At 58.9% G+C, this 46,327-nt stretch carries 52 protein-coding genes and 1 pseudogene (1 of these 53 running past the window's edge); 21 read left to right on the top strand and 32 right to left on the bottom strand.

Annotated elements, in window-relative coordinates:
- The 4 genes from ASC74_RS11345 to ASC74_RS11360 form a co-directional block, all read left to right on the top strand.
- A protein-coding gene (locus ASC74_RS11345; protein WP_008145929.1) for a transporter crosses the window boundary here: on the top strand, nt 1–311 show its final stretch. Its footprint begins 712 nt before the window's first position; the window shows 311 of its 1,023 coding nt (coding positions 713–1,023); its start codon lies off the left edge, out of view; it ends in the stop codon at nt 309–311.
- A 201-nt stretch (nt 312–512) separates the two neighbouring features.
- Nucleotides 513–2,126, top strand: coding sequence for an inorganic phosphate transporter (locus ASC74_RS11350; protein WP_056741452.1), 1,614 nt, complete (start codon nt 513–515; stop codon nt 2,124–2,126).
- 183 nt (nt 2,127–2,309) lie between these two features.
- On the top strand, nt 2,310–3,176 hold the full coding sequence (locus ASC74_RS11355; protein ID WP_056741453.1) for a hypothetical protein: 867 nt from the start codon (nt 2,310–2,312) through the stop codon (nt 3,174–3,176).
- The gene (locus ASC74_RS11360) at nt 3,173–3,895 is read left to right on the top strand and encodes a TylF/MycF/NovP-related O-methyltransferase (protein WP_046049529.1); all 723 of its coding nucleotides are present in this window, start codon (nt 3,173–3,175) and stop codon (nt 3,893–3,895) included. The genes ASC74_RS11355 and ASC74_RS11360 overlap by 4 nt, the downstream gene beginning before the upstream one ends.
- A 150-nt stretch (nt 3,896–4,045) precedes the next feature.
- Here ASC74_RS11360 and ASC74_RS11365 read toward each other — a convergent pair whose 3' ends face one another.
- On the bottom strand, nt 4,046–4,483 hold the full coding sequence (locus tag ASC74_RS11365) for a multidrug/biocide efflux PACE transporter (protein ID WP_056741454.1): 438 nt from the start codon (nt 4,481–4,483) through the stop codon (nt 4,046–4,048).
- 90 nt (nt 4,484–4,573) lie between these two features.
- Between ASC74_RS11365 and ASC74_RS11370 the strand changes: the two genes are divergently transcribed.
- Nucleotides 4,574–5,428 (top strand): LysR family transcriptional regulator, encoded by an 855-nt coding sequence (locus ASC74_RS11370; RefSeq protein WP_056741455.1) that lies wholly within the window; start codon nt 4,574–4,576, stop codon nt 5,426–5,428.
- Between the two features lie 112 nt (nt 5,429–5,540).
- Here the strand turns inward: ASC74_RS11370 and ASC74_RS11375 are convergent, their stop codons facing one another.
- The 3 genes from ASC74_RS11375 to ASC74_RS11385 form a co-directional block, all read right to left on the bottom strand.
- The gene (locus ASC74_RS11375) at nt 5,541–6,776 is read right to left on the bottom strand and encodes an RNA polymerase sigma factor (protein ID WP_056741456.1); all 1,236 of its coding nucleotides are present in this window, start codon (nt 6,774–6,776) and stop codon (nt 5,541–5,543) included.
- Nucleotides 6,776–7,126, bottom strand: coding sequence for a YciI family protein (locus ASC74_RS11380; protein ID WP_008151161.1), 351 nt, complete (start codon nt 7,124–7,126; stop codon nt 6,776–6,778). Before ASC74_RS11380 ends, ASC74_RS11375 begins: the two co-directional genes overlap by 1 nt.
- Before the next feature lie 80 nt (nt 7,127–7,206).
- On the bottom strand, nt 7,207–7,632 hold the full coding sequence (locus ASC74_RS11385) for a YybH family protein (protein WP_056741457.1): 426 nt from the start codon (nt 7,630–7,632) through the stop codon (nt 7,207–7,209).
- 140 nt (nt 7,633–7,772) lie between these two features.
- Here ASC74_RS11385 and ASC74_RS11390 point away from each other — a divergent pair, with 140 nt between their 5' ends.
- Both ASC74_RS11390 and ASC74_RS11395 read left to right on the top strand, forming a co-directional pair.
- Nucleotides 7,773–8,258 carry a GNAT family N-acetyltransferase gene (locus tag ASC74_RS11390; RefSeq protein ID WP_056741458.1) on the top strand — a complete coding sequence of 162 codons (486 nt, stop codon included), beginning with the start codon at nt 7,773–7,775 and terminating at the stop codon, nt 8,256–8,258.
- A gap of 7 nt (nt 8,259–8,265) precedes the next feature.
- On the top strand, nt 8,266–8,871 hold the full coding sequence (locus tag ASC74_RS11395; RefSeq protein WP_056741459.1) for a pyridoxamine 5'-phosphate oxidase family protein: 606 nt from the start codon (nt 8,266–8,268) through the stop codon (nt 8,869–8,871).
- Nucleotides 8,872–8,925: 54 nt separating this feature from the next.
- Here the strand turns inward: ASC74_RS11395 and ASC74_RS11400 are convergent, their stop codons facing one another.
- From ASC74_RS11400 to ASC74_RS11420, 5 genes are all read right to left on the bottom strand, one after another.
- Entirely contained in the window at nt 8,926–9,267 is a 342-nt protein-coding gene (locus tag ASC74_RS11400) for a hypothetical protein (RefSeq protein ID WP_056741460.1), read from the bottom strand.
- The gene (locus tag ASC74_RS11405) at nt 9,260–9,526 is read right to left on the bottom strand and encodes a prevent-host-death protein (RefSeq protein ID WP_046049521.1); all 267 of its coding nucleotides are present in this window, start codon (nt 9,524–9,526) and stop codon (nt 9,260–9,262) included. The genes ASC74_RS11400 and ASC74_RS11405 overlap by 8 nt, the downstream gene beginning before the upstream one ends.
- A 78-nt stretch (nt 9,527–9,604) precedes the next feature.
- Entirely contained in the window at nt 9,605–10,114 is a 510-nt protein-coding gene (locus tag ASC74_RS11410; protein ID WP_056741461.1) for a GNAT family N-acetyltransferase, read from the bottom strand.
- 313 nt (nt 10,115–10,427) lie between these two features.
- A complete protein-coding gene (locus ASC74_RS11415) occupies nt 10,428–10,913 on the bottom strand; it encodes a GyrI-like domain-containing protein (RefSeq protein ID WP_046049519.1) in 486 nt (161 codons plus the stop codon).
- A gap of 67 nt (nt 10,914–10,980) precedes the next feature.
- Nucleotides 10,981–11,643: a LysE family translocator gene (locus tag ASC74_RS11420; RefSeq protein WP_056741462.1), complete on the bottom strand. Its 663-nt coding sequence runs from the start codon at nt 11,641–11,643 to the stop codon at nt 10,981–10,983.
- A gap of 139 nt (nt 11,644–11,782) precedes the next feature.
- Here ASC74_RS11420 and alaC point away from each other — a divergent pair, with 139 nt between their 5' ends.
- Entirely contained in the window at nt 11,783–12,994 is a 1,212-nt protein-coding gene (gene alaC / locus ASC74_RS11425; protein ID WP_056741463.1) for an alanine transaminase, read from the top strand.
- 125 nt (nt 12,995–13,119) lie between these two features.
- Here alaC and ASC74_RS11430 read toward each other — a convergent pair whose 3' ends face one another.
- Entirely contained in the window at nt 13,120–14,472 is a 1,353-nt protein-coding gene (locus ASC74_RS11430; RefSeq protein WP_056741464.1) for a GntP family permease, read from the bottom strand.
- 82 nt (nt 14,473–14,554) lie between these two features.
- Nucleotides 14,555–15,088 (bottom strand): gluconokinase, encoded by a 534-nt coding sequence (locus tag ASC74_RS11435; RefSeq protein WP_046049516.1) that lies wholly within the window; start codon nt 15,086–15,088, stop codon nt 14,555–14,557.
- A gap of 213 nt (nt 15,089–15,301) precedes the next feature.
- Here ASC74_RS11435 and ASC74_RS11440 point away from each other — a divergent pair, with 213 nt between their 5' ends.
- On the top strand, nt 15,302–16,333 hold the full coding sequence (locus ASC74_RS11440) for a LacI family DNA-binding transcriptional regulator (protein ID WP_056741465.1): 1,032 nt from the start codon (nt 15,302–15,304) through the stop codon (nt 16,331–16,333).
- Nucleotides 16,334–16,355: 22 nt separating this feature from the next.
- Here the strand turns inward: ASC74_RS11440 and ASC74_RS11445 are convergent, their stop codons facing one another.
- The gene (locus ASC74_RS11445; RefSeq protein ID WP_056741466.1) at nt 16,356–17,228 is read right to left on the bottom strand and encodes a LysR family transcriptional regulator; all 873 of its coding nucleotides are present in this window, start codon (nt 17,226–17,228) and stop codon (nt 16,356–16,358) included.
- A gap of 120 nt (nt 17,229–17,348) precedes the next feature.
- On the opposite strand from ASC74_RS11445, the gene ASC74_RS11450 reads away from it, so the two are divergent.
- From ASC74_RS11450 to ASC74_RS11465, 4 genes are all read left to right on the top strand, one after another.
- Nucleotides 17,349–17,780: a PACE efflux transporter gene (locus tag ASC74_RS11450; RefSeq protein WP_056741467.1), complete on the top strand. Its 432-nt coding sequence runs from the start codon at nt 17,349–17,351 to the stop codon at nt 17,778–17,780.
- 56 nt (nt 17,781–17,836) lie between these two features.
- Nucleotides 17,837–18,469 (top strand): glutathione S-transferase family protein, encoded by a 633-nt coding sequence (locus ASC74_RS11455; protein ID WP_056741468.1) that lies wholly within the window; start codon nt 17,837–17,839, stop codon nt 18,467–18,469.
- Between the two features lie 40 nt (nt 18,470–18,509).
- Nucleotides 18,510–19,250: an NAD-dependent epimerase/dehydratase family protein gene (locus ASC74_RS11460; RefSeq protein WP_056741469.1), complete on the top strand. Its 741-nt coding sequence runs from the start codon at nt 18,510–18,512 to the stop codon at nt 19,248–19,250.
- Nucleotides 19,251–19,429: 179 nt separating this feature from the next.
- Entirely contained in the window at nt 19,430–19,987 is a 558-nt protein-coding gene (locus ASC74_RS11465; protein WP_056741493.1) for a hypothetical protein, read from the top strand.
- A 216-nt stretch (nt 19,988–20,203) separates the two neighbouring features.
- Here ASC74_RS11465 and ASC74_RS32645 read toward each other — a convergent pair whose 3' ends face one another.
- The 3 genes and pseudogenes from ASC74_RS32645 to ASC74_RS11475 all read right to left on the bottom strand — a co-directional run bounded on the left by ASC74_RS32645 (nt 20,204) and on the right by ASC74_RS11475 (nt 22,813).
- Nucleotides 20,204–20,662 (bottom strand): methyl-accepting chemotaxis protein, encoded by a 459-nt coding sequence (locus tag ASC74_RS32645; RefSeq protein ID WP_442965775.1) that lies wholly within the window; start codon nt 20,660–20,662, stop codon nt 20,204–20,206.
- A gap of 84 nt (nt 20,663–20,746) precedes the next feature.
- Nucleotides 20,747–21,523 (bottom strand): annotated as a pseudogene (locus tag ASC74_RS32650) (PAS domain-containing protein); the annotation flags it as partial.
- Between the two features lie 417 nt (nt 21,524–21,940).
- The gene (locus ASC74_RS11475) at nt 21,941–22,813 is read right to left on the bottom strand and encodes a LysR family transcriptional regulator (RefSeq protein ID WP_056741471.1); all 873 of its coding nucleotides are present in this window, start codon (nt 22,811–22,813) and stop codon (nt 21,941–21,943) included.
- A gap of 99 nt (nt 22,814–22,912) precedes the next feature.
- Here ASC74_RS11475 and gstA point away from each other — a divergent pair, with 99 nt between their 5' ends.
- Nucleotides 22,913–23,515: a glutathione transferase GstA gene (gene gstA / locus ASC74_RS11480; protein WP_056741472.1), complete on the top strand. Its 603-nt coding sequence runs from the start codon at nt 22,913–22,915 to the stop codon at nt 23,513–23,515.
- A 112-nt stretch (nt 23,516–23,627) separates the two neighbouring features.
- Here the strand turns inward: gstA and ASC74_RS11485 are convergent, their stop codons facing one another.
- From ASC74_RS11485 to ASC74_RS11500, 4 genes are all read right to left on the bottom strand, one after another.
- The gene (locus ASC74_RS11485; RefSeq protein ID WP_056741473.1) at nt 23,628–24,641 is read right to left on the bottom strand and encodes an ABC transporter substrate-binding protein; all 1,014 of its coding nucleotides are present in this window, start codon (nt 24,639–24,641) and stop codon (nt 23,628–23,630) included.
- Nucleotides 24,638–25,180 carry a sigma-70 family RNA polymerase sigma factor gene (locus tag ASC74_RS11490; RefSeq protein WP_056741474.1) on the bottom strand — a complete coding sequence of 181 codons (543 nt, stop codon included), beginning with the start codon at nt 25,178–25,180 and terminating at the stop codon, nt 24,638–24,640. The genes ASC74_RS11485 and ASC74_RS11490 overlap by 4 nt, the downstream gene beginning before the upstream one ends.
- Nucleotides 25,181–25,405: 225 nt before the next feature.
- Nucleotides 25,406–26,197 (bottom strand): phosphate/phosphite/phosphonate ABC transporter substrate-binding protein, encoded by a 792-nt coding sequence (locus ASC74_RS11495; protein ID WP_056741475.1) that lies wholly within the window; start codon nt 26,195–26,197, stop codon nt 25,406–25,408.
- Between the two features lie 8 nt (nt 26,198–26,205).
- Nucleotides 26,206–27,147 (bottom strand): fatty acid desaturase, encoded by a 942-nt coding sequence (locus tag ASC74_RS11500; RefSeq protein WP_056741476.1) that lies wholly within the window; start codon nt 27,145–27,147, stop codon nt 26,206–26,208.
- A 335-nt stretch (nt 27,148–27,482) separates the two neighbouring features.
- On the opposite strand from ASC74_RS11500, the gene ASC74_RS11505 reads away from it, so the two are divergent.
- Nucleotides 27,483–27,899 (top strand): GNAT family N-acetyltransferase, encoded by a 417-nt coding sequence (locus ASC74_RS11505; protein WP_056741477.1) that lies wholly within the window; start codon nt 27,483–27,485, stop codon nt 27,897–27,899.
- 12 nt (nt 27,900–27,911) lie between these two features.
- Here the strand turns inward: ASC74_RS11505 and def are convergent, their stop codons facing one another.
- The 3 genes from def to ASC74_RS11520 all read right to left on the bottom strand — a co-directional run bounded on the left by def (nt 27,912) and on the right by ASC74_RS11520 (nt 29,773).
- Nucleotides 27,912–28,451, bottom strand: coding sequence for a peptide deformylase (def, locus tag ASC74_RS11510; RefSeq protein WP_056741478.1), 540 nt, complete (start codon nt 28,449–28,451; stop codon nt 27,912–27,914).
- On the bottom strand, nt 28,448–29,410 hold the full coding sequence (locus tag ASC74_RS11515) for a YihY/virulence factor BrkB family protein (RefSeq protein ID WP_056741479.1): 963 nt from the start codon (nt 29,408–29,410) through the stop codon (nt 28,448–28,450). The genes def and ASC74_RS11515 overlap by 4 nt, the downstream gene beginning before the upstream one ends.
- Before the next feature lie 171 nt (nt 29,411–29,581).
- Nucleotides 29,582–29,773: a CsbD family protein gene (locus tag ASC74_RS11520; protein ID WP_056741480.1), complete on the bottom strand. Its 192-nt coding sequence runs from the start codon at nt 29,771–29,773 to the stop codon at nt 29,582–29,584.
- Nucleotides 29,774–29,972: 199 nt separating this feature from the next.
- On the opposite strand from ASC74_RS11520, the gene ASC74_RS11525 reads away from it, so the two are divergent.
- Nucleotides 29,973–30,350 (top strand): hypothetical protein, encoded by a 378-nt coding sequence (locus tag ASC74_RS11525; protein ID WP_033056806.1) that lies wholly within the window; start codon nt 29,973–29,975, stop codon nt 30,348–30,350.
- Nucleotides 30,351–30,473: 123 nt separating this feature from the next.
- On the opposite strand, the gene fadD1 is transcribed toward ASC74_RS11525, so the two are convergent.
- Both fadD1 and fadD2 read right to left on the bottom strand, forming a co-directional pair.
- Nucleotides 30,474–32,174, bottom strand: coding sequence for a long-chain-fatty-acid--CoA ligase FadD1 (fadD1, locus tag ASC74_RS11530; protein ID WP_056741481.1), 1,701 nt, complete (start codon nt 32,172–32,174; stop codon nt 30,474–30,476).
- Between the two features lie 352 nt (nt 32,175–32,526).
- Nucleotides 32,527–34,215: a long-chain-fatty-acid--CoA ligase FadD2 gene (gene fadD2, locus ASC74_RS11535; protein WP_056741482.1), complete on the bottom strand. Its 1,689-nt coding sequence runs from the start codon at nt 34,213–34,215 to the stop codon at nt 32,527–32,529.
- A 242-nt stretch (nt 34,216–34,457) separates the two neighbouring features.
- Between fadD2 and ASC74_RS11540 the strand changes: the two genes are divergently transcribed.
- Entirely contained in the window at nt 34,458–35,402 is a 945-nt protein-coding gene (locus ASC74_RS11540; protein ID WP_056741483.1) for an alpha/beta hydrolase, read from the top strand.
- Nucleotides 35,403–35,442: 40 nt separating this feature from the next.
- Entirely contained in the window at nt 35,443–35,913 is a 471-nt protein-coding gene (locus ASC74_RS11545; protein WP_046049496.1) for a MaoC family dehydratase, read from the top strand.
- Between the two features lie 103 nt (nt 35,914–36,016).
- On the opposite strand, the gene ASC74_RS11550 is transcribed toward ASC74_RS11545, so the two are convergent.
- The 4 genes from ASC74_RS11550 to ASC74_RS11565 form a co-directional block, all read right to left on the bottom strand.
- Nucleotides 36,017–36,877, bottom strand: coding sequence for an efflux RND transporter periplasmic adaptor subunit (locus ASC74_RS11550; RefSeq protein ID WP_056741484.1), 861 nt, complete (start codon nt 36,875–36,877; stop codon nt 36,017–36,019).
- A gap of 10 nt (nt 36,878–36,887) precedes the next feature.
- Complete coding sequence (locus ASC74_RS11555) at nt 36,888–37,094, bottom strand: DUF1656 domain-containing protein (protein WP_056741485.1); 207 nt, start codon at nt 37,092–37,094, stop codon at nt 36,888–36,890.
- Nucleotides 37,081–39,069: an FUSC family protein gene (locus ASC74_RS11560; RefSeq protein ID WP_056741486.1), complete on the bottom strand. Its 1,989-nt coding sequence runs from the start codon at nt 39,067–39,069 to the stop codon at nt 37,081–37,083. Before ASC74_RS11560 ends, ASC74_RS11555 begins: the two co-directional genes overlap by 14 nt.
- Nucleotides 39,070–39,226: 157 nt before the next feature.
- Nucleotides 39,227–39,694, bottom strand: coding sequence for a ferritin-like domain-containing protein (locus tag ASC74_RS11565; protein ID WP_056741487.1), 468 nt, complete (start codon nt 39,692–39,694; stop codon nt 39,227–39,229).
- A gap of 203 nt (nt 39,695–39,897) precedes the next feature.
- Between ASC74_RS11565 and ASC74_RS11570 the strand changes: the two genes are divergently transcribed.
- The gene (locus ASC74_RS11570) at nt 39,898–40,134 is read left to right on the top strand and encodes a DUF3820 family protein (protein WP_007949456.1); all 237 of its coding nucleotides are present in this window, start codon (nt 39,898–39,900) and stop codon (nt 40,132–40,134) included.
- Between the two features lie 36 nt (nt 40,135–40,170).
- Nucleotides 40,171–41,352 (top strand): aminotransferase class V-fold PLP-dependent enzyme, encoded by a 1,182-nt coding sequence (locus tag ASC74_RS11575; protein WP_056741488.1) that lies wholly within the window; start codon nt 40,171–40,173, stop codon nt 41,350–41,352.
- 2 nt (nt 41,353–41,354) lie between these two features.
- Here the strand turns inward: ASC74_RS11575 and ASC74_RS11580 are convergent, their stop codons facing one another.
- The 4 genes from ASC74_RS11580 to zwf all read right to left on the bottom strand — a co-directional run bounded on the left by ASC74_RS11580 (nt 41,355) and on the right by zwf (nt 45,100).
- Nucleotides 41,355–42,080 (bottom strand): intradiol ring-cleavage dioxygenase, encoded by a 726-nt coding sequence (locus ASC74_RS11580; protein ID WP_056741489.1) that lies wholly within the window; start codon nt 42,078–42,080, stop codon nt 41,355–41,357.
- Between the two features lie 167 nt (nt 42,081–42,247).
- Complete coding sequence (locus tag ASC74_RS11585) at nt 42,248–42,913, bottom strand: bifunctional 4-hydroxy-2-oxoglutarate aldolase/2-dehydro-3-deoxy-phosphogluconate aldolase (protein WP_008151112.1); 666 nt, start codon at nt 42,911–42,913, stop codon at nt 42,248–42,250.
- A 17-nt stretch (nt 42,914–42,930) separates the two neighbouring features.
- Entirely contained in the window at nt 42,931–43,644 is a 714-nt protein-coding gene (pgl, locus tag ASC74_RS11590; RefSeq protein ID WP_056741490.1) for a 6-phosphogluconolactonase, read from the bottom strand.
- A complete protein-coding gene (zwf, locus tag ASC74_RS11595) occupies nt 43,631–45,100 on the bottom strand; it encodes a glucose-6-phosphate dehydrogenase (protein WP_056741491.1) in 1,470 nt (489 codons plus the stop codon). The genes pgl and zwf overlap by 14 nt, the downstream gene beginning before the upstream one ends.
- Before the next feature lie 239 nt (nt 45,101–45,339).
- Between zwf and ASC74_RS11600 the strand changes: the two genes are divergently transcribed.
- Nucleotides 45,340–46,200: a MurR/RpiR family transcriptional regulator gene (locus ASC74_RS11600; protein ID WP_177318169.1), complete on the top strand. Its 861-nt coding sequence runs from the start codon at nt 45,340–45,342 to the stop codon at nt 46,198–46,200.
- Nucleotides 46,201–46,327: the final 127 nt, after the last annotated feature.

A 46,327-nucleotide genomic window follows, 5' to 3' on the forward strand; every position in this document is an offset into this window, starting at 1 on the left:
AGCTGCGCAAGTCCACCGAGGAGTTCGCGCTGATCATCAACGACCTCACGGCGCTGGGCGAACGGATCAAGCTGTTGCAGGAAGAAATCGCCGCCAACCTCAACGAACAGAGCAACCGCACGCTGTTCACCCTGACCGTGGTCACGGTGCTGGCCTTGCCGATCAACATCATCGCCGGTTTCTTCGGGATGAACGTCGGTGGGGTGCCGCTTTCCGGCGACCCGGAAGGGTTCTGGATTCTGGTGGCACTGGTCGCGACGTTTACCGTGATCGCCGGGCGTTGGGCGTTTCGCAAGCGCCAGGATTATTAAGATCAAAAGATCGCAGCCTCGTTTCACTCGACAGCTCCTACATTTGGAATGCGCAACCCTGTAGGAGCTGTCGAGTGAAACGAGGCTGCGATCTTTTGTTTCTGCCTTTAAAAAACCCCAAACCCTGATCCAGCGCAGCCTCTCTGTAACATTCAGCAACGATCATGGGCGACACTCCTTCTCCCCTCAGGATTGTCCGTCATGGCTACTCCTTCCTTCACCGCCGCCCAGGCGCCCGCCAGTAGCGCTAAACCTCAACTCGATAAAAAGCCCGGCCTGCTGACCATCGTGATTTTCTTCGCTGTGCTGGGCAGCGGGCTGTTGTTCACCGCCTACAGCCTGATGCACGACATGAACGAACTCGGCACCGTGGTGACCACCTGGACGCCGTTTCTGCTGTTGGGCGTGGCGCTGCTGATTGCCCTCGGCTTTGAGTTCGTCAACGGTTTCCACGACACCGCCAACGCCGTGGCCACGGTGATTTACACCAACTCCTTGCCGCCGAATTTCGCGGTGGCCTGGTCCGGGTTCTTCAACTTCCTCGGGGTGCTGCTGTCCAGCGGTGCGGTGGCGTTCGGCATCATCGCCCTGCTGCCGGTGGAGCTGATTCTGCAAGTCGGTTCCTCCGCCGGTTTCGCCATGATCTTCGCCCTGTTGATCGCCGCGATATTGTGGAACCTCGGCACCTGGTGGCTGGGCTTGCCTGCCTCGTCGTCGCACACCCTGATCGGCTCGATCATCGGGGTTGGCGTGGCCAATGCCCTGATGCACGGCCGCGACGGCACCAGCGGCGTGGACTGGGCGCAGGCAACCAAAGTCGGCTATGCGCTGTTGCTGTCGCCGCTGATCGGCTTCGCGTTCGCCGCGCTGTTGCTGCTGGCCTTGCGTGCTTTCGTGAAGAATCGTGCACTGTACAAAGCACCGAAGGGCGACACTCCGCCACCGTGGTGGATTCGCGGCATGTTGATCCTGACCTGCACCGGCGTGTCCTTCGCCCACGGTTCCAACGATGGCCAGAAAGGCATGGGCCTGATCATGCTGATTCTGGTCGGCACGCTGCCGATGGCTTACGCGCTGAACCGCACCATGCCGGCGGACCAGGCGCTGCAGTTTGCCGCCGTGGCCGAAGTCACCCAACAAGCGTTGGTCAAAAGTGCGCCGCTGCCAGCGCCGGCCGACCCGCGTCCGGTGCTGTCCGATTACGTGCGCAGCAAGGAAGTCACGCCGCAACTGATCCCCGCCCTCGCCGCGTTGACCGGCAATATCGGGAGCGAAGTGAAGGGCTACGGCTCGCTCTCGAAAGTCCCGGCTGAGGCCATGGGCAACGTGCGTAACGACATGTACCTGACCAGCGAAACCATTCGCCTGATGGACAAGAACAAGGTCGGCAACTTCGACGCCGACACCAGCGGCAAGCTGCAACTGTTCAAGCAGCAGATCGACAACGCCACGCGGTTCATTCCGCTGTGGGTGAAAATCGCGGTGGCCATCGCCCTGGGCCTGGGCACCATGGTCGGCTGGAAACGCATCGTGGTGACGGTCGGCGAGAAGATCGGCAAGACCCACCTGACGTATGCGCAAGGCGCCTCGGCGGAAACCGTCGCGATGCTGACCATCGGCGCGGCGGACATGTTCGGCCTGCCGGTGTCGACCACGCACGTACTGTCATCGGGCGTGGCCGGGACCATGGTCGCCAACGGCGGCGGCTTGCAGATGAAGACCATCCGCAACCTGCTGATGGCCTGGGTGTTGACCTTGCCGGCGGCGATTCTGTTGTCGGGCAGCCTGTACTGGTTGTTCACCCAACTGTTCTGATCTGATCAACGTTTCAACAGTCCCGGTTCGTTTCTGAGCCGGGATTTTTTTTGCACGGAAAACGCATTTCGTCGCAAATTATTGGGGTTGCGGCTTTATTGATCTGCCACCCGCCGGATTGCACTTCAGTTTGCTAACGTGTGGCCGACTCATTAGAGACTCGATGCATTCAGGAGTGGAATCGTGAATCTGTACATCAATCAGCTTCAACAGAAAGCTGACTTCAAAGAAGCCATCTACGCCGGCGACATCTTCCTGAACACTCAGTTGCGTGCCGCCAAAGAGCTGTGTGCGTTTGCTCAGGAAAGCATCACCGCCGCCTTCGACGGCGAGACCAACCACCAGGCGCTGCACACGCTGATGCCGGTGGAAGAATTCGTGGTGCTGGTGACGCGCCTCAAGGGCCAGTTCACCAACAGCCAGCGCGCCAAGGACCTGATCTTGTCGTTTATCGACGAGATCGGTGTCGACCCGCACGAGTACATTTTCGACGTGCCGCGCATTCGTGTGGTGCCGAACTACGACTACCTGCACGCCGGTGTCAGCTATGCCTACAAACCGCATCGCGACACCTGGTACGGCAGCGTCGATTGCCAGATCAACACCTGGATGCCGGTGCACACCATCAGCCCCGACCAGACCATGATGATCAACGCCGGCTACTTCGACGTGCCGGTGAAGAACACCTCCAGCGAATGGAGCCTCAACGACTGGATCAACAACCAGCGGCACAAGGCCAAGGACAACCTCAAAGAGGAAGTCCGCGTGCACCCGGTACCGCTGGAGGCGATCAACACCGCATCCGAAATGCGCATCGCCGGCAACACCGGTGAGATGCTGATCTTCTCCGGCTCGCACCTGCACGGCACGGTCGCCAACCACACCGATCAAACCCGCTTCAGCGTGGACTTCCGCCTGATGCACCTCGACGACCTCAAGCACAAGCGCGGCGCGATCAACGTCGATAGCGCCTGCCCTGATGTCGGCGCCGGTTTCAAAGACTATTTCCACGCCCACGACTTTTCGAATTTCCAAGGAATCCAGCAATGACCAAGCGTCGCATCACGCCTGCCGAGGCCCAGTACAACGAAACCCGTGCCAACGTTCTGAAACGGGTCGATGCCGAGTACGTGGCCGACGCGCCGTTCGTCTTCGCCAACCGCATCGGCGTGACTGCTGCACTCTCGCGCATGGAGCTGTTCAAGAAGGTGGCCGAAGTGCCGGGCGCGATCATCGAGTGCGGCGTGTACAAGGGCAACTCGCTGATGCTTTACATGCACCTGTCGATGATTCTCGAACCGTACGCGATCAACCGTTCGATCGTTGGCTTCGACACGTTCGAAGGCTTCCAGAGCATCGACAAAAACGAAGACCCGGCCGACGTCAACGAGACAATGTTCTCCGACACCGACCAGTCCCTGATCCAGGACATGATCGACGCCAACGACCTGCTCCGCCCGGTCAACCGCATCCCGCGTTGCGAGTTGGTGAAAGGCGACATCGTCAAGACCGTGCCTGAGTGGGTCAAGACCCGGCCGGACCTGGTCGTGGCCATGCTGATCCTCGACACCGACCTGTACGAATCGACCAAAGTCGCGCTGGAAACCTTCCTGCCGTACATGCCAAAAGGCGCAATCGTGGTACTCGACGAAGTCGCTTACCGCAACTTCCCCGGCGAAACCAAAGCCCTGCGCGAAGTACTCGACCTGAACAAGATCGAGCTCAAGCGTTTGCCGTTTGATAGCTGCGTAGGTTATTTCCACGTCTAACGCATAACCCTGTGGGAGCGAGCCTGAACTGGTCAAGTAATTCTGGACACCAGTTAAGGTTCACGCAGCCTCGTTTCACTCGACAGCTCCTACATTGGAATGCGATCCCTGTAGGAGCTGTCGAGTGAAACGAGGCTGCGATCTTTGTTTTTAAGCTTCGTAAGCCTGGCGCAGGATCAACCGCTCCCGCACCACGTCATACGTCCAGTGGTAGACGTAGGTGTACGGCAGGAAAAACAGCAGCACGCCGATATCCAGCACGAACGCTTGCCACAGGCTGACCTTCAGCCACCAGGCAATCAACGGCACACCCACCGCGACCAGACCGCCTTCGAACAACAGCGCATGGACAACACGTACCCACGCGTTGTGCACGAGGTTGTAGTGTTTGAGCGCACGGTCGAACAATCCGTTGAAGACCACGTTCCAGGCCAGGGCAAGTGCCGCGATAGCCATGGTCACGACGCCCATGTCGAGCATCGGTTTGTCCATGATCCACGCCAGCAGCGGCGTACAGATCAGGATGGCCAGCAATTCGAAACCAATGGCCTGGAAAATACGTTCAGTGATGGATTTGTTGGCGCTCATGGCCAGACTCCTCTGAGTGACTGTGGTTGCCATGATCCTTCTTCGCACCGATACTTCATAACCAATAACCATCGATCAAGGCGATAGTTCATGGCCTCTCAAGAAGTGCTGCAGGCCTTTGTCCAGGCAGCGACTCAAGGCTCGTTTTCCGCCGCGGCGCGCAAACTGGGGCGCAGTCAGTCGACCATCAGCGCCGCCGTGGCCAGCCTTGAAATCGACTTGAACCTGACGCTGTTCGACCGCAGCAGCCGCAAGCCGAGCCTGACGCCGGCCGGGCACGTGATGCTGCAACGGGCCGAGGAAATCCTGGCCGCCACCAGCCGACTGGAAATGACCGCCAGCCAACTGTCCCAAGGGGTCGAGCCAAAGCTGACGGTGGCGATTTCTGATACCTATCAGTCCGACCGATTCGAAGCGGCGCTCAGTGCCTTCGAGCAGCGCTATCCGGATCTGGAACTTGAATGCCTGATCGCCGAGTGCGATGACTTGGTGGCCTTGGTGCAACGGGGTCGGGCGCAGGTGGCCTTCGCCGAAAAACAAGACAGTTACCCGCCGGACCTGGTCAGCTCGACCGTGGAAGAACGGACGGAGATTGCCCTGTTCGTGTCCCGTGAGCATCCGTTGGCGGCGCTGAGCCACATCGATCAGGACGTGTTGCAACAACACCGGGAGCTGCGTCTGGCGACGATCGTCAATCCGTATGAAAGCCGGGCAAAGGGGCGCGTCTGGTCGGCGCCGAGTTATCTGATGCTGCTGGAAATGGCCCAGGGCGGATTCGGCTGGGCGCCGTTGCCCCGGTGGCTGGTGGAGCGGTTTGGCCCCGGGACGTTGCAGGAACTGGACGTGCGCGGCTGGCCGAAACCGGTATTCGTCGATGCGCTGTGGTCGCGGCTGCATCCGCCGGGGCCTGCGGGGAGTTGGTTGCTTGGCAAGATGCTGGAATAGCGTTGCTGCCATTCGCGAGCAAGCCCGCTCCCACAGTTGACCGAGTTCCTTCAACAGAAATGCGGTCGAATGTGGGAGCGGGCTTGCTCGCGAAGAGGCCCGCAAGATCACATCACTCCAACGCCCGCAACCGGGCCTCGATAAACCGTCGCTCCGGCACTTGCTGCGTCAACTCCAACGCCCGCTCATAAGCCGCCCTTGCCTCATCTACCCTTCCCAACTGCCGACAAAACTCCGCCCGCGCCGCGTGCGCCAAGTGGTAATCCAGCAAATCACCCCGAGCCAGAATCCCTTCAACCAACGTCACCCCCGCCAACGGTCCATCCCGCTTGGAGATCGCCGCCGCACGGTTCAACTCGATCACTGGCGAAGGCGCCGCCCGCAACAGCACGTCATACAGACCCACAATCTCCAGCCAGTCCGTTTCCGCCGCCGTGGGCGCTTCGGCATGCGATGCCGCAATCGCCGCTTGCAGGCAATAAGGCCCGAAGCGCCGAGTCGTCAGCGCCCGCTCTACCAACGCGCAACCTTCTTCGATCATCTCGGCGTCCCACAACGAACGGTCCTGCTCATCCAGCACGATCAACTCCCCGCTCGCCGACGTCCGGGCCGGGCGTCGGGACTCGTGCAGCAGCATCAGCGCCAGCAGCCCCATCACCTCGGGTTCGGGCAGCAGTTCCATCAACAGACGACCGAGCCGAATCGCCTCGCGGGTCAAATCTTCACGGGTCAGCTCCGCGCCCATGGACGCGGAATAGCCCTCGTTGAACACCAGGTAAATCACCCGCAGCACGCTGTCCAGGCGTTCGGGCAACTCCGCCAGGGTTGGCACTTGATAAGGAATTTTCGCGTCACGGATTTTCGCCTTGGCACGCACGATGCGCTGGGCTATGGTCGCTGGCGCCGACAGAAAGGCTCGGGCGATTTCTTCCGTGGTCAGGTCGCAGACTTCGCGCAGCGTCAACGGCACCTGGGCGTTCGCCGCGAGTGCCGGGTGACAACAGGTGAAGATCAGGCGCAAGCGATCGTCTTCCACGTCTTCGTCACTCCAGTCGGCCTGCTCCAGCGCCTCCAGTTGAGCGATCAACATCGGTTGCGACGCGATGAAGCGTGCGCGCCGCCGCAACACATCGATGGCCTTGAAGCGCCCCGTGGACACGAGCCAGGTACGCGGATTGTCCGGCACACCGTCACGCTGCCAGCGCTCGACCGCGACGAAAAACGCCTCGTGCAAGGCTTCTTCGGCGAGATCGAAATCGCCAAGCAAACGGATCAGGGTCGCCAAAATCCGCCGTGACTCTTCGCGGTAAACCTGCTCGACCCGCGCCCGTACCGACTCGGCCGACATCAGGCGCCGGGATTCAACTGGCGAACGGGACGCACCTCGACACAGCCGACCCGGGCCGCCGGAATATTGCCGGCGACCTGGATGGCTTCATTGAGATCCTTGGCATCGATCAGGTAAAAGCCGGCCAATTGCTCCTTGGTTTCGGCGAACGGGCCGTCGGTGATCGACATTTTCCCGTTGCGCATGCGCACCGTGGTCGCGGTCTGCACCGACTCCAGCGCCTCGGCGGCGACCATTCGGCCGCTGCCCTGGATCGCCTCGGCGTAAGCCATGCATTCAGCGTCATTCGGACTTTCGGGCAGCGAGTGCAACTCGTGCTCGTTGCTGTAGACCAGGCATAAATACTTCATGGGGCTCTCCTGAATCGAACGGATCAACTATGGCTGCTGATTGACGCTTTCGCGACATTCCCGACGAATCGGCCTGACGTTCAAGGTTCCAGGTTGAACAGCGCCGTGCCGCTCATCATGTCGAACGGGGCCGACCAGTGTTCGTGGACGATGCGCCAGTGCCCATCGTCGCGCCGATAACAGGCGGTCACGCGCATCCAGCAGGCCTGGGTTTCGCCCTTCTCGTTGGTGCCGCCGCAATGGGCCAGCCAATGGGCGAAGGCGATGTGCTCGTCCGCGACGATGTTCATATGGTCGAAGTCGAACTTGTGCGCACCCTGGCACATTTCCATGCATTCCTGCCAATGCGCGCGGTAGGCGGCTTTGCCCCGAAATTGCAGGGCCTTGACCGCGTCGTAGGAGACGATGTCCTCGGCATACAGGGGCATGAGTTTCTCGACATCCTTGGCGATGACCGCCTGACGATAGGTGTCGATCAGGGTCTGGATTTCGTGGGTAGCGTTCATGGTGGTTCTCCGTGGTTTTTGTTGTGAAGACACCCTTAGTCGTCTGGCGAAAAGCCAAATCGACAGCCCAAATAAAAATAATCCATGGACGCAAACTCGTTAGAATCCGAAACACATTTTGTTGGAAAAAGGACACTCCAGTGACATCCCGACTCGTGCCTTACGACAGCCTGAACGCGCTCCAGCGCCAGCAGGTCGAGGCCATTGAAGTACACAAAGAACAAATCAAGTTCTCCGGCGACATTCACGGTGCGTTGCACACCTTGCTGTCCAAACCCGGCCCCGGCGTCAAAGGATTTGCGCTACTGGTCGAGGAGGTTCCCGTGGCCTTTCTGCTGCTCAAGCGCCCGCCCGTGCTGCCGGCCTGGGCCGATGAACACAGCGCCACCCTTCACGCACTGCAAGTCGATCATAGGGCTCAGGGCAAAGGCTATGGCAAGGCCTGTCTGCAAGCCCTGCCCGACGTGGCGCGTCAGGCATTTCCGGAAATAAAGGGGCTGGAATTGTCGGTGGATGCGGATAACGCATCGGCCATCGCGCTCTACGCAAAGTTCGGCTGGGTCGACAGCGGCGAAGCCTACAGGGGCCGGATCGGTTATGAACGGCGCATGGGTCTGATTTTCTGAGGTGGTTATGCTCAACAGCATCGAAGAACTGGAAGCTCTCTACGGCCAACCCCACGACCGCGCCGTGCGCAAGCAGATCCCCTTTCTGAACGAGGATTATCAGACGATGGTCCGCGCCTCGCCGCTGGTGATTGTCAGCTCGGTGGGGCCAGACGGGATGGACGGTTCACCGCGGGGCGACACGCCGGGTTTCGTGCGAATCATTGATGAACGCACCCTGGCAATCCCCGATCGGCCGGGCAACAACCGCATCGACACGCTGCGTAACGTCGTACTCGACTCGCGGGTATCGCTGCTGTTTATCATTCCCGGGATTGGCGAAACGTTGCGGGTTAACGGCACGGCACAGATCAGCGCCGAACCTGGGTTGCTGGAGAGCTTTGCGGTCAATGGCAAACCGGCGCGCACGGTGATGCTGGTGACGGTGGAAGCGGCGTACTTCCACTGCTCCAAGGCCATCGTTCGTTCGGATTTATGGAACCCTGAGAAGCACCTCGAACGCTCTGCCCTGCCGACGGCGGGTGCATTTCACAAGCGTTTGAACGATGGGCAGTTCGATGCCGAGACGTATGACCGGGAAGCACCGGCCAGAGTGCGCAACAGCCTCTACTGATCAAACACGAAAAAGGGTTGCCTTGAGGCAACCCTTTTGGGATTTGACTAGCGGTTAGAGGAGAAGACAGTAATCGAGCAACTGTTTCTCGATACTTTGACGCTGGCCGATAACCAAAGCGACCACTACAAGGTTTTCACTCGGGAACACCTCATACAAAACCCGCTGCCCCATGGGCAAGTACTCACGAAAATGAGTGACCCCAAGCGACGCTGCTTCCTGACATACACCGTAAACATGGGCCTGATTGCTCAGAGCCGTAACGATCTGCATCACCAGCTGATCAACCATCTCTGCCGCTTTTTTTCGACCGCATTGCTGCGTGAGATAATGCTCCAGCGAAACAACCCCATGCTCCGCAGCAGTCGCAAACTCTACCCTGAAGGCCTCAGGCATCGTTATCGTCTTGCTGCAATTGGCGCCGCTGCGCCAGTCTGGCCAGCAAAGTGTCGCCAGAAATCAGCTTACCCTGTTCTTTGTCGCGAGAAGAAAACGAAAGAAGTTTGATCAGCGCGATGGCCTCATCTCGTCGCTTACGCTCCTCGTAGGACTCGATCACATAAGCCGGAACACCATTCTGAGTGACGAGCATCGGCTCAGAAAGATCCAGCGCTGCCGCATTCTTTTTAACAAAACTGATAGTTTCAACTCGCATCATTCATTCCTCTGCTCACCATCCGAACAGGATGGTCGCTGCAACAAGGTCTGAATTTAGGCCATTAAAAAACTTATCTCAAGAACTCATTTGCTCTTGTCCCAACTCCAACACCATCTCATGCCATGCCATCCCGCCATGGTCGGACGCTGAAGGCTTGATGTAGGCAAAGCCAAACCCCGCATACAGCGGAATGTGCCGCTCCTTGCACATCAGATGGATGTGGGTCTTGCCCAGCGCGCGCATCCGCTCGATGAATTCGCCCATCAACTGTTTCGCCAGGCCCTGCCCCTGATAATCCGGGTGCACCACCACCGACATGATGACCACGTGCGGGCCGGCCGGGTCGTGGCCGATCAGTTCCTTGAACGCCTCGTCCGACATTTCTACCTGAAACGCCGCACCGGAATTGATGAAACCGGCTACAACGCCGTCGACTTCGGCCACGATGAAACCTTCGGGCCAGGTGGCAATGCGCGTGGCGATTTTTTCGCGGGTGGCGGCTTCGTCGCCTTCGTAGGCAACGGTTTCGATGGCGTAGCAGCGGTCCAGATCAGCAGGTGTGACGTGACGGATGACGGTGTTCATGGCAGCTCGGGATCAGCGATGGAAGGCTGGGGATCATAAATTAATAAGGTGTTCATATCGATCACTGTAGGCGCCGTAAAGCCTGCGTATAGGCGCTGTCATTGCTTGTCGGTGCGGATTATTGATGTGTCCTGTCTCTGGCCATCAATAAGGGGAATACACCATGAGCAGCGTTCAGATCGGACTTCTTATGTTGTTGGGCATCAACTCGTTTGGCTTCATCACGTTGACGATTGACCTGTTGCGGGCGCGACGGATGAAGCAAGGCAAGTAACGGGCAGGAGGCGGATGCCAAGTCCGCCTCCCGATGGAGTCAAGGCTTGAGTGGCAGCCAGATTTCCAGCACGCCTGTGTTGAGCTTCGGGTTGAAGTCTTCGCTATAGCGTTCGAATTCCGGGGCGTCCGCCGCCTGATAACCGGACTGCGGCAGCCAGGTTTTCCAGATGTATTGGAACGTCTGGGGCAACTGATCGAGAGAGCCCTTGTGCTCGAACACGGCGTAATGTTGAGGCTGGACCTCGACCCAACGGTATTTATCCGGCAGGTCGTCGAGCTTGCTGATTTCAACGCCGGCGATGTATTCGAAGCCGCCCTTGCCATCCGGATTGCAACAGATGCCGTAGGTCACTTCGTTTTTTTGACCGGGAATTTTGCCAATCTCGGGAATGAATTTCTCCCAGAGATCGGGAATTTTCTTGGAGGTTTCCTGGGTAAATCGTCCGCCAAGCCCTGCAATGAGCAGGAAGTGCCCGTGCTCGAAGCGTGGCTTGGCGGTTTCGACGCCTGTTTGCTCATCCATGACTCAACTCCTGGAACAAAAAAGTGGGTTCGGCTGGGAGTATAGAACCCAAACCGAATTCGCCCAGTTACAGTGCATGCAACGGCTCGACAGCACCTGCGCCGACGAACTCGTTATACCCAGATAGGATCACGTAGACCGCGAAATAGCAGAAGATCGCCGCCGATGCCATATAGGAGTAACGCAGTAGTTTGTCTCCCAGCAACTTGCCGCCGTGACTCGCGGCGAAGCACAAAGCGACGCACCAGAGCACCCCGGCGCACAGAAATCCGCCGAGAAACAACGCCGAACTGAGTGTGCCACCGCCACCGGAACGAGCGATCAATGTGCCACCCACCGCTGCGAACCAGAGAATGGCGCTGGGTGACGACATGGCCAGGAAGATCCCTCGAAAAAACTCCTTCCGGTGAGAGTTCTGCCCCACCTCTGCGGTCTGCGCCAGTACCGCCTCATGGTGAATCGCCGAATAGATCATCTTCGCCGCGAAATACACCAACAGCGCTGAACCACCGATCCACAGTACCCAGCGCACGGTTTCGTATTGCAGCAAAACGGTCATCCCGGCCAAGGCCAGCACGGCGTAGATCAGGTCGCCGACACACGTCCCCAAACCCAGCGCAAAGCCTTGAAAATAGCCACGTTGCATCGCCAACGTGATCATCGCGATGTTGGCCACGCCGATGTCCAGGCACAGCGAAAGGCTCAGCAAGAAGCCACTGGTAAATTCCATCAACCGATTTCCTTCGGACAAATTTGTTTACATAGTCGCTGGACAGTTTGCCACATCAACCCTTACATTCCGCCACAGGTCACCGCAGTGACCAGCGTCGCTCGGACGGTTCCGGGCGCTCACGTTATCCGAGGCAACAATGGCTAACCCAGGTTCGCCGCGCCGCTTTGCGCGCATAGATCGACTCCCCCCTTACGTATTCAACATCACTGCCGAGCTGAAGATGGCCGCCCGTCGTCGTGGCGAAGACATCATCGACTTCAGCATGGGCAACCCTGACGGCCCTACTCCGCCGCACATCGTCGAAAAACTGGTGACCGTCGCCCAGCGCGAAGACACCCACGGTTATTCGACGTCCAAGGGCATTCCGCGTCTGCGCCGGGCAATTTCCAATTGGTACAAGGATCGCTACGAGGTCGACATCGACCCGGAAAGCGAAGCCATCGTCACCATCGGTTCCAAGGAAGGCCTGGCGCATTTGATGCTGGCCACCCTCGACCAGGGCGATACCGTTCTGGTGCCGAACCCGAGCTACCCGATTCACATCTACGGCGCGGTGATTGCCGGCGCTCAGGTGCGTTCGGTGCCGTTGATTCCGGGCGTGGACTTCTTCGCCGAACTGGAAAGCGCCATTCGCGGCTCGATCCCGAAACCGAAAATGATGATCCTCGGCTTCCCGTCCAACCCCACCGCCCAGTGCGTGGAACTGGACTTCTTCGAACGGGTGATCGCCCTCGCCAAGCAGTACGACGTTTTGGTGGTGCACGACCTGGCTTACGCCGACATCGTCTACGACGGCTGGAAAGCCCCGTCGATCATGCAAGTGCCGGGCGCCAAGGACATTGCGGTGGAGTTTTTCACCCTGTCCAAGAGCTACAACATGGCGGGCTGGCGCATCGGTTTCATGGTCGGCAACGCCGAACTGGTCAACGCCCTGGCGCGGATCAAGAGTTATCACGACTACGGTACGTTTACTCCGCTGCAGGTCGCGGCGATTGCGGCGCTGGAAGGTGATCAGCAGTGCGTCAAAGACATTGCCGAGCAGTATCGTCAGCGTCGCAACGTACTGGTCAAAGGCCTGCATGAACTGGGCTGGATGGTCGAGAACCCGAAAGCGTCGATGTATGTCTGGGCGAAGATCCCCGAGGCGTATGCGCACTTGGGCTCGCTGGAGTTCGCCAAGAAGCTGCTGGCCGAGGCCAAGGTTTGTGTCTCGCCGGGCGTAGGGTTTGGTGAGTATGGGGACGATCACGTGCGCTTCGCGCTGATCGAAAACCAGGACCGGATTCGTCAGGCCATACGCGGGATTCGCGGGATGTTCCGGGCGGATGGGTTGGCTACCAAATCCTGACGCCTGACACATAACACTGTGGGAGCGGGCTTGCTCGCGAAAGCGGACTTACATTCAACATTTACTTTGAATGTTATGTCCCCTTCGCGAGCAAGCCCGCTCCCACATTTGGTTTTGCGGTGTGCTTAGACGAACAACGACAACAGCAGGATGAAGCCCAGGCCCACCACGGACAGGATGGTTTCCATCGCGGTCCAGGTCTTGAAGGTTTCCGCCACGGTCATGTTGAAGTACTGCTTCACCAGCCAGAAACCGGCGTCGTTAACGTGCGACAGGATCAGCGAACCGGCACCGGTGGCCAGCACCAGCAGCTCACGGTTCACACCCGGAATCATCCCCACCACCGGCACCACAATGCCTGCGCCAGTAATGGTCGCCACGGTCGCCGAACCGGTCGCGATACGGATCACCGCCGCCACCAGCCAGGCCAGCAGGATCGGCGAGATCTGTGCGTTCACCGCCATGTGGCCGATCACGTCACCCACGCCGCTGGTCACCAGCATCTGCTTGAAGCCACCACCGGCACCGATGATCAGAATGATCGCGGCGGTCGGCGCAAGACTCGCGTCGAGCAACTTGAGGATCTTGTTCGAGCCCATGCCCTGACGGTGCCCGAAGGTGTACAGCGACAGCAGCAACGCCAGCAGCAGCGCCGAGATCGGGTGACCGATCAGGTCCATGAACGAGCGGAAGAAATTGCCTTCCGGCAGCACCACGTCGGCAAAGGTCTTGAGCAACATCAGGAACACCGGCAACAGCACGGTGATCAGGGTGATGCTGAAGCTCGGCAGCTCAGCCGCCTCTGGTTCGCGAGCCAGTTGATCGACCAGCTCCTGGTTAGGATGACCCGGAATGTACTTGGCAATGAACGTGCCGTAGATCGGGCCGGCGATGATGGCCGTCGGCAGCGCAACGATCAGGCCGTACAGAATGGTTTTACCAATGTCGGCACCGAATACGCCGATGGCCAGCAACGGACCCGGGTGCGGCGGAACCAGACCGTGCACGGCGGACAGACCGGCCAGCAGCGGGATACCGATCTTGATGATCGACACGCCGGTACGCCGGGCCACGATGAACACCAGCGGGATCAGCAGCACGAAGCCGATTTCGAAGAACAGCGGAATGCCGACCAGGAAGGCCGCGAACATCATCGCCCACTGCACCTTGTCCTTGCCGAACGCGCGAATCAGGGTTTGGGCAATCTGATCCGCCCCGCCCGACTCGGCCATCATTTTGCCGAGCATCGTGCCCAGCGCGAGGATGATCCCGACGAAACCAAGCACCCCACCGAAGCCGTCCTGGAACGCCTTGATGATGGTGCCGATCGGCATGCCGGAGGTCAGTCCGAGAAAGGCGGCGGCGATGATCAGGGCAATGAACGGGTGAAGCTTGAACTTGGTAATCAGGACGATAAGCCCGATCACCGTGACCACTGCATCGAGCAGCAGGAACGTCTCGTGGGACATGCCAAACATTAGGGGTGTCTCCTGGTTGTTGTTGTTATTAAAGCGGGTAATTCGCAAGCCAACAGGACAGCGCTATCTTTTCGGGCAAAACTCATACGGCGTGTTTCAGGCCATGAGCCTGCCACCAGTCATGAGCTTGCTTCGCCAATTGGTCGACGCTGTGGTTCGAAGCGTCCAGAGCCAGGGTCAGGGGCTCGCCAACGGGCGATTCAAGGGTGGCGAACTGGCTGTCGATCAACGTCGACGGCATGAAGTGGCCCGGCCGATGGGAGACACGATCAGCGGCGACTTCAGGGGTCAGCTCCAGGAACACGAAGCCCAGGCCCGGCAAGGCGCTGCGCAGACGTTCACGGTAAATGTGTTTGAGGGCCGAGCAGGTCAGCACCGGGCGTTCGCCCTTGGCGTCGATGCGGCGCAATTCATCGCACAGGCTGTCGAGCCAGCCGGCACGGTCGTCGTCGTTCAGGGGGATACCCGCGCTCATCTTTTCGATATTGGCGGCAGGGTGGAAAGTGTCGCCTTCAATGGCGGTCGCGCCGCTGAGTTGGCACAAGGCCTCGCTGACGCAAGTCTTGCCGCAACCGGCAACGCCCATGATGACCAGGGCGGTGATGGGATGATTCATGTAACACCTCAGCGCGCAGACAGCGCTACCTTTGCCAGTTATGACACCAGAAAAAGCAGAAGTTGCCGACGCCTTCTTGTCATTTTTGTGGGTTGCAGCATGTTCGTTCCCAACGCCAAAAAACGGGGATCAGGCAAACCCCGCTCACGCATTTGCAGCTGCGTCGAGACAGCGCTACCTTAGTGCCTCGAATTTTGTTTGGCAAGCCGTCCGATGATCTCCCCTAAAAACGATAAAAATACGCGCACCACTGGCCGCCCCACTTTGAACGAAGTCGCACGCCTGGCCGGTGTCAGCCCGATCACCGCCTCTCGCGCCCTGCGCGGGGTCAGCACGGTGGCCACCGAACTGGTGGAAAAAGTCCAGAAAGCGGCCCTCGACCTCAACTACGTGGTCAACCCCGCCGCCCGCGCGTTAGCCTCGGCCCAGAGCCATTCGGTGGTGGTTTTAGTGCCGTCGCTGTCCAACTTATTGTTCATCGACACACTGGAAGCCATTCATCAGGTTTTGCGCCCAAAAGGCTTCGAAGTGCTGATCGGGAACTTCCATTACTCACGTGATGAAGAAGAAAACCTGCTGCGCAACTACATGGCGTATCAGCCTCGCGGTTTGCTGCTGACCGGTTTCGACCGCACCGAAAGCTCGCGCCGGATGATCGAGGCCAGCAACATTCCCTGCGTGTACATGATGGAACTGGACAGCGCAGCCGGCCTCAATTGCGTGGGTTTTTCGCAACTCGCGGCTGGCGAAACAGCGGCCGGGCATTTGCTGTCGCGCGGTCGTAAGCGTCTGGCCTACATCGGCGCGCAACTGGATCAACGCACGTTGCTGCGCGGCGAAGGTTTCCGCAAAGCTCTGCAAAAGGCAGGGTTGTATGACCCGGACCTGGAAGTGCTGACACCTCGCTCTTCCTCCGTCGGCCTTGGTGGCGAACTGTTCCTGCAACTGCTCGCCACTCATCCCGATGTCGATGCGATCTTCTTCGGCAACGACGACCTGGCCCAGGGCGCACTGCTCGAAGCCATGCGCTGCGGGATCAAGATCCCCGAACAAGTGGCGATCCTCGGCTTCAACGACCTGCCGGCCTCGGCCCACATGGTCCCGCGCCTGAGCAGCATCAGCACCCCGCGAGAAGCCATCGGCCGCCGCGCGGCGGAGCAGATGTTGACGTTGATGGCTGGCAATACGGTTGCGAAACCGGTGCAGGACATGGGGTTTGAACTAAAAATCCGGGAAAGCACATAACCCCCTGTGGGATCATCACTAGTCAACGCTCCATCAATTCCACAAACGCCAACGCCCCTTTCTGCAATGGCTGGCTCTTGAGCCACACCGCATGCACCGGCAGCACCAACCCGTTCTCGATGTTGCGGAAGCTCAGGCGCTTGAGCCTTCCAGCATCCAGCAACGGCTGGACCACCGACAGCGGAAAATTGCCCCAGCCCAATCCGGCCTCGACCATTTCCAGCGCCATAGCCAACGTGTCGGTGCGCCAGTAAGACTCGGCCACCAGTGGCCGGGTTTCGCTGATCGGCAGGTCGCGGCTGGCGACGATGATTTGCCGTACGTGGACCAAGTCTTCCAGGAACAAATTCTTGCCCTGAAACAGCGGATTGTCCGCCGCCAGCGTGGCGATCATCCGTTCGGTGCCAACGAACTGGAACCGCTCCAGCACGTTCATGCTCAGCCCGGCGAACGCCAGGCAAACGCTGACCCGGCCGCTATGGAGCATCGCCAGCACATCATCCTGCGGCGCGCTGAGCATTTCGATTTCCAGTAACGGATGACGCTCGGCGATGACCTTGATCGCCGCCATCACGCGGCCCTTGTCGATGTCCGCCACGACCCCGATCGACAACTTGCTTTCCAGCCCCAGCGACAACTCGACCGCATGCACTTGCAGCTGTTTGAGCTGCTCGGCGATCAATCGCGCGTGAGGCACCAATGCGCTGGCCATCGCCGTCGGCACCGGTTCGCGATGGCTGCGGTCGAACAGTGGATAACCGAGTTCGGCTTCCAGGTTGGCGATGCCCATGCTCACCGCCGACGGCACTTTCCCCAGCGCCCGAGCTGCAGCGGAAAACGAGCCACGCTCGATCACCGCGAGGAACAACTCGATGCTGTCACTGTTGAAATTCATTCCTCGTCCTATCAATAAAACTGAAAGCTACTGACTTTTTCTGTCAGCCCTATTGAAGCTATCTTTCGCCTCCTTCGCCAGTGCTCCTGGCTTCAAGTTGGCAGAAAGAGGCAAATTCCCATGCAAGGCGTTAAACGAAAACTGCTCTACGTATCCCTTTACGAAGTCATCGGCATGACCTTCTCGGCCCTGGGTCTGGCGTTGTTGTCCGGCACCTCGCCCGGCAGCACTGGCCCGTTGGCAGTGATCATCACCACCATCGCGGTGACCTGGAACTTCATCTACACCACCCTGTTCGAGCGCTGGGAAAGCCGTCAGCCTTCGCGCACCCGCACCGTTAAACGGCGCATCGCCCATGCCGTGGGTTTTCAACTAACCTTGATAGTGTTCCTCATCCCGTTGATCGCCTGGTGGATGAACATCAGCCTTGTGCAAGCCTTCCTGCTGGACGCGGCGCTGATCATTTTCATCCCGTGCTACACCTTCGCCTTCAACTGGCTGTTTGATCGCTCGTTTGGTTTGCCAACTTCGGCGCTGCCGGACCCGGTTTGAAAACGCTGAATGTCTGTTAGATTCCTGAAGCGTCGAATCGCTAACGGAGTAGCTCAATGGAACATGCACTGAAGATTCTGGGTAAAGCCTCGTCCATCAACGTCAGAAAAGTCCTGTGGACCTGTGAGGAACTGGGTGTTGCCTACGAACGTGAAGACTGGGGCGGCGGTTATGCGTCGACCCACACACCGGAGTTTCTCAGGCTCAATCCCAACGCACTGGTGCCGGTGATCATCGATGAGGCCGGCGTGCTGTGGGAGTCCAACACCATCTGCCGCTATCTGGCCGGTAAACACCACAACACCGATCTGCTACCCCACGAACCGGCGGCACGCGCTCGGGTAGAGCAGTGGATGGATTGGCAAGCCACCGAACTCAATGCCTCCTGGAGCTACGCGTTCACGGCGTTGGTACGCAAAGATCCGGAGTTCCAGGACCCGCATCACATTGCCGCTGGTGTACACGGCTGGAATCAGAAAATGGGCATCCTCGAGCATCAGCTCGCGGCCACCAAAGCGTATGTCGCCGGGCCGCACTTCACGCTGGCGGACATCGTCATCGGGCTGTCGATCAACCGCTGGCTGATGACACCGATGGAGCGTCCCGACTACCCGGCCATCGACGAGTATTTCCAACGGTTGGCACAACGCCCGGGATTTCTGAAACATGGCTGCAACGGCCTGCCATAACGCCAAACCCGCAACGCTCCTACCCTGAAAAGAGAGACTCATGAACGGACTCAACGTACTGCTGACCGGTGCCTGCGGCAGAATCGGCAAAACCTTTTTCGAAGCCTCAAAAGACCGCTACACCTTCGTCCTGACGGATCGCATCGAGCCCGACTTTGCGGTCGATGCGCCTCACCGTTTCGTCAGCCTGGACCTGTCCGACCCCGCGGCAATGGGCGAAGTATTGCAAGGGATCGACGTCATCGTGCACCTGGCCGGCATTCCTCACGCCACTGCCACTTTCAATGAGCTGCTGCCCAATAACATTCTGGCCACCACTTACCTGTTCGAAGCCGCGGCTGCAGCTGGCTGCAAACGACTGGTGTTCGCCAGCAGTGCGCAAACCATCGAAGGCTATCCGGTGGACCGGCAGATCACCTCGGGCATGCAGGTCATGCCGGCCAATCTGTATGGCGTCAGCAAGTGTTATGGCGAAGCGTTGTGTGCGTTCTATGCTGCCAAACGCAACCTCTCGACCATCGCGATACGGATCGGCGCTTTCGAATTCCCGGACCGTCATGAACTGACCAATGCCCGAGACCTGAGCGCCTGGCTGAGCCCACGCGATGCGGTGCAGTTGCTGCAGCGTTCGGTGGAGGTCGAAGGCGTGCAACACCTGATCGCCCACGGCATTTCCAACAACCGCTTCAAGCGCCTGGACCTCAGCGAAACCATGCGGGTGTTGGGTTACCGACCGGTGGATGATGCGTTTCAGACGTTCGATATCCCGATTGCTCCATAAGCCCATCGCTGATCCACCGTGCGATCGACCTCTGCCGCCTGGCGGCAAAGGTTGACCTCAATCCTTCGTCACTCGCCGAGCCTTAAAAACCCAACTAATTGTTTTTATTGATATTTTTTAACAAGGCACACTATTTGCTGAAAGCACTGCACCGCAAATACCTACAAGGTCTATTCATCATGTTGGTCAGTGCAAAACAAAACCTGGTGGCGCCCCTCCCCAAGCGTCCCGGCGACGAACCGATCACGGACGCTGCCGCCGGACTTCAGGGCGGCCTGCAAGCCGCCATGACGCAAGCCCTGCAAAACAATGTGCAGGCGCAAACCGCGCAGACCACTAAGCAGGTCCAGGACTCCGCCACCCAAATCGCTACGCAACAGGTCAGCGAAGCGACCCGGATCAGCGACAACGTCGATGAGGCGTTCGCCAAAACCCGCGTGGGACTGCAAGCCTCGTCCGCACAACTACCGACCGATGTTGAAACGGCCACGGACGCCTTCAAGGAGTACATGAGCAAAACGCCGGAACAGCGGTTGCGCGACAGTATTTTGCAAGAGATGGGGCTGACGGAAGATGACCTAAAAGCCATGCCACCGGAAAAACAACTGGCGATCGGTAAAGAGATTGCCGAGCGCATGCAAGACAAGATCAAACTCGCGCAGGCCGAGAAAGAAAACAGCAGCAGCAGCGAAAAAGGCAGCAGCCAGGTGGTCGACAAGTTCCTCGCTTCGCTTTAACAGTGCGGGCGATATAATCCGTAGCAGCTGGCGAAGCCTGCGTTCGGCTGCGCAGCAGTCGTAAAACCTGAGTTTGCGGTCTTCCTGAAACACCGCATCTTCTGATTTCACGACTGCTTCGCAGCCGAACGCAGGCTTCGCCAGCTGCTACGGATCGCGTTTTGGCTTAACTGATCGGCATTACCCTTTGAAGGACCCTTTTTCAATGTGCCGCTATCAACTTATCTGCAAGGTCGAGTTGAACTGACTGATCGCATCCACCACATGCCGCGACCCTTGTTGAATCTCCAGAATCACCGCTCCCGCCTCATTCGCCAGTTCCACCCCAAGCCCGGTCCGACTCAAACTGGACTGCATGCTCGACACCGCACTCAATGACAAATCGTGGTTCTTGCGCACCACTTCAACGATCTCCACCGTTGCCTGGCTCGTTCGTGCCGCAAGGCTGCGAACTTCATCGGCGACTACCGCGAACCCGCGCCCGTGTTCCCCGGCCCGGGCCGCTTCGATCGCGGCGTTGAGTGCCAGCAGGTTGGTTTGATCGGCAATGCCACGAATGGTCTGGACGATGGTACCGATGATGTCCGACTGCTTGCTCACCGCATCAATGCTCAGCGCCGCTTCGTTCAAGTCTTTGGAAATGTCCTGGATGGTCTGCACCGTTTGCTGCACCACCTGAGAACCTTTCTGTGCACAAGCGTCGTTTTGAACCGAGGTGCTGTGGGCCGATTCCGCGGCGGTTTGCAGGGTGGTGACTTGCTGGGTGATGTCGCTGGCGAACTTGACCACTTTGTACAAGCGACCCTTGGTGTCGAACAGCGGGTTGTAGGAGGCCTCCAGGAAAACCGTATGACCGTGCTTATCTTTGCGCTCGAAACGGTGCGAGTGATATTCGCCGCGATTGAGCGAGGCCCAGAACGCTTTGTAGGCCTGAGATTCGGCTTCGGCACGATGACAAAACAGGCTGTGGTGCTGGCCAACCACTTCGTTGAGCGAGTAATGCATCGTCTTCAAGAAGTTGTCGTTGGCGGTGATGACCTTGCCATCCGGAGTGAATTCGATCACGGCCATGGAACGACCGATCGCCGCGAGCAGGCTCTCGTTTTCGTGTTCCTTGTAGGTCCTGGCTGAGATGTCAGTGGCGACTTTGATCACACTCCGAACCTGACGATCAGCGCCGAGCACCGGCATATAGCTGGCTTCGAGCCAGACCTCCTTGCCGCTCCTGTTCAAGCGTAAAAAGGTCCCGCTCACCGGTTCGCCACGGGCCAGGTCACGCCACAACTTGGCGTAGGCTTCGCTTCGATAAAACGCTTCTTCGCAAAAGATCCGGTGATGCTTACCGCGCACTTCTTCGGCGCTGTAACCCATGGCAGTGCAAAAGTTGTCGTTGGCATCGAGCACGATCCCTTCGGGAGTGAACTCAATCATTGCCATCGAGCGGCTGACCGCGGCCAACTTCGCGTTAGCCTCGGTCAGCGCGCAACTGAATCGTTCGATTTCCAGCAGGTCAGTCTTATGACGTCGGTTAAACATAGTCGTATCACCTTCAGCGCGGTCTTTTGTTTGATGAAAGTTCTTTGGTCTTTCAACAGTTCCACCACTACGTTCCAAGGAACAGGCACACGCATCCCTCCACAGGAAGGACTTGGTCAGGTGATCAATGATGTTTAATCGGAGAGTCCATGCTGCAACGCTCTTATCAAGACATCCTTCTCTTGATAGCCCGGAATCGGGCCAGCCCTAACGTTCTGATAAGACATTCCATTGACCGGACAGCTCCGTGTTGTTCAGCGTCGGTGCCTTGGGTTGCGCACACTTTTAACCTGTATGACGGCCTTCACATGGCGGCCGACATAGTTAGTTACGAGTCAGCATAGACAGGCGAGGCACGTAAGCAAGGCCACTAGTCGGCCAGTATTGAGGACAAAATCGGTTCAGCATCGGTATGCGTCATTTCTCGGCGAGCATGCCCATCAACGCCTGCACCGCCGCCGAGGGTGGCTTGGTCGCAGCGGCCACCAAGGCAAATTCGCGATCGATACGCGGTTTGACCGGCACTACCCGCAGACCCTGAAGTTGGCTCGGCAGCGTCATCTCCGGCACCAGCGTCACGCCGATGTTTTCCCGCACCAGGGTGAACGCACTGCTCCATTCACGGACCTCAACCCGCACATCAAGCAGTTGCAGCCCGGCATCCTCTGCCAGGCTGCGAGCGTTGGTCGAACAACCGCCGGTAGCCAGTACAAAAGGTTGTTCCGCCAACTCGGCCAGGGAGACGCCTTCTTCATTCGAACGGCGAGCCAAGGGATGGCCACCAGGCACCACCGCCATCCAGGCATCACGTCCCAGGCGTCCGGCATTGCGCTCGGGCGCCGGGTTCAACACCACGCCGACATCCACCAGCCCGGCGCCGAGCAGCGTTTCCACTTCATCGTCACTGACTTCCAGCGCGACCACCTGAATGCCGGGATAAAGCCGATTGAACTGACGCAGCAGCGGTGGCAGAAAAGTCGCCAGCACCATGGGGAAACTGGCCAGGCGAATCGTCCCGCGCTGAATGTCTTTGGTGGAATCGACAGTACTGCGAATGGTTTCCAGAGCACCGAGCATGGTTCTCGCGTGTTCGATCACAGACAGGCCGATTGCCGTCGGCAAGGTCTGGCGATTCTCCCGACTGAACAGTTGAACGCCCAGGGTTTCTTCGATCAACGCCAAGGCCTGGCTGGCGCCGGACTGGGTCATGCCGACCCGCTCGGCAGCCCGGGTAATGTTGCCCGTGTCAGCCACGGCCACCACCATTCGCCAGTGCATCAGATTCATCATGGCAGTAGCTTTCCTTATGGCGGCTTTCTGAAAGATTAATTTTACCGAGGGTGCCGCGCACTATGACACTGGCGCAAATCCCCAGCCAGAGCCCTGCCGATGAAGTTGTATTACGCCCCACACGCCTGCTCGCTCGCGCCGCATATCGTGCTGCGCGAACTCGATCTGCCATTCGAATTGATCCGCGTCGACAACACCACCAAGCGAACCGCCAGCGGCGACGACTTCCTCGCCATCAACCCAAAGGGCTACGTCGCGGCACTGCAATTGGACAATGGCCAAGTGCTGACCGAAGGTCCGGCGATCCTGCAATACCTGGCAGACCTGCGACCCGAGGCAAACCTGGCGGCAGCGAACGGTACGTTCGAGCGGGTACGGTTGCAGGAATGGCTGAATTTCATCTCGACCGAGATTCATGGCGGGCTGGGCTGGTTGTTCAGTTTGCAGTTCCCGGATGAGGTCAAAGTGCTGATCAAGGAGAAACTGTTCAAGCGGTTTGCGGTGTTGTGTCAGACGCTGGAGCGCCAGGATTATTTGATGGCTGACGGGTTCAGCATTGCCGATGCGTATTTGTTTACGGTGTTGCGCTGGGCTCGGCTGTTTGCCATTGATTTGAACCAGTGGCCGGCATTGGCGCGGTTTCAAGCCAGGGTTGATGAACGGTCGGCCGTGAAGAAGGCGTTGGCCGCGGAGTTGGTGTAGGCCTCAAGACCATCGCGAGCAGGCTCGCTCCCACATTGGATTTTCGTCACGACATAGATCCCCTGTGGGAGCGAGCCTGCTCGCGATGGCGGTGGAACAGGCGCAGATGAACCTACAAATTCTCTGTCACTTTGGTAGCCACTTCACCCGGTACCCAGCCCTGCCACACCTGCGGCTGATCACGCAAAAACGATTCGGCCACCTGACGCGGTTGCAGGCGTTTTTCGCTCATCTGGCCGAGCGTGTGGTTCAGCAGATCGATCGGCAGGTCGACCTTTTCGAAGAACGCCACCAGGTCCGGGTACTGCGCCTTGAACGGCGCGGACACCCCAATCGCCAGGCTTGCCGGCATCGAGCGCGTGCCCTTTGGATTCGGGTTGTTGGCGTCGGCCAAGGTCTTCCAGGCTTCGGCGTCGAACGCCGGCTCGTCGAGTTTCACCAGTTTGAAACGCCCCAACAGCGGCGTCGGCGACCAGTAGTAGAACAGCACCGGTTTGCCACGACGGATCGACGAAGCCACCTCGGCATCCAGTGCGGCGCCAGAACCCGTGCGGAAGTTGACGAAGCTGTCGGTCAGGTCATAGGCCTTGAGTTTTTGACTGTTGACGATCTCCGAGGTCCAGCCGGTCGGACTGTTGAGGAAGCGCCCACGGCTTGGGTCTTCCGGATCGCGGAACACGTCCTTGTAGCGCGCCAGGTCGGCGACGGATTTCAGCTCCGGTGCCAGAGGTTTGATGCCGCGTTCAGGGTCGCCCTTGATCACGTATTCCGGCACCCACCAGCCTTCGGTGGCGCCTTTGACTGTGTCACCCAGCCCAAACACTTTGCCTTCCGAGGCGGCTTTGACCCACGCCGGACTGCGCCCGGCCCACTCTTCGCCGATCACTTGAATATCGTTCTTGGCCAACGCCGCTTCGAGGCTGACGGTGCTGCCCGGCAAGGTATCTGTCGGGTAGCCGTAACCTTTCTCGACAATCAAGCGCAGGATTTCGGTGATGAGGCTGCCGCTTTCCCAGGTGATGTCACCGAAGTGGATCGGCGCGGTTTTTTCTGCCGCGGGAACGTGAGTTGCCACAAGGCTCAGGGCCAGCAGTGAACTGCCGAGCAGGGTTTTGATCGATCTCATGCGGACCTCCGGGTCAGGGAATTCAAGGATTGGTTGGCGCTGTGCCGGGCACACAGGGCTTGGGTACGCGTCATGTAAACGCTGACCGAACGTTGGGAAATGCCCAGTTCGGCGGCGATTTGCGGGTAGGTCAGACCGTCGATTCGCGACAACAGGAAGGTTGCCCGAACCTTGCCCGGCAAGCGCTCAAGCGTACGGTCGAGGCCATGCAAGGCCTGGGTCAGTTGCACCCGATCTTCGGGCGAGATCGCTTGCTGTTGATCCATGTGTTGCAACTGATCGAGGTGCTGGCGTTCCAGGTCACGGCGGTGCCAGAGCTGATAGATCAAGCGCTGGGCAATGGTGGTGAGCAAGGCACGAGGCTCGCGGATCGGGGTCAGCCCCGGCGATTCGAGCAGCTGTAAAAAGGTTTCGGCAGCGATGTCTTCGACGCTGGAACTGGCGCCCAGATGCCGGCGCAACCGTGCGCACAGCCAGGGGTAATGCGCGCGGAATAATCCGCCCACGTCGTTGCGATGGGAAAGGTCGGTGCCGGACATAGAGGCTCCAAGGGTTAGGGGTCGCTGAATGTCCGGTGATCCGGTGACGCGATCCTAGCAAGGAGCCTTATTCATTAATAATACTTAAAAAGAATTTTTATATTCCATTATGAAATTAAACATCAAAAGAACGCAGCCTCGTTTCACTCGACAGCTGCTACAGATGCACACCGATTTCCTGTAGCAGCTGTCGAGTGAAACGAGGCTGCGATCTTGTCACACCGCCTACCGCAATCGCCCATACCCCAGCGCTTCGGCCTCTTGCTGATAGTCGAGAACGATTTGATAGTCGCTTTCGCTGGCCGGCAGAACCTCTTGCAGACCGAGGATTTCGCTGACTTCGGGCAATTCCTGCAACGTCGTGTTCATCACCTGCCGCAGCTCTTCAGCTTGTTCATCGGTGACGGTCGCGGCGGTGATATACGGCAAGGTCGGACTGAACGCACTTCGCGCAATGACCCGCAGGCCAGCCACTTCTTCTTCGGCGTGCCGCGCCAGATAGGCGAAGGTGACGCTGTCGATGGCCGCCAGGTCCGCCATCTCCTCACGCAACCAACGCAGGCTTTCTCGGTGGCTGCCGCTGATACCGACACTGGCGAAGAACTGCCCGTCTCGATGCAACGGCGCCAATCGGTGACGCAGCAGGTTCATGCCGCTGTTGGAGTCTTCGCCATTGATCACCCCACGACTGTCGCGAAAGGCTGGCAGGCCGCGCCGTGGATCATCGACGCGACTCAACAACAGGCTGCAATGGTTGCCACCATTGGCGTCCGGCAGTTCATAACGAGGACGACCGATGACCCGGACCCGACCGCGCAACGCGGTCATCAGCGGGTAGCCGCAGGTTTGGGTCAGCAGCAAGTGCGGGGACAGCCAGAGGTCCATCAGCGAAAGGCTCTCGGCGTTGCGGCGGCTAGCACCCACTCGCTCGAGCATTCGCGTCAGCCAGCGCTCGTTGGCCTCGCGGATCGGCTCGGGGGCGACGTACATCAAAAGTTCTGCGTAGGCTGAAGTCATTGGATTTCTCAACTGAACGGATGCCGAGGGCTGTCGATAGCCTTCACCCCATGCTGACGCCACAACTGGCCATAACCCTGCACCAGAAACCCGCCGCTGCGCGCCAGCCATTGCTCGCGACGCGCGTGGTAGGCGCGGGGCAAGTCGTACCAGGGCAGCCCCGGCAAGTCGTGATGCACCAAATGCAGATTGAGGTTGAGGAACAGCCAGCGCCACGGCCAGGCGGCTTCATTGATGACCGTCCTTTGCTCGGGCTCGGCGTGGGGACGGTGTTCATAGTAGGAGCGAATCATGGCAATCGATAGCGCCGGCACACTGATCAGCAACAGGTAATGCCACACCGGCAACACGCTGTAGCGGGCGATAAACAGCAACATCAGCAGGGCCAAGGTGCCGTGGCTGAACCACATCAACCAGGCCTGTCGCTCACCTGCTTTTAGACGTTGCAGTTCTTCCCGGGCCAGCGCCAGCAAGGCCAGCGGTGCACCGAGGGCGAAGCGTCCGAGCACGGTTTTGTTCAGCCAGTGCAGGCCTTGTTCGAACAGTGAGCTGTCCTGCCATTGCTCGGTGCTCAGGTAACGGCTTTCCGGATCGCGCCCCGGAAGGGTCAGGTCTTCGTCGCGGTGATGCAGCAAATGGCTATCGCGATACAGGGTGTAGGGATACCAGACGGCGAACGGCGCGTAGCCGAGGACTTTATTGAGAAATGTCCAACGGGTCGGATGCCCGTGAAGCAATTCATGCTGCACCGATAACCAGAGCACCACCAATGGAATCAACAGCACAGTGCTCCACCAGAGCCCCAACCAGCCACTGGCGAGCACGATGCCGAACCAGCCGACGTACACACCGATCAGCAGCAACCAGGTCGGCCACTCGGTGCGCGCGGTCAGGCGTTGGCGCAGGGTTTCGATTTCTTCACGATGGGCGGTATCGAAGTAATGGGGCATGGCGTTGCTCAGATCGGGGACCAATCCCCTTCTGTGCAATGGCTCAGGGTTTTCTTGCAGATTATTTGGTTATTACATCAGAAGCAGCGGGAGCCCGAGGCCGGGCTCCCTTGTCACGGGATCAATGACCGAACACATCCACCTTCTTGGCCTTCTTGTCCGCGCGCTTTTCATCGGCGGTTTTTGCCGGTTTCTTCTTTGCCGCTTTTTTTGAATCCATGCCTTTGGCCATGATACGTACTCCACTCATACGGGATGTGAGATCAGGTATACACCTATCGCTGAGCGCGCGTTCTTTTATAATCGCCCGCTTTGCGCACCGACAGTCGAAGACCATGCCCAACACCCAATACACCTTGCTCGCCGAGCCTTTATGGCCCTTGATGAACAAGTTTTATCGCGCTCACCAATCGTCGATGAAAGCGGTCCGCGACGCTCAACTCTGGGTGGCCCGGCGCGAGGAGATCATTGGCGCACTGTGTTTGCGACCGGTGGCGGACGGGCATTGGCTGACGGGTTTGTTTGTCGATCCGGCCTGCCGTAAACAGGGCATCGCTGCGGCGTTGATCGCCGAGGCGCTCAAGGATCTTGAAGGCCCGGTGTGGCTGTTTTGTCATCCGGACTTGCGCGGGTTTTATGAACGTCGTGGTTTTACCTTCGACCCGCCATTGCCCTACGCCATGGCGGAACGCTTGAGCCGTTATGCGCGCAGTAAACCGATGATCGCCATGGGTCTGGAAGCCTCTGGATGATTCAGGAAGGCGTCAGTCGTCTGCAGCAGGATCGAGATCCGGGAACATCACTTCGGTAAACCCGAACTTGCTGAAGTCACTGATGCGCGACGGGTATAACCGGCCGATCAGGTGATCGCATTCATGCTGCACTACCCGAGCGTGGAAGCCTGAAGCAATGCGCACAATCGGCTGGCCTTTTGGATCAAACCCTTCGTACCGAATGTGCTGATAGCGATCCACCGCGCCACGCAGGTCGGGCACCGACAGGCAGCCTTCGAAACCCTCTTCCAGCGTCGGGCTCAACGGTGTGATCAGCGGGTTGATCAGAATCGTCTGCGGCACCGCTTCGGCGTCCGGGTAGCGTTCGCTGTGCTCGAAGCCGAAGATCACCAGTTGCAGGTCGACGCCAATCTGCGGCGCAGCCAGGCCGACTCCGCCGACGCTTTCCATGGTCTGGAACATGTCGTCGATCAGTTGCCACAGCTCCGGGCTGTTGAACATTTCGGCGGGTACCGGCGGGGCAATGCGCAGCAGGCGCTCGTCGCCCATTTTCAGAATTTCACGGATCATTTGATGACTTCGTCAGTGGTCGGCTTGATCGAGTGGTCCCGACCCAGTCCCGACACGTGGTGTTTTTCTTCATGGCCGGGGCCGTGCTCGCCTGGGACCTTCTCGCCAGGGTCTTTTCCCTCGCGCGACATGTGCTCGATCACCGCGTTCATTTCCGCGCCGAGCAACAGCACTGCCGCGGAAATATAGAAGTACAGCAGCAACACGATGATCGCGCCGATACTGCCATACATGGCGTTGTAGTTGGCGAAGGTTTTGACGTAGAAACCGAAGCCCAGCGAAGCGATGATCCAGACCACCACGGACAACACCGCACCCGGGGTGATGAAGCGAAACTCTTGTTTGACGTCGGGCATGACGTAATAAATCAGCGCGACCGCCATCATCAACAGAATCACGACCACCGGCCAACGCACGATGGTCCAAAGGGTCACGATGATTTCTTCAAGGCCGACTTGCGAGGCGATCCATTCCATCACCTGCGGCCCGAGCACCATCAGCGCAGCGGCCGCCAGCAGCATGCCGGCGATGCCGATGGTGTAGAAAATCGACAGCGGAAAACGCTTCCACGCTGGCCGGCCTTCGACCACGTCGTAGGCGGCGTTCATCGCGCTCATCATCAGCCGCACACCGGCGGACGCGGTCCACAGGGCAATCACGATACCGACCGACAGCAAGCCACCCTTGGATTGCTGGAGCTGGTCGATGACCGGGTTCACCTGTTCCAGCGCCTGGGGCGGCAGGACCAGTTCCGATTGCAGGCGCAGCCAGGAGAAGAAGTCCGGCAGGTGCAGGAAACCGATCAGGGCGATCAGGAACAGAATGAAGGGGAACAGCGAAAACAGCATCTGGTAGGCCAACGCCGAGGCATAGGTCGACATCTCGTCGTCGACGAACTCGGTGATCGTGCGCACCATGACACGGTGCAGGCGCTGACCTTTCATGTGTGGGAAAAACATTAGCGTCTCCTTTCGCCGCAAATTTGCTCGAAGTCGTGGCGACTCAGGGGCCGTTTTCTACATCAAAGTAGCCTACTTGGCGAGTTTGAAACAATTTCCTTGTGCAAGTTCAGGCTGACACAAAAACGGCCATCTGCGGATGGCCGTTTCTGTTGCTCATCAAAGGCCTGATCACGCCTTGTCGATGCCTTTTTTAAGAGCATCCTTGGCTTTGCCGACCGCTTGCTGGGCTTCGCCTTTCCTTTCCTGAGCGACGCCTTCGGTGCGCATTTTGTCGTTACCGGTAGCCTTGCCGACGCCTTGCTTGACGTTGCCGGCGGCTTCGTTGGCCATGCCTTTTACTTTATCGCCAGTGCTGCTCATGGTGTTTCTCCTGTGAACCATTCAACGGGGAAAGTCGTTACACAAGGTTGACCGAAGGCGTTTGCACGGAGTTTCATTTATTTTCCCGGCGACATTTCATCGTTCAGTGCAGGTTGGGCTTTATGTTTGCCGACCAACCCCCGAGAATGCGCAACGTATTCAGGCCATGGCGCTGAAGATCCAATCCCGTAGGAATGTTATGAAACTCGATAAAAAGCAGGCCATTGCCCGCAGAAACCAGGAACTTGGCGGTGCTGTGCTTGGCGTCAACAACTGCCATTTCACCGAATTGAACCGCAATCGCAACATCTGGTGGTTCGATATTCCGGTCGCGCGTCTGGCCATTGGTCAGTACGAGTGGGTTCACCTGCTGATGCACACCCCGGATACCGACGAACTGCTGCACCTGAAAGTACCGACGGTATTCCTTCGGGAGAAGCTCGAAGGTCTGGTGGTGCGCAATGAAGGCAAGCGTAAAGCAGCCTTGAGCCTGGAATTGAGCGCAGACAAGGACTCGTACCTCCAGGACATGCGCCCGGCGGGTACCAACGTCAATTTCGCGCAGTTCCGCCTTTAAAAGCAAAAGATCGCAGCCTTCGGCAGCTCCTACATGGAATTGGTGTACACCCCGTAGGAGCTGCCGCAGGCTGCGATCTTTTGATCTTCAACAAAAAGCCCCGCATTGCGGGGCTTTTGTTTGTTACGCGCTTACCTTTTTGACGCCGAGCTTCTTCAGCTCTTCATCGCGCAGCTCGCGGCGCAGGATCTTGCCGACGTTGGTGGTCGGCAGCGCGTCGCGGAACTCCACGGAGCGCGGAACCTTGTAGCCAGTGACGTTGGCGCGCATGTGCTCCATCACCTGTTCCTTGGTCAGCGTCACGCCCGGTTTGGCGACGATGAAGATCTTGATCGCCTCACCCGACTTCTCGTCCGGCACGCCGATGGCTGCGCATTGCAGCACGCCCGGCAGGGTCGCGAGCACGTCTTCCAGTTCGTTCGGGTACACGTTGAAACCGGAGACCAGAATCATGTCTTTCTTGCGATCGACAATGCGCATGTAACCGTCAGGCTGGATCAGCGCGATGTCACCGGTCTTCAACCAACCTTCGCTGTCGAGGATTTCATCGGTGGCGTCCTGACGCTGCCAGTAACCCTTCATCACTTGCGGACCTTTCACGCACAGCTCGCCGATATCGCCCAACGGCTGTTCAACGCCGGCGTCGTCGATGACTTTGCACAGGGTCGACGGAACCGGAATACCGATGGTGCCGATCTGGATGTTCTGGATTGGATTGACGGTGGCCACCGGACTGGTTTCGGTCATGCCGTAACCTTCACAGATGGCGCAACCGGTGACCGCTTTCCAACGCTCGGCCGCGGCCAGTTGCAGGGCCATGCCACCGGACAGGGTGACTTTCAGCGCCGAGAAGTCCAGCTTGCGGAAGCCTTCGTTGTTGCACAGGGCGACGAACAGCGTGTTGAGCCCGACGAAACCGCTGAACTTCCACTTCGACAGTTCCTTGACCATCGCCGTCAAATCGCGCGGGTTGCTGATCAGGATGTTGTGGTTGCCGATCAGCATCATCGCCATGCAATGAAAGGTGAAAGCATAGATGTGGTACAGCGGCAGCGGCGTGATCAGGACCTCACAACCTTCATTGAGGTTGGAACCCATCAGCGCCTTGCACTGCAGCATGTTCGCCACCAGGTTGCGGTGGGTCAGCATCGCGCCTTTGGCCACGCCGGTGGTGCCGCCGGTGTATTGCAGCACGGCAACGTCGCTGCTGGCCGGGTTGGCTTCAGCCACTGGCTGGCCGTGGCCCTTGCGCAGTACGTCGTTGAACTTGATGGCCTTGGGCAAGTGATACGCCGGGACCATCTTCTTCACGTACTTGATGACGCTGTTGACCAGCAGGCGCTTGAGCGGCGGCAGCAGGTCGGCCACTTCGGTGACGATCACGTGCTTGACGCCGGTTTTCGGCACGACGAGCTGGGCCAGGTGGGCCATGTTGGCCAGGCAGACCAGGGCTTTGGCACCGGAGTCGTTGAATTGGTGTTCCATTTCCCGCGCGGTGTACAGCGGGTTGGTGTTGACCACGATCAGCCCGGCGCGGATGGCACCGAAGACGGCGACCGGGTACTGCAACACGTTGGGCAGCTGCACGGCGATTCGATCGCCCGGCTGCAAGTCGGTATGCTGTTGCAGGTAGGCGGCAAAGGCACCGGACAATTCGTACAGTTCACCGTAGGTGATTGTCTTGCCCAGGTTGCTGAATGCCGGTTTGTCGGCAAAGCGTTGGCAGGACTGCTTCAACACCGCCTGAATATTCGGATACTCGTCCGGATTGATGTCGGCAGCAATCCCGGCAGGGTACTTATCCTTCCAAAAGTCTTCGATCATGGAAGCCCACTCCTCAGCAACGCGAATTCAAATACCGCATTTGATGCGATTATTATTGGTGTTTGATTATTGGTGAGTCTGGCTTTTAACAAGGCCGAGAAGTCACAAAGCGCGCCGAGAGTAGCAGCTTTGCCAAGGGCCGACCAGAGCCAAAAGCAGCCTCTACAGTCACTTTAATGACTCAAGAATAACAAGCGGTCATTTTAGAGCAATAAACCTATATGTCGCTGAAAGCCCCTGAATTCGGGGCTTTCCAAAAAAAATCGCGAGCAGGCTCGCTCCCACAGGATCACCGAGAACCTTGTGGGAGCGAGCCTGCTCGCGATCCGTGCGAAGCGCGGCCATTCAACGATCAGGCGATATCACGCAACTCCCGCCGCAATATCTTGCCCACCGGCGTCATCGGTAACGACTCACGCAAGACGATGTGCTTGGGCACTTTGTACGCCGTGAAGTTTTCCTTGCAATAGGCCTTCAGCTCTTCAAGGCTGACACCCGTTTCACGGGCCACCACAAACAGCTTCACCGCCTCCCCCGAACGCTCGTCCGGCACACCGATCACCGCACAGTTGGCGACTTTCGGGTGAGCCATCACCACGTCTTCGATCTCGTTCGGGTACACGTTGAAACCCGAAACGATGATCATGTCTTTCTTGCGATCGACGATGCGCACAAATCCGTCTGGGTCGATCACCGCGATGTCGCCCGACTTGAACCAGCCTTCGGCATCCAGCACTTCGGCGGTGGCTTCGGGTTTCTGCCAGTAGCCCTTCATGATCTGCGGGCCCTTGATGCACAGTTCGCCGCGCTCGCCCAGCGCCTGCTCGACGCCTTCATCGTTGATGACTTTCAGCGTGGTGCCCGGCACCGGCAGGCCGACTGTACCGAGCCGCGACTTGTCGCCGTACGGGTTGGTGCAGGCCACCGGCGAGGTTTCGGTCAGGCCGTAACCTTCGGTGATGCGGCAACCGGTGAGCTGTTCCCAGCGCTCGGCCGTGGCCTTGACCAGCGCGGTGCCGCCGGAGTTGGTGAGTTTGAGGCTGGAGAAATCCAGGGTCTTGAAGTCCGGATGGTCCATCAGCGCGACGAACAGGGTGTTGAGCCCCAGCAGCGCCGAGAACCGCCAGTTCTTCAGCTCCTTGATGAAGCCCTTGATGTCTCGCGGATTGGTGATCAGCACGTTGTGGTTGCCCGACACCATCATGCACATGCAATTCGCCGTGAACGCATAGATGTGGTACAGCGGCAGCGGCGCGACCATAACCTCTTGCCCTTCGCGCAACAGCGGCTGGCCGTCATTGCCAAACTGCTCCAGGCACGCCCGCACTTGCTGCATGTTGGCCACCAGATTGCCGTGGGTCAGCATCGCGCCCTTGGCCAGGCCGGTAGTGCCGCCGGTGTATTGCAGCACGGCGATGTCGTCGAGCCGGATCTTCAGCGGCTTGATGCCCAGCCCCCGGCCCAGGCGCAGCGCGCTCTTGAAGGAAATGGCCTGCGGCAAGGAGTACGCCGGGACCATCTTCTTGACCTTGCTCACCATCGTATTGACCAGCCAGCCCTTGGCGGCGGGCATCAGGTCGCCCATCTTCGCTTCGATCAGGTACTGGATGTCGGTGTCGGGCAGCACTTCCTGGACTTTGGCCCCGAACATGTTCAGGTAGACCAGCGCCCGGGCACCGGAGTCCTTGAACTGATGACGCATCTCCCGCGCGGTGTACAGCGGGTTGGTGTTGACCACGATCAGCCCGGCGCGCAAGGCTCCGAACACGGCAATCGGGTAATGCAGGACGTTGGGCATCTGCACCGCAATGCGATCCCCCGGCACCAGGTCGGTGTGGGCTTGCAGGTAACCGGCGAACGCTGCGCTGTAGCGTTCCAGTTCGGCGTAGGTCAGGGTGACGCCCATGTTGCTGAATGCCGGGCGGTCAGCAAATTTCTTGCAGGAACGCTCGAACACCTCGATCACCGACTTATAGGCCCCTTGATCGATGTCCAGGGGCACGCCGGCCGGGCGTTTGTCATTCCAGAAATCAGGTTGCATTATTCTTGTCCTCTTTACCTGAACCTATCCGGGGCCGCTTTTCTGTCCTTCCTCTCTTATCCCTCAAAAAGCAGAAAAAGCGAAAAACGGAGCTTCACGGACACTAGCAGCTATGGCGAATCAGGCAAATATGCGCACGGTCGACATTGATCGTGTGAATCTTGCTGCCACGGCGTGGCCTGATCAGACGGCACGCTATGGATGCGCTATACAATGCAACGACCAAGCGCAAAGGAACCGCCATGATCCACGACACTTTCTGGCTGACCGCGAGTGACCGCAGCCGCCTCTTCGTCAACCAGTGGCTGCCCGCCGCGCCTTTAAAAGCAGTGATTCTGTTGGCCCATGGCATGGCGGAACACAGTGGCCGCTACGCCCGTCTGGCGGAAAAACTCTGTGATCAGGGCTACGGTGTGTATGCGCCGGACCTGCGTGGACATGGCAAAACTGCCGAAAACGGGACACTGGGCCATTTCGCCGACGATGACGGTTGGTGCAAGGTGGTCGGCGACCTGGCGAGCCTCAACCAGCACATCGGACAACAACATCCCGGCGCGCCGATCGTGCTACTCGGTCACAGCATGGGCAGTTACATCGCCCAGGCTTATCTGCTGCACCACAGCGCCAGCCTGCACGGGGCCGTTCTCAGCGGTTCGAACTTCCAACCGGTGGCGCTTTATCGCGCGGCGCGGCAGATTGCGCGGTTGGAACGTTTGCGCCAGGGCCCGAAGGGTCGCAGTGCGCTGATCGAATGGCTGTCGTTCGGTTCGTTCAACAAAAAATTCAAACCGGCGCGCACTAAGTTCGACTGGCTTAGCCGCGATCCGGCGGAGGTCGACCTGTACGCCAACGACCCGCTCTGCGGCTTTCGCTGCACCAATCAGCTGTGGATCGATTTACTCGGTGGGTTGCAGCAAATCAGCAAAGCGTCCAATCTCGCTCAGATTGATCCGGGCCTGCCGTTGCTGGTCATCGGCGGTGAATGTGATCCGGTGAGCGAAGGCAAGCGTCTGAAAGATCTGGCCCATGCGCTGCGCGCTGCCGGCAGCCAGAGCCTGCAACTGACTATTTACCCGCAGGCACGGCATGAACTGTTCAACGAGAGCAACCGCGATGAAGTGATCAATGACGTGTTGAGCTGGATCGCCCAGGCGCTGAGCCACCGTCGACCACCCAGATCGGAATAGTTTTTTTGAATTTATTTATTCGTGACAGGAATTGAAACAGATGACCCAGGTTACCAACACCCCTTACGAAGCCCTTGAAGTCGGCCAGACCGCCAGCTACAGCAAGACGGTCGAAGAGCGCGACATTCAGTTGTTCGCCGCGATGTCCGGCGACCACAACCCGGTGCACCTGGACGCTGAATTCGCCGCCGGCACCATGTTCAAGGAGCGCATCGCTCACGGCATGTTCAGCGGTGCGCTGATCAGCGCTGCCGTTGCCTGCGAGCTGCCTGGGCCGGGGACTATCTATATCGGTCAGCAAATGAGCTTTCAGAAGCCGGTGAAGATTGGCGACACGCTGACCGTGCGTCTGGAGATTCTCGAGAAGCTGCCGAAGTTTCGTGTGCGGATTGCCACTCGCGTGTTTAACCAGCGCGATGAATTGGTAGTGGATGGCGAGGCGGAGATTCTGGCGCCGCGTAAGCAACAGACCGTGACGTTGCCCAAGCTGCCGGCAATCAGCATCGGCTGATTGCCTCAAGAGATCGCAGCCTCGTTTCACTCGACAGCTCCTACAGGGTTTGCCATATACCTGTAGGAGCTGTCGAGTGAAACGAGGCTGCGATCTTTTGATCTTACGGCCCTTCCTGCACCTGCACACTCGCCGTCATCCCCGAACTCAAATTCATCCCTTCCGGCAACTGATCAATCTTGATCCTTACCGGAATCCTCTGCGCCAACCTCACCCAGTTAAATGTCGGCTCGACCTCTGCCAGCAACTGCCCATCCGGCGTGGTATTGCGATCGGTAATCCCGCGACTGATGCTTTCCACATGCCCCTGCAACGCCTCCCCCGCGCTCATCAACCAGACCTTCACCGGATCGCCAACACGAATCCGTGGCAGTTTGGTTTCCTCGAAATACGCCTGCACATAGAAAGTCGAATCGTCGATCAACGCCATCACCGATTGCCCGGCATTCACGTAATTGCCTTCAGCCAGACGCAGGTTGGTGATGTGACCATTGCGCGGCGCATGGACCTGACTGCGCGCGAGATTGAGTTCTGCAACCTTGGCTTCGGCCTGGGCTTCGCGCAGTTCACCACGGGCAATGCCAGCGTTGATCTGTGCGTTTTCACGCAGCTCGGCACTGATTGCCTGCGGACCGAGGGCTGCGCGGCGACTGGCTTCGCGTTCGCGCAGATTGAGTTGCTGCTGACGGGTCTGCACCACCGCCTGGGCTTTCTCCAGCGCCGCTTCGAAACGGTCGCGATCAATGCTCAGCAATAAATCGCCGGCCTTGACCTGCTGGTTATCAAAAGCCTTGAGTTCACGCACCCAACCCGAGACGTCCGGGGCGATGACCACCACGTCGGCGCGGATCCGCGCATCCCGAGTCCAAGGCGTGAGCATGTAGTACTGCCATAAATGGAAGCCGGCAAAAATCGCCACCGCCACCAGGCACAAGGTCACCGCGACACGTATCGGTGTACGCATTTTCAACTCCTTATAAAGGTCCGAGGACGACGGTGATCAGGGTCAATACACAGACGTACAAGGCGCAATCAAACAATGCTTCGTGCCAGATCCAGCGGCCCACTGGCGTCAGGCGCAAGAGCAGGCGCAAGGCCCCGGTCACGAGCAGCGCCAGCAGCACATAAATCAGAAACGGACTGAGCAGCACGCCACCCACCGACCACTCACGCAAGCCCATGGCTTTGCTCCTGTTGACGGCACCAGGCGCGCCAGCTGCTTTGCAATTGCAGCACCGCGCCTTGGGCCAGTTTCACCGCATCGCTGGGGGGCAACGCATACAAAGTCTTCAAGAATTCTTCGCTCGGCTGCGCCAACGCCTCGGCGCGATTGCCGGTCGGGCCTTGCTCGAGGATTTTTTCCAGCTGTTCGAGATAACGCCGTTGAGGCGCGCTGACCGGTGCCTGCGCCACTGCCAGACTCAAACGCAAATGCAGCAATTCGTCGCCGATGTCCAGGCCGAGCAGGCCATCGTCCCAGCGACTGCGAGCCGGTTCCGGCAATTCGGGATAGTGCCGCGCCAGTTGTAGCAAGCGGTCGGCCATGCGTCCGCCAAACCAGCTTTCGGCACCGCGCAGATTGCGCCGGGTCAGGCGCACCAGATCGTCGAGTGTCGCCGCCAATAAGCGTCGGCCATGCCACGTCGGGTCGCGCAGGATCAACAAATGGAACGCCAGCACTGCAGCGCCGACACCGACCACAATGGATTGAGCGCTGTTGAAGAACGTCGCGACATCGAATTTCATCGCGTTGAGCGGCGAGACCAGCACGATGAAGTGCAGACAAAATGAGGTCGCCGTCGCACCGATCTGCGGTTTGGCCATGCCCAGCGCGCCGAGGAACAACGGCACGCCCATGCCCATGCACAGCAAGGCAAAACCACTCCATTGCGGCAGCAGAATCTGCCCGACGATAAACGCGGCCGGAATTGCCAGGAAGATCCCGCGCATAAAACTCATGCCTATCTGGGCACCGTTCTCGCGGCTGGCGAACAGGCTACACACCACGCACGTCAACAGCAGCGCGCCGGAGGCAGCGGGCCAGGCGGTCGCCAACCAGAAGCACGAGACCACCAGAAACGCCAGGGCACTGCGGGTACCGAAAATCAGCGCCAATGACAGGTCGCGGTGTGGTGTCAGGGTTCTCGGTGGATCGACCGCTTCCTTGCCCTCCTCAACGGCGTTCAACGCGGCGCTGGCCGCCATGGCGGTATCGAGCAACAAAGTGAAACGAGCCAGGCAGTAACTCTGTGCGGAGCTGATGTGCGGGTCGTGGGAAGCGTCGAGCAACCGCGGACGCAGCGCTTGCAGGGTCGCGGTATCCGGGCTGTTGAGCGCCTCTTGAACCTCGGTCATCCAGGGCAACAGTTGCTCGGCTTCCTGGAGTTCCAATTGCTTCCACTGACGGCGCACCGAACGGGCGATGCGCAGCAGCATCAACAGCTTTTGGCTCAAGCCGCTGATCGCCCGCGCTCGTTGCCGTCCCAGGCCTCCTTCAAACCAGGCATGCTCGCGCTGGGCATCGACGGCGACAATTCTCCCGAGGATTTCCAGCAAGCCTTTACGCGCCTGACCATCACCGGCCAGGGTCGCACGCGCGGCGTTCATACCGCTTTGCCACGCTGCCCGCGCCTGATCCGCCAATTGCCGTTCGACCCGCATCGGCCAGAGCAGCGCACTGGCGGCGGTGGCGCAAAGAATGCCCAGGCAGATTTCCGTGCAGCGAGCCACGGCTTGATCGAACACCGTCAGCGGATGAGTAATGGCCGGCAGCGCGATGATCGCCACCGTGTAACCGGCCAGCACGAACGAATAGGACCAGGCGCTGCGCAGCAAGGTCGAACTCGCCGTACACAACCCCAGCCACAATGCCAAGGCCAACAAAAACAGCCAAGGCGTCTGGGCAAACAACCCCATGAACACCACTGACATGATCGTCCCGACCAAAGTCCCCAACAGCCGCGCCAAGCCCTTCTGCACCACCATCCCCGACAAGGGCTGGGCGACGATGAACGCGGTCATCAACGCCCAGGCCGGTTGCTCCAGGCCCCAGCGCAATGCCAGCCACAGCGCCAGGCCGCCGCCGATCAAGGTCTTGATCGCGAACTGTAAGGCGCGGCGGTCAGGCGCAAATAAAGCCTGCAAGGTGATAGGCACGTAAAGGACTCTTGGAAAGGCGATTTAACGATAGTCGGGATCGGTTCAGTCACTTGATAAACAAATTATTAGCTAGCTAACTAACATCCGTCCAGTGCTAATTCCCGGACACAAAAAAACGCCAGACTGGCTGGCGTTTTTGACAGACAACGAACGCTTACGAGCGTGCGCGAGCCTGGTTACGCAGGGCTTTTACCTGATCGTGATTGCGTTGCACGCCGTGGTACTGACGTTCAACCAGGTCACGAATGCCCACCAGGTTGTGTTTGCTGATTTTTTCGATGGCTTCTTTGTAAGCCTTGAGAGCATGGTCTTCACCCCGCTCGGCTTCGTTCAGCACGGCTTCTTCATCCTTGCCGGTGAACATCGATTTCACGTCGACCCAGCGACGGTGCAGGTCACCGCTGACACTGGTGGACGTTTCCGGATCGCCGCCTAGCGAACGCACCTGCGCTTGCAGTTCGGAAGCCGCAGTGGCGCAGTCGACGGAGCGTTGCATGAACAGCGATTTCAGTTCAGGGTGTTTGATGTCTTCAGCGCAAGTCTTGAACCCTTCCTGACCGTCTTTACTGGTTTCAATCAGGTCATTGAGCACAGAGATGGCTTCTTTATTCATGTCAGTCATTTTCAATTCCTCGCGGGTTGATGAAAGATGCAATAGGTGTTGCACCCTGCATGCCAGCTTTTAACTGACTACTTACTACTTATATTTCAATAACTTATCGTTTAACGCGAAATCTGTATCCGCTTTTTTTGCATGATCTGTCATTTGGCCTGCATGCAGAATGCCTGTATTTTCCAGACTGTTTGAATCAAGACGACTGATTGATGAACCCTGAAAAGCTCGAACTGTTGATTACCCGTGAAATGCCCTTTGGCAAGTACAAGGGCCGAATCATTGCCGACCTCCCCGGCCAATACCTGAACTGGTTCGCTCGGGAAGGCTTCCCCCATGGCGAACTCGGCGGCTTGCTGGCCTTGATGCAGGAAATCGATCACAACGGCCTGTCGGAGCTGCTCGAGCCGCTACGCGCCAAACATGGCAAACCCGCCCCTCGCCACTGACCCGACACCCAGACCTGGCCCCTGATTGAGTAGCCCATGCCCGATAACACCCGCCGCGCCCGTGATGAAGCTTTCTGGCGAACCTTTGCCGACCGATACGCGGTTGAACCCGGCCCGGTCAACCTCGAAAACGGGTACTTCGGGCGCATGTCGCGCACGGTGGTCGAGGAGTATCAGCGCAACATCGAACTGATCAATCGCAGCAACTCGGTGCACGTGCGACAACGCTTCGAACAGGGCGAAAGCCTGGAGATTCGCAAACAGCTCGCCGAGCTGCTGGGCGTACCCGCCGACACCGTTGCCCTCACCCGCAACGCTTCGGACGGTCTGCAATCGCTGATCCGCAACTACAACCGTCTGACGCCGGGCGATCAGGTGCTGATCTGTGATCTGGAATACGACACTGTCAAAGGCGCCATGCGCTGGCTGGCGCGTCACCGCGGTGTCGAAGTGATCGAAATCGAACACCCGCACCCCGCCAGTTTCGACAGCTTGCTGGCTACTTATCACGAAGCTTTCGAGCGTTATCCGCGACTCAAACTGATGGCCCTGACCCACGTCACTCATCGCTCCGGGCTGGTGATGCCGGTGCAGGCCATTGCCGCAGCCGCAAGGGAACATGGCATCGACGTGATCCTCGACGGCGCCCATGCGCTCGGCCAGCTCGAGTTCGATCTCGATAAACTGGGCATCGCCTTTGCTGGCTACAACCTGCACAAATGGATCGGTGCACCGCTGACTCTAGGCTTCATGTACATCGCCCCCGAGCGCCTGGCCGACATCGACCCGGACATGGGCGAGATGCACTTCCCGGTCACCGACATTCGCGCGCGCACGCCGTACAGCACGCCCAATATCCCGGCGCTGCTGACCCTGCCGCTGGTGTTCGAGGAACATCGGGCCATGGGTGGTTCCGCCGCCAAGGGCGCTCGGCTCAATTACCTGCGCAACCGCTGGGTGAGCGCGGTACGCGAGTTGCCGGGGATCGACGTCATGACCCCGGACGACCCGCGACTGTATTGCGGCATCACTTCGATGCGCTTTACCCGGCATGCCGATCAACAGGCGATGGTCGAGCGGCTGCTCAAGGATTACAACCTGTTTACGGTGGCGCGCAGTGGTGCCGCGAGTGGTCCGTGCATTCGCATAACGCCTGGGCTCACCACCACGGCTGCAGACATGGATTTGCTGGCCCGGGCGCTGACCGAGCTGCGCTGACGTCACACCGTGTATTTGTCGAAGTCCTCGGGCTTGATCTGCGTCGATACCGCGAATGTGTCGATAGCGATGGTCATGTGCCCGAAAAAGCCGTCTTCTTTCGAATCTCGACCCAGGGTGTGAACGTTCAGGGTCGAGGCTTCGCCGCCCATGCTTTCATAGAAAAAGTCTTGATCGTTGGTCAGCGGCGAAACGGCTCGACCGCGGTACTCCCTGGCGTTGAGTACCGAGCGTGAAGCCACCTCGGGAAAGTAGAGCTGACCGACCCAGGCGACATGCCGTTCTTCCAGATAGTTATTGCCTTCCGTAATGCGTACGGCAACGTGTAGGTGCAGTGCGCGGCCGGCATAGAACCCTGGATAGATCGTGGTAAATCGCACGCTGCCGTGCTTGTCCGTAAATTGCCCGCCACGCAGGTAAGTGTCGTCGTCAGTGCGCGGGATCGAACCGATTTCATCGACGTCGATTTCCTTGTCCGGATTGAGCTTGCTCCAGCCCGAATACGCACCGCGTGCATTGCAATGCCAGATATCCACTAACGCGTCAGTCACCGGTTGACCGGTCATGGCATCGACGATCGTCAGCCTCAGCACCAAGGGGATGCCATCCATGCCTTCGCTGATGTTTCGTCTGATCAATTTCGGATTTCGGAAATAAGGACCGGCGATCTGTTCGGGTGTAAGCAGGTAAACCGCTGGTGCGGGTGAAACCGGAGTGTTGTCTTCCATGACGTTCTCTCTTCCATAAGATGAACGCAAGCTAGCATTGGCCGAAAGTCGGTATGCGGTAACTATGTATCGCACCGCACGGTTTTCACCGGGCAAAAAAAAACGGTGCACCGACCAAGCGCACCGTAAAGCCGTAGAACACACAACGAAGTGTTTGGTAAAGCCGATCAGTCCAGCAGCGCCAATGCCTCGGCAGTGCATTCCTGAATGCGGGCCCAGTCGCCGTTCTTGATCCACTCGGGATCAAGCATCCAGCTACCGCCCACGCACATCACGTTTTTCAACGCCATGTAGCTTTTGATGTTGGCCGGGCTGACGCCGCCAGTCGGGCAGAATTTCACTTCGCCGAACGGGCCGCCGAGGGCCTTGATGGCCGCAACGCCGCCGCTGACTTCCGCCGGGAACAGCTTGAAGCGGCGATAACCCAGGCCATAGCCTTCCATGATGCCGGAGGCGTTGCTGATGCCTGGCAACAGCGGAATCGGGCTGTTGACGCTGGCTTCGAGCAGGTCACGGGTGATGCCCGGCGTGACGATGAACTGCGAACCGGCTGCTTCGGCAGCCGCCAGCATGTTGCGATCCAGCACAGTGCCGGCACCGGTCACCAGTTCCGGGCGTTGCTCACGCAGAATCTGGATAGCCTTGAGGCCGAACTGTGAACGCAAGGTCACTTCCAGGGCGGTCAGGCCACCGGCCGCGAGGGCGTCGGCCAGCGGCAGGATGTCCTGTTCGCGAGCGATGGTAATCACCGGCAGGATCCGCGCCTTGGCGCAGAGGCTGTCGATCAGGGCAACTTTGTCCGCCATGGAAACGGTCGGGGATGGGGTTGTCATAGCGGCTGATCCTTGGTTCATGGGCACCAGTAAATCTCTAACGTAGGTTGCAGAAACGCGCGAATCGGCATGGCGGCGACATCGTCACCGGCCAATGCGGCACTCAAGGTGGTCAGCTTGGACTGACCGGAAATCGATAGAACGGTGGTCTTGGCCGAGGCCAGCAGCGCGCGGCTCATGGTCAGGCGCTGATGCGGCACGGTCGGCGCCAGCATCGGGTAGCAACGACGTGTGCCGTCGGCTTTCAAGGCATCGCTCAGGTTCGGGCTGTTGGGGAACAGCGAGGCGGTGTGACCGTCGTCGCCCATGCCCAGTATCAGCACGTCGATCGGCGGCAATTCTGCGAGCAGGCGATCGGCCTGTTCGGCCGCCAGTTCAAGGTTGGCCGTGGCGCTGTACAGACTCAGGAACTGAGCCTTGGTCGCCGGACCTTGCAACAGGTAACGCTTGAGCAGACCGGCATTGCTGTCGGCGTGTTCAACCGGCACCCAGCGCTCGTCGGCCAGGGTGACGACAACCTTGGACCAGTCCAGCGTCTGCTTGGCCAGGTGCTGGAAAAACGCCACCGGGCTGCGTCCACCGGAAACCACCAAGGTCGCGGTGCCGCGCGCGTCGATCGCGTCACTCAGTTGCTTGGCCACATTCAGCGCCAGGCCTTCGGCCAGCAGCACCGGGCTTTTGAACGCATGGGCGCTGACGCCCTGAGGCAGTTTCAATTCAGATATCGCCATACCACGACCTCCCATCCCGCGTGATCAATGCAATGGAGCTCATCGGCCCCCAGGACCCAGCCGCGTACGGCTTGGGCGCATCACCGGATTTTTTCCACCCGGCGATCAACTGGTCACACCACTTCCACGCGGCTTCGATTTCATCTTTACGGACAAACAGGTTCTGATTGCCGCGCATCACTTCCAGCAACAACCGCTCGTAAGCATCGGGAATCCGTGCGCTGCGATAAGTGTCGGAAAAGTTCAGCTGCAACGGACCGCTGCGCAGCTGCATGCCCTTGTCCAGGCCTTGTTCTTTGGTCATCACGCGCAAGGAAATGCCTTCGTCCGGTTGCAGGCGGATAATCAGCTTGTTGCTGATTTGCAGGCGCTGCTCGGGGGCGAAGATGTAGTGAGACGGTTCCTTGAAGTGGATGACGATCTGCGACAGCTTCTGCGGCATGCGCTTGCCGGTACGCAGGTAAAACGGCACGCCGGCCCAACGCCAGTTGCGGATATCGGCACGCAGCGCAACGAAGGTTTCGGTGTCGCTCTGGGTGTTGGAATTCGGCTCTTCCAGGTAACCGGGAACCGATTTGCCTTCGCTGTAACCGGCGATGTACTGACCGCGCACGACCTGAGTGGTCAGGCCTTCCGGGCTGATCGGCGCCAGCGCCTTGAGCACTTTGACTTTCTCGTCACGGATGCTGTCGGCGGACAGGTCGGCCGGCGGGTCCATGGCGATCAGGCAGAGCAGTTGCAGGAGGTGATTCTGAATCATGTCCCGCAGCTGGCCGGCCTTGTCGAAGTAACCCCAGCGACCTTCGATCCCGACCTTCTCGGCCACGGTGATTTCCACGTGGGAGATATAATTCTGGTTCCACTGGGTTTCGAACAGGCTGTTGGCGAAACGCAGGGCGATCAGGTTCTGGACGGTTTCTTTGCCCAGGTAGTGGTCGATGCGGTAGGTGCGGTTCTCCGGGAAGAACTGCGCCACGGCGTCGTTAACCTTGCGCGAGGATTCCAGGTCCGAACCAATGGGTTTTTCCAGCACCACGCGGGTGTTTTCGGTCAGACCGACCTTCGACAGGTTCTCGCAGATCGCGCCGTAAACGGCGGCCGGTGTCGCGAAGTAGGCAATCACCCGCTGGGCGCCGCCGGCCATTTCGGCCAGGGCGACGTAATCGTCAGCCTTGAGGAAATCGACGTGTAGGTAACTCAGGCGGGCCAGGAAGCGTTCGACCACGGCTTCGTCCAGTTCTTTGGCGACGACGTAGCGGCGCAGCTCGGAGGCGATGAACGCCAAATGCTGCTGCTCGCTGCCAGGCTCACGGGCCAGCGCGATAATTCGCGTGTCCTCGTGCAAGAGGCCTGCGCCATCGAGCTGATAAAGGGCAGGAAACAGCTTGCGCAGGGCCAGATCGCCGAGGGCGCCGAACAAGGCAAAGGTGCACGGTTCAACCGTAATCGAAGGCATGATGTTTGTTCTTTTATCAAGTTAAGCTACAAATACCTTTTTTCAAGGCATCACTCAAGGGAAAATGTAGTAATAACCACAACATTTTCGCAAAATACAGATTCCGAGTGGTGGACGGTCGGAGCCATCAGTAGGATAGGCCACCGTTACGGGCCCGATCAAAGTCCCAATTTGCATAGCCGGGGCCCTTATTTGCATTGCTCTCATGTTTGCAGAGCTAAGGAACATATATGGACCGCGTGCGAAATTTACTGGAACAGATCCAGAATCGCCTTGAAGACCTGAACAAGGCAGAACGCAAAGTCGCCGAGGTGATCCTGCTCAACCCACAGCAGGCCACCCGGTTCAGCATCGCCGCCCTCGCCCAGGCCTCAAAGGTCAGCGAGCCGACGGTCAACCGTTTCTGCCGTTCGTTCGGCGTCAGCGGCTACCCGGAACTCAAGCTTCAATTGGCCCAGAGCCTGGCCAGCGGCGCGGCGTATGTCAGCCGTGCGGTCGAGGCCGACGACAATCCGGAAGCCTATACCAAAAAGATTTTCGGCAGCGCCATCGCCTCTTTGGACAGTGCTTTACAGGCGCTTGACCCGAACCTGATCAGCCGCGCCGTCGACCTGTTGATCCAGGCCCGGCAGATCCACTTCTTCGGCCTCGGCGCCTCGGCCCCGGTGGCGCTGGATGCGCAGCACAAGTTCTTCCGCTTCAACCTGGCGGTCACTGCCCATGCGGACGTGCTGATGCAGCGCATGATTGCGTCGGTGGCGCACACCGGCGAGTTGTTTGTGATCATTTCCTACACCGGCCGTACCCGCGAACTGGTGGAAGTGGCGCGTATTGCCCGGGAAAACGGCGCTTCGGTACTGGGCCTGACGGCCGAGGGTTCGCCACTGGCCAAGGCCAGCACGTTGAGCCTGAACATTCCGCTGCCGGAAGACACCGACATCTATATGCCGATGACGTCGCGGATCATTCAACTGACCGTGCTGGACGTGCTCGCCACCGGCATGACCTTGCGCCGTGGCGTGGATTTCCAGCCGCATTTGCGCAAGATCAAGGAAAGTCTGAATGCCAGTCGGTATCCGATTGGGGATGAGTTTAACTAGGCCGACATCTCCATCGTCTGAACTGACCTCTTCGCGAGCAAGCCCGCTCCCACATCTATGGTTACCCCCTTTTCTGCAATACTGTTTTTGATGCGTGTTTGGCTTGCTTTCATCTATCCGGCGTCTG

The sequence above is a fragment of the Pseudomonas sp. Root329 genome (genome assembly GCF_001424925.1).
GTDB lineage: Bacteria > Pseudomonadota > Gammaproteobacteria > Pseudomonadales > Pseudomonadaceae > Aquipseudomonas > Aquipseudomonas arabinosi.

Bases quoted from the DNA above. Each gene is read 5' to 3' on its own strand.
- ASC74_RS11350 (WP_056741452.1), top strand. From the start codon at position 513: ATGGCTACTCCTTCCTTCACCGCCGCCCAGGCGCCCGCCAGTAGCGCT.
- ASC74_RS11360 (WP_046049529.1), top strand. From the start codon at position 3,173: ATGACCAAGCGTCGCATCACGCCTGCCGAGGCCCAGTACAACGAAACC.
- ASC74_RS11365 (WP_056741454.1), bottom strand. From the start codon at position 4,483: ATGAGCGCCAACAAATCCATCACTGAACGTATTTTCCAGGCCATTGGT.
- ASC74_RS11370 (WP_056741455.1), top strand. From the start codon at position 4,574: ATGGCCTCTCAAGAAGTGCTGCAGGCCTTTGTCCAGGCAGCGACTCAA.
- ASC74_RS11375 (WP_056741456.1), bottom strand. From the start codon at position 6,776: ATGTCGGCCGAGTCGGTACGGGCGCGGGTCGAGCAGGTTTACCGCGAA.
- ASC74_RS11380 (WP_008151161.1), bottom strand. From the start codon at position 7,126: ATGAAGTATTTATGCCTGGTCTACAGCAACGAGCACGAGTTGCACTCG.
- ASC74_RS11385 (WP_056741457.1), bottom strand. From the start codon at position 7,632: ATGAACGCTACCCACGAAATCCAGACCCTGATCGACACCTATCGTCAG.
- ASC74_RS11395 (WP_056741459.1), top strand. From the start codon at position 8,266: ATGCTCAACAGCATCGAAGAACTGGAAGCTCTCTACGGCCAACCCCAC.
- ASC74_RS11400 (WP_056741460.1), bottom strand. From the start codon at position 9,267: ATGCCTGAGGCCTTCAGGGTAGAGTTTGCGACTGCTGCGGAGCATGGG.
- ASC74_RS11405 (WP_046049521.1), bottom strand. From the start codon at position 9,526: ATGCGAGTTGAAACTATCAGTTTTGTTAAAAAGAATGCGGCAGCGCTG.
- ASC74_RS11410 (WP_056741461.1), bottom strand. From the start codon at position 10,114: ATGAACACCGTCATCCGTCACGTCACACCTGCTGATCTGGACCGCTGC.
- ASC74_RS11415 (WP_046049519.1), bottom strand. From the start codon at position 10,913: ATGGATGAGCAAACAGGCGTCGAAACCGCCAAGCCACGCTTCGAGCAC.
- ASC74_RS11420 (WP_056741462.1), bottom strand. From the start codon at position 11,643: ATGGAATTTACCAGTGGCTTCTTGCTGAGCCTTTCGCTGTGCCTGGAC.
- alaC (WP_056741463.1), top strand. From the start codon at position 11,783: ATGGCTAACCCAGGTTCGCCGCGCCGCTTTGCGCGCATAGATCGACTC.
- ASC74_RS11430 (WP_056741464.1), bottom strand. From the start codon at position 14,472: ATGTTTGGCATGTCCCACGAGACGTTCCTGCTGCTCGATGCAGTGGTC.
- ASC74_RS11435 (WP_046049516.1), bottom strand. From the start codon at position 15,088: ATGAATCATCCCATCACCGCCCTGGTCATCATGGGCGTTGCCGGTTGC.
- ASC74_RS11440 (WP_056741465.1), top strand. From the start codon at position 15,302: ATGATCTCCCCTAAAAACGATAAAAATACGCGCACCACTGGCCGCCCC.
- ASC74_RS11445 (WP_056741466.1), bottom strand. From the start codon at position 17,228: ATGAATTTCAACAGTGACAGCATCGAGTTGTTCCTCGCGGTGATCGAG.
- ASC74_RS11450 (WP_056741467.1), top strand. From the start codon at position 17,349: ATGCAAGGCGTTAAACGAAAACTGCTCTACGTATCCCTTTACGAAGTC.
- ASC74_RS11455 (WP_056741468.1), top strand. From the start codon at position 17,837: ATGGAACATGCACTGAAGATTCTGGGTAAAGCCTCGTCCATCAACGTC.
- ASC74_RS11460 (WP_056741469.1), top strand. From the start codon at position 18,510: ATGAACGGACTCAACGTACTGCTGACCGGTGCCTGCGGCAGAATCGGC.
- ASC74_RS11465 (WP_056741493.1), top strand. From the start codon at position 19,430: ATGTTGGTCAGTGCAAAACAAAACCTGGTGGCGCCCCTCCCCAAGCGT.
- ASC74_RS11475 (WP_056741471.1), bottom strand. From the start codon at position 22,813: ATGATGAATCTGATGCACTGGCGAATGGTGGTGGCCGTGGCTGACACG.
- gstA (WP_056741472.1), top strand. From the start codon at position 22,913: ATGAAGTTGTATTACGCCCCACACGCCTGCTCGCTCGCGCCGCATATC.
- ASC74_RS11485 (WP_056741473.1), bottom strand. From the start codon at position 24,641: ATGAGATCGATCAAAACCCTGCTCGGCAGTTCACTGCTGGCCCTGAGC.
- ASC74_RS11490 (WP_056741474.1), bottom strand. From the start codon at position 25,180: ATGTCCGGCACCGACCTTTCCCATCGCAACGACGTGGGCGGATTATTC.
- ASC74_RS11495 (WP_056741475.1), bottom strand. From the start codon at position 26,197: ATGACTTCAGCCTACGCAGAACTTTTGATGTACGTCGCCCCCGAGCCG.
- ASC74_RS11500 (WP_056741476.1), bottom strand. From the start codon at position 27,147: ATGCCCCATTACTTCGATACCGCCCATCGTGAAGAAATCGAAACCCTG.
- ASC74_RS11505 (WP_056741477.1), top strand. From the start codon at position 27,483: ATGCCCAACACCCAATACACCTTGCTCGCCGAGCCTTTATGGCCCTTG.
- def (WP_056741478.1), bottom strand. From the start codon at position 28,451: ATGATCCGTGAAATTCTGAAAATGGGCGACGAGCGCCTGCTGCGCATT.
- ASC74_RS11515 (WP_056741479.1), bottom strand. From the start codon at position 29,410: ATGTTTTTCCCACACATGAAAGGTCAGCGCCTGCACCGTGTCATGGTG.
- ASC74_RS11520 (WP_056741480.1), bottom strand. From the start codon at position 29,773: ATGAGCAGCACTGGCGATAAAGTAAAAGGCATGGCCAACGAAGCCGCC.
- ASC74_RS11525 (WP_033056806.1), top strand. From the start codon at position 29,973: ATGAAACTCGATAAAAAGCAGGCCATTGCCCGCAGAAACCAGGAACTT.
- fadD1 (WP_056741481.1), bottom strand. From the start codon at position 32,174: ATGATCGAAGACTTTTGGAAGGATAAGTACCCTGCCGGGATTGCTGCC.
- fadD2 (WP_056741482.1), bottom strand. From the start codon at position 34,215: ATGCAACCTGATTTCTGGAATGACAAACGCCCGGCCGGCGTGCCCCTG.
- ASC74_RS11540 (WP_056741483.1), top strand. From the start codon at position 34,458: ATGATCCACGACACTTTCTGGCTGACCGCGAGTGACCGCAGCCGCCTC.
- ASC74_RS11545 (WP_046049496.1), top strand. From the start codon at position 35,443: ATGACCCAGGTTACCAACACCCCTTACGAAGCCCTTGAAGTCGGCCAG.
- ASC74_RS11550 (WP_056741484.1), bottom strand. From the start codon at position 36,877: ATGCGTACACCGATACGTGTCGCGGTGACCTTGTGCCTGGTGGCGGTG.
- ASC74_RS11555 (WP_056741485.1), bottom strand. From the start codon at position 37,094: ATGGGCTTGCGTGAGTGGTCGGTGGGTGGCGTGCTGCTCAGTCCGTTT.
- ASC74_RS11565 (WP_056741487.1), bottom strand. From the start codon at position 39,694: ATGACTGACATGAATAAAGAAGCCATCTCTGTGCTCAATGACCTGATT.
- ASC74_RS11570 (WP_007949456.1), top strand. From the start codon at position 39,898: ATGAACCCTGAAAAGCTCGAACTGTTGATTACCCGTGAAATGCCCTTT.
- ASC74_RS11575 (WP_056741488.1), top strand. From the start codon at position 40,171: ATGCCCGATAACACCCGCCGCGCCCGTGATGAAGCTTTCTGGCGAACC.
- ASC74_RS11580 (WP_056741489.1), bottom strand. From the start codon at position 42,080: ATGGAAGACAACACTCCGGTTTCACCCGCACCAGCGGTTTACCTGCTT.
- ASC74_RS11585 (WP_008151112.1), bottom strand. From the start codon at position 42,913: ATGACAACCCCATCCCCGACCGTTTCCATGGCGGACAAAGTTGCCCTG.
- pgl (WP_056741490.1), bottom strand. From the start codon at position 43,644: ATGGCGATATCTGAATTGAAACTGCCTCAGGGCGTCAGCGCCCATGCG.
- zwf (WP_056741491.1), bottom strand. From the start codon at position 45,100: ATGCCTTCGATTACGGTTGAACCGTGCACCTTTGCCTTGTTCGGCGCC.